Raw genomic sequence first — 52,335 nt, 5'->3', positions numbered from 1 at the left:
AGATGCCCCCGCCGCAGTCCATCATCCTCCTTCTCCAGCACCTGCTGGACGCCACGCCCGACCCCCTCGAACATGCCCTGACGGCCCCCGTTCCGGCCGGCACAGTCATCCTGTTCCACGCCTCCCGACGCGAACCCGAGACACCCTCTAAGAGCGCTTTAAGAGAGTTCGAGGAACCGACCACCGATCCCCCCGCCACTGCGAAACCTCTTGTCAAAAACCCATTTTTTCTGGGTTTACTGCGGACAGTCTTTCAGCCCTGCAGAGCGGCCCTCGATCGCGCGAAAACCCAATTTTTACCTGGCTTTCGTCCCACCACATCCCCGCTCATCCCACCTGATCCCGGCACTGCGGAAGGTCGTGGCAAGGGACAGCGAGGCTGCCGGTCCCGCAGCCGACGTCGAGCACGCGCTCACCATCAGCCAAGCCGCCGAATGCGATCAGTAGGGGCGCGAGGCGGCGGCTCCAGCGATCCATCAACTGGTCGTAGGCATCCGCGTCGCCGAAGGTATTTGCGGAGGAGGCGGTGCCAGGTGGCGATGACGGTGTCATCTCGCGGGGGCTTCGGGACGGCGGGCAGCAACAGCGTTTGACGGTGCACGTCTGAGGGACATTAGGAACTGGCGTCGAAGAATCCCATCGAACGATCGTGTCTCATTGATCCGACACCACGACGTGGGACACGACCTGAACGAATCGGCGGTGCTGGATTCGTATGCCGTTCGCCGCCAGGGTTTACAGACGTAGTTGTAAATGGCCTGGCGCCAGAAAACGGCGGAAAGTCGCGCTTTTTTTGAGGTTAGAGCCAATCCGAGGCTGACTATCGGAAGGCGTCCATCGCGGTGCAATTTCGTCGGCACCAACCGGAATGATATGATCACACTTGATCGCGGATGAGTGGGGTCGCCAGGTCTGGAACACCGAAGCGACCCCTGGCATCCGAACCTCGTCCGCATATTGGGGCGGCAGGTTAAGGGGCTCTAACAGGCGCGATCGTCTAACGACGCGCTGCTCTAGGTCAACCCCCACTGACCGACCGGCCCGACAAATGTCGGCGCCGCCTTAGTGGAATATTGACAATGAAAACGGACAGCCTGTTTTACGAGAAGTACAACGATCCAGCCGGCGATTTCCGCTGGCGCCTGTGCGGTGGAAACGGTGAAATTGTTGCCTCTGGCGAGGGTTATCGCAATGAGGCCGACTGTGACAACGCGATCGCTGGTGTGAAGGCAAGCGGCCCGGCGCCGGTTCGCGACCTGACGGACCGCAGACAGTGGGCTACGCCCGGTGGACTTGCCGGTCTTTTGGCGGCCGGCATCCCTGAACGAACACGTCAATCGTTGCTCTTGAGCGACACGATGCGAGCCGCCTTGGGCGTTCCCTTGCCGACTGGACGGGGGCTTCTGGATACCGCCCAGGCGCGCCCTGCCGCACCGCTTTACCCGATCACAAAGCCTGCGGTCCGGAAGTAAGTCGAGCGGACCGAGGGTGGGCCTTCTGGCCCACCCTCACCGCGCGCGCCGCCGGGTGGCCTCGACCGACTGCTTTCAGCGCATATCATCCAGCAGCCTCACGCAGCGGGTTCAGAACCTCGATCCCCCAAAAATCCCGCTCATTATCCGACACCACGACGCAGCCATTCGCCGCCGCCACCGCGGCCATGATCATGTCCAGCGGGCTGCGCGGGCGCCCGGCCGCCGCGCCCTCGGCCATCAGTTCCGCCCAGGCCAGCGCCGCCTTTGCGTCAAATGGCAGGATGCGGCCGGCGAACAGGGCCTGCGGTCCTTCCGCGCCCGCAAACCAGGCGTCCAGCGCCACCCGTTTCCGTCCCGCCGGCTTGCCCAGGATGCCGCGACGTATCTCGGCCAGGGTCAGCGACGCGATGAACAGGTCATCATCCGCCTGTGCCGCGAGCCAGGTCAGCAAAGCGGCGGAGGGTTCAGGCTTGATGACGTTGCTGAGGATATTGGTGTCGAGCAGGTAGCGCGTCACAGATCGACCGCGCGTTCCTCGGCGTGGGAGCGGGTGAGGTCGAGGTCTTCGCCCACCAGGGGCGAGCGGCGCAGGGCTGCCAGGATGCCGCCCGTCTTCGGGGCGGGGGCGGCGATGGTCTGGGTGACGGCCGCGCGGAGTTTTTCGGCCTGCGCGCCGTCTTCGGCCAGGCATCGGGCGACGCTGCGGATCAGGTCCCGGTCGGCGTCGCGGCCAACAACCTCGAAGCGCGCCATCCCGCGTTCCGCCAAGCGGTTCCGGTAGGCATCGACGGCGCGGCGCTGGGGCGTTTCGTTCATATCCAGACCCTCCTGCGATTATGCCCGGTTATATGGCCGGTAAGGCTTGCATCTTCAAGCAGAAGCAGCCCTTCCCACCGCGCGCCAAAAACCCGAGAGGCGGCGTCTCTCGGAATCCCCCCACGCTCTGCTACACCCCGCCCCACCATGACCGCCCCCAAAAACACCTGGCGCCAGGAAGCGCGCCTGATCCTCCTCCTCGCCTGGCCGCTCGCGCTCACGAACCTGTCGCAGATGGCGCTGACGGTGACGGATGTGCTGTTCCTCGGCCATTTGTCGGCCGAGGCGCTGGCCGCCGCCACCCTGGGCGCCAACCTGTATTGGGCCGTGCTGGCGCCGGCCTTTGGCCTGGCGATGGCGGCGGCGCCCTTGCTGGCCCAGGCGCGTGGGCGGGGGGTGCGGTTGCTGCGCGGGCGGCGTGGGGCGGTGCATGCGGCCAGCATCGCGGCCGTCGCCGCCACGCTGCCGGCCTGGGTGGTGCTGTGGCATGCGGAGGCGGTGCTGCGGCTGATCGGCCAGGATGCGGCGCTGGCGGCCCTCGCGCAGGATTACGTGCGGGCGCTGATGTGGGGGCTGCTGCCCTTCGCGCTGTTCATCGTGCTGCGCGGCTTGCTGGCGGCCGAGGAGCGGCCGCGTGCCGCCCTGGTGGTCGCGGCCATCGGCATCGTGGTGAATGCGTTGCTGAATTGGCTGCTGGTGTTTGGCGCGCTTGGTGTGCCGGCGATGGGCGTGGTGGGGGCGGGGGTCGCGTCGTCGCTGGCCAATGCGCTGATGTTCGGCGGGCTGCTGTGGGCGGTCGCTGCGGATCGGCGGTTGCGGCGGCTGCGGCTGTTCCTGCCCTTGCGCGGGGCGGGGTCGGCGCTGCTGGGCGTGCCGCAGGTGTTGCGGCTGGGGCTGCCGATCGCGGGGTCGATGGTGCTGGAGATCGGGGTGTTTTCCGCCGCGGCCTTTTTGGTCGGCGGGTTTGGCTCGGCGGCGGTCGCCGCGCATGCCATCGCGGTGCAGGTTTGCAGCTTCACCTTCATGATCCCGATGGGGATCGGCCAGGCGGCGACCACGCGCGTCGGCTACGCGACGGGGGCGATGCGGCCGGCGGCGGCACAGTGGTCGGGGTTTGTCGCCATCGGGCTGGGGGCCGGGTTCATGGCGGCGATGGGGGTGCTGCTGGTGGTGTTTCCGGGCGCGCTGGCCGGGGTGTTCCTGGGCGGGGATGATCCGTTGGCGCCCTCTGTCGTGGCTATCGCCGTGCCCTTGTTGCTGGCGGCCGGGGCGTTCCAACTGGCCGATGGGGTGCAGGTGGTGGCGACCGGCGCCTTGCGCGGCTTGGGGGATACGCAGGTGCCGATGCTGCTGGTCGGCATCGGCTATTGGGTCATTGGTTTGCCGGGGGGCTGGTTGCTGGCGCATCAGGGCGGCATGGGGCCGTTGGGCATCTGGATCGGCCTGGCGGTCGGGGTCGGGGTCGTCGCCAGCCTGATGCTGTCGCGATGGACGCGGCTGGCGCGCCGCGGTGCCCTGACGCCGCCTGGCGGCGATGCTGAGACGCCGCCCGGCGGCGATGGCTTGACGCCGCTTGGCGGCGATGGCTTGACGCCGCGCCGCCGCCTGCGACCCTTCGCCGCATGAGCGATACCAAACCGATCTGGCGCAAGCCGAACGACCCCGCCGAGTTGAACGCGCGCATGGCGGATACCATGCCGGGGCTGCTCGGCATCCAGCTGCTGGAATTCGGCCCCGATTGGCTCAGCGCCGAGATGCCGGTGGACCGTCGCCACGCCCAGCCCGCCGGCATCCTGCATGGCGGGGCGTCGGTGGTGCTGTCGGAAACGCTCGGCAGCGTGGCCTGCTGGATGGCGGCGCCCGAGGGCATGGTCTGCGTGGGGTTGGAGGTGAACGCCAACCACGTCGCCGCCGTGGCTGTAGGGCAGACCGTGACGGCGATCTGCCGCGCGCTGCACATCGGCCGCACCACCCAGGTGTGGCAGACTGAGATCCGCCGCGCCGATGGCAAGCTGGCCTGCATCAGCCGGCTGACCTGTGCGGTGATCGACACGCCGACGCCGGGGTTGCCGCGATGAGCCTGCGTCCTATCGCCGCGTCGCTCAGCGTCATTGGCGCGATCGCGGCCGTGTTGCCGTGGTTCGAAGTGGTGGCGCCGCTGGAACTCGGATCGGTGCCGCTGTTCGTCGCGATGCTGCCGCTGGCCATCTGGGGCGCCGGCATCACCGGGTTCAAACCCTGGGCGGTGCGGGTACTGGCGCCGGTGTCGGTGGGGTTCGCCGCCCTGGGCGTGCTGGGGTCGGGGCTGGCGATCAGCCAGGGCGGCGCATCGGTCGTGCCGGTCGTGGCCGGCGCGGTGGCGGTGGCAGCACCACTTCTGGCCATGTGGCTCTGGCGGCGCTGATGGGCGTGCAGTCATGGGGAAGTTGCGCTTTGAAAGGGGCTTTGCCCCTCTCAAACTCTCCCCACCAGGGGCCGCCGCCCCTGGACCGGCGCGATGTATTGGAAAAATAATGGGAGGGGCATCGTGCGCCCTCGATCAAGGGGGCGCCCGTGATGCCCCTCCCATTATTTTGCCAAATCCCGTGGGTTCCAAGGGGCCACGGCCCCTTGGTGGGGGAGGTGTGGAGGGGGCGAAGCCCTCTCCACGGCGCACCCTCCCCAATACTTCAACCCCGCGTCACTCGATCCGCACGTTGTTCGCCTGGATGATGCGTCCATAGGCCGCGGTCTGTTCCGTCAGCCTGGCGCGGAAGGCCGCGGCGCCGTCGGCCGCCACTTCGCCGCCCAGGTCCTGGATGCGGGCGCGGATGGTGGGGTCGGCCAGGACCGTGGCGATCTCGCGTTCCAGGCGCGCGATGATGGCGGGCGGGGTGGCGCCTTGCACCAGGATGCCTTGCCAGGTGCCTGAATCGGGTTCTGCCCAGCCCAGTTCGTGGAAGGTCGGCAGGTTCGGCACGGCCGCCAGGCGGTTGCGGCCGGTGACGGCGATGCCGCGCATCTGGCCGTTCACGACATAGGCCTGCGACTGGGTCGCGCCGGCCAGGGTCAGGTTCGATTCATTCGATGCCAGCGACAGCAGCGCCGGTGCGCCGCCGCGATAGGGCACCGCCACCATCTCCGTCCCCCAGGACGCCGCGAGTGACAGGGCCACCAGGTGCGACAGGGTGCCGGTGCCGGAATTGGCCGCGTTGATCTTGCCCGGGTTGGCCTTGGCATAGGCCATGAGTTCGGCCGCGTTCTGCACCGGCAGCGTGTTGTTCACCGCCAGGATGTAGGGCGCGTAGAGCAGCATCTGCACGGGCGCCAGGTCGCGCACATTGTCGAAGGGCAGGCGCGGGAAGAGGAATGGGTTGGTCGCCAGGACCGACACGTCGAGCAGCAGCATCGTGTGCCCATCGGGCCGGCTTTTCGCGACGAAGTCGGCGCCGATATTGCCGCCGGCGCCGGGGCGGTTGTCCACGATCACCGCCTGGCCCAGGGCGCGGCCGAGCGGGGTTGCGATCAGTCGGGCCAGGATGTCGCTGGTGCCGCCGGCGCCGAAGGGGACGACGATGCGCAGGCTTTGGGTGAAATCCTGCGCGATCGCGGGGGCTGCCAAGGTTGTGGCGCCGGCGATGGCGGCTTGCAGGATAGTGCGACGGTCCATGTGACGATTCCTCCAGACGCCCCTCTCATGTGGGCGTTCCATGAAGGCATTGTCACGCGTTCAGCGCCCCACGCGCAAGCCGGGCCGATGCGCCGGGGTGGCGAAGCATGCGGTCGGCGGTGGCCGGACCGATTCCGCGTCAGCAGCCGCCGGGCAGCGGCACCATTTCCAACATCCGGCCGCCCATCGCGAATTCGCCGAAATCCATCGACAACTCGTCGGCCACGCCGTTTTCGAAGTAGCGCAGCCCGACCTCGTATTCCGGGGCGCTGGCGCCGCCGCTGGCGCCATCGGCGGGCGCGCGGCTGAAGAAGGCGATCCGCATCCGCGCGGAGGAGAGCGCCGCCAGGCTGGGGAAGCGTTCGTTCGGCTGCGGGCCGGACCAGCCGGCGATGATGGTGGTGCTGTCCTGGGCGCCATCCTCGCTGGTGCCGTCGAACAGCGGCGCGGTCAGGATGCGGCCGCCGCCGCGGGCCAGTTGGACGGCGCGCAGGGTGTGCAGCATCGGCAGCAGGGTGCCGGGGGGGAGGCGTTCTTCCTTCACCGTGGGTTGGGCGTAGCGGACCACGCCGGAGCCATCGGCCTCCAGCAGCGCCTCGCCGGTCACCTGGGTGCGGATCGCGCCATTGGCCGTCTGCACCATGGAAAAGCGCAGGCGGCGGCCGTCCTTGGATTCATAGGTCGAGTAGTCGGACGCGGTGTCGATGTCGTTCCCGTCGGTGTCGGTCAGGGTCATCGTCAGCCGCTGGCGGGTCGCCCAGCCTTCGCAGGCGTCCGTCACCTCGAAGACCATGGCGCCCTTGGCCTCGCGGATCTGGCTGCGGTCGCGGGCGCGTTCCAGGGTCAGGGAATAGGCGGCGCGATGGGCGAGGAGGGTTTCCATGCCCGCGATGGCGCCCGGGGCCGGGGGGGAGGCGGGGGCCTGGGCGCCCAGCAAGCCGGCGAAGAGCAGCGCGACCGCGGGGCGGAACAGGTCAATCGAAGGGCGGCGGCGCATGGGCGGGGCACTCCAGACGGGATTCATCCTCCCATCTAGCGCGTCCCCCGCCTGTCCGCACCCTTTGGGCCGGGCGTGTCGATTTATGCGCCAGGGTCCGTCGTGCTTTGCCACGCCCCGGCGTCTATCCTGCGCCCCATGCCAACACTGCGGATATCCTTCGTCTTTTCGTCCGGGGCCCGGATCGGCCCTGGGAAAGCGGCGCTGCTCGAAAGCATCCGCGATACCGGCTCCATCTCGGCTGCGGCGCGGGAGATGGGGATGGACTACAAGCGCGCATGGTCGCTGCTGGATAGCATCAATCAGGCTTTCATCGAGCCGGTCATAAGTGCTGCGCCGGGCGGCGCGCGCGGCGGCGGCGCGCGGCTGACGCCTTTCGGGACCGAGCTTCTCGAGCGCTACCGGCGGCTTGAAAAGGCGGCGGTCGCGCTTGCGTCGGAGGATATGGAAGCGCTTGGCAGGCAAGCAGTGCCCGAGATAGGCCCCAAAATCTAACGATTGTTCGTCGTTTGCTTCTCCCGCTGAAACTTGGAGATCGCTATGGTATTTTTGCCATAGCGAAAAAGCCTCATGAGCAATCGGGAACATGTGCTGGCGGCCCCGTTCCTCGGCGGCACCGTCATTGGCGCATTGGGCGGTCTGATCGGGTTGGGCGGCGCGGAGTTCCGACTACCGCTGCTGATCGGCCTGTTCCGCTTTGCCGCTCTTGAAGCGGTCATCCTCAACAAGGCGATGAGCCTGGTCGTCGTCGCCACGGCGCTGCCCTTTCGGGCGGGCACGGTGCCATTCGGCACGGTCGCGGCGCATTGGCCCATCATCGTCAATCTGCTGGCGGGCAGCCTGCTCGGCGCATGGTTCGGGGCGGGCTGGGCAACCAGGCTGACGTCGCAAAGCCTCTATCGCGTCATTGCCGTCGCGCTGGTGCTGATCGCCGCCGCGCTGTTGTTCGCGCATGACACGGCCAGTTCGGGGGCGCTGCTGACGGGGCTGGCGCAGGCCTTGGCGGGTGTCGTCGCCGGCTTTGGGATTGGTGTCGTCGCGTCGCTGCTTGGCGTGGCCGGGGGCGAGTTGCTGATTCCAACGCTCGTGCTGCTGTTTGGCGCCGATATCAAGCTGGCGGGCAGCCTGTCGCTTGCCGTGAGCCTGCCGACGATGATCGTCGGCTTCACCCGCTACAGCCGGGATCGCAGCTTTGCCGTGCTGGGGCGGAACCGCCGCTTCATCCTGGTGATGGCGGCGGGGTCTGTCCTCGGCACGTTCATCGGCGGCCAGTTGCTTGGCCTGGTGCCGACGCCCGTGCTGCTGCCGCTGCTGGCCGCGATCCTGCTGATGTCAGCGGTGAAGGTCTGGCGGCACTGACACTGCCCTTACCCCTTGGCGGGCGGCAGCACCCAGCGCAGCGACAATTCCTTCATCCGGATATCCTCGACCGGCGCCGGGGCGCCCATCATCAGGTCTTCGGCCTGCTGGTTCATCGGGAAGAGCACGACTTCCCGGATATTCGGCTCATCGGCCAGCAGCATCACGATGCGGTCGATGCCGGGGGCCGAACCGCCATGCGGCGGGGCACCGTAGCGGAAGGCGTTGAGCATGCCGCCGAAGCGGGCCTCGACCTGCTCGGCCGAATAGCCGGCGATTTCGAAGGCCTTGATCATGATGTCGGGGCGGTGGTTGCGGATGGCGCCGGAGGACAATTCGATGCCGTTGCAGACGATGTCGTATTGGTAGGCGTTGATCGTCAGCGGGTCCTTCTCCATCAACGCCTCCATGCCGCCCTGGGGCATGCTGAAGGGGTTGTGGCTGAAGTCGATGCGGCCGGTGTCCTCGTCCTTCTCATACATCGGGAAGTCGGTGACCCAGCAGAACTTGAAGCAATCGGCCTCGATCAGCCCCATGTCGGTGCCAAGTTTGGTCCGCGCCTGGCCCGCCAGGCGGACGGTCGCGGTTTCCGGGCCGGCGGCGAAGAAGACCGCATCGCCATCCTGGGCGCCGCAGGCGGCGCGGATCGCGGCGATGCGTTCCGGCTGCAGGTTTTTCGCGATGGGGCCGCGGGCTTCTCCGCCGGCCTCAAACGCGATGTAGCCGAGGCCGCCGGCGCCCTGTTCACGCGCCCATTCGTTCATGCCGTCGAAGAAGGAGCGCGGGCGGGCGGAGCCACCCGGGGCCGGGATGGCACGCACGATGCCGCCGGCGGCGACCGCGCGGGCAAAAAGGCCGAAGGAGGAGTCGCGGAAGGCCTCGGTCACATCGGCCAGGCGGATCGGGTTCCGCAGGTCGGGCTTGTCGCTGCCGAAACGCAGCATCGACTCGGCATAGGGGATGCGCGGGAAGGGGGCGGGGGTCACGGCGCGCTTGGTGCCGGAGTAGTCGGAGAATTCCTCGAACACCCCGTGCAGCACCGGCTCGATCGCCGCAAAAACGTCTTCCTGGGTGACGAAGCTCATCTCGAAATCGAGCTGGTAGAATTCGCCCGGGCTACGGTCGGCGCGGGAGGCTTCGTCGCGGAAGCAGGGCGCGATCTGGAAGTAACGGTCGAAGCCCGCGACCATCGCCAACTGCTTGAACATCTGGGGCGCCTGCGGCAGCGCGTAGAACTTGCCGGGATGCAGGCGGGCGGGGACCAGGAAGTCGCGCGCGCCTTCGGGGCTGCTGGCGGTCAGCAGGGGGGTTTGGAATTCGGTAAAGCCCTGGGCGACCATGCGGGCGCGGATCGAGGCGATGACCCCCGCGCGCAGCATCAGGTTGCGGTGCTGGCGTTCGCGCCGCAGGTCCAGGAAGCGGTAGCGCAGGCGCAAATCCTCGGGGAATTGCTGTTCGCCCGCGACCTGGATCGGCAGGACCTCGGCCGCCGACTGCACATGCACTTCGCGCACCCGCAGTTCGATGGCGCCGGTCGGCAGGTGAGGGTTCACGGTGGAGCCCTCACGCGCCACCACGTCGCCGGTCACGGTCACGACGCTTTCCGGGCGCAGCTTGTCCAGCACGTCGAAGACGGCGCTACCGGTCGGGATCACGCATTGCGTCAGCCCGTAGTGGTCGCGCAGGTCGACGAAGAGCAGCCCGCCATGGTCGCGCTTGCGATGCACCCAGCCGGACAGGCGGGCCGGGGAGCCGGCGTCGGTGGCGCGCAGGGCGCCGCAGGTGTGGGAGCGATAGGCGTGCATGAGGAAAACCCCAAAAAAATCGGATCAGGCGGCGTCACAAGCGGGGGGGAGCCCTCCATGTCAACCCCGATAGCCGGCCTGGGCGACTTCCCGGCCGTCCCTTGCGCGGATAGAACGGGTGGGCATGCCACGACGCCCCCCACACGAAGACCCCGCCCCCGTCCTGGTCACCACGACCGATGCCTTGGCTTCGCTCTGCGAGCGTCTGCGCCAGGAGCCTTTCGTCACGGTGGATACCGAGTTCATGCGGGAGAGGACCTATTGGCCCGAACTCTGCGTGGTCCAACTGGGCGGGATGCACGATACCGCCGTGGTGGATACCCAGGCCGAGGGGCTGGACCTGCTGCCGCTGGGGGCACTCCTGGCCGATGAAAGCGTGGTCAAGGTGTTTCACGCGGCACGGCAGGATGTCGAAATCTTCCTGCTGAAATTCGGCGCCGTGCCGGTGCCGATGTTCGACACCCAGGTCGCGGCCATGGTCGCGGGGTTTGGCGACCAGGCGAGCTACGACAGCCTGGTGCGGGCGCTGGCCGGGGCGGCGATCGACAAGGCGCATCGTTTTTCCGACTGGTCGGCGCGGCCGCTCTCCCCCGCCCAGATCGCCTATGCCGCCGCCGACGTGACCCATCTGCGCCGGGTCTATACTGCCCTGCTGGACCGGTTGGAGACGGAGAACCGGCTGGATTGGGTGCGCGCGGAAATGGCCGCGCTGGACAATCCCGCGACCTATCGCACCGAACCCGAGGATGCCTGGGAACGGCTGAAGCCGCGCACCAGCAACCGACGCTACCTCGGCACCCTGCGCGCCGCCGCCGCCTGGCGGGAGCGGGAGGCGCAGAGGGTCAATATCCCCCGCCAGCGCCTGGTGCGGGACGAGACCTTGCTGGAAATCGCCGCCTCCGCGCCATCGGACGCCGCCGAATTGGCGCGCGCGCGCGGCATTTCCGACGGGTTCGCGCGCGGAAAATCCGGCGTGTCGCTGCTGGCCGCGATCGCCGAGGCCACGGCCCTGCCGGAGGAGGCGCTGCCCGAGGCCCCGCGCGAAAAGCACAATGGCCCGCCGCCATCCCCGGCGCTGGTGGCGTTGCTGAAGGTGTTGCTTGCGACCAAGGCCGAACAGCACGATGTGGCCCCGCGCCTGATCGCCAGCACCGAGGATCTGGAGCGGCTGGCGGCCGAACCTTCCCCCGATGTCCCCGCCATCCATGGCTGGCGGCGGGTGGTGTTTGGCGAGGATGCGCTGGCGCTGAAATCCGGCCGGGTCGCCCTGGGCGTGGACGGGCGGAAGGTGAAGCTGATCGTCAGCCCGGGCTGACGACCACCGTCGCCTGGACGCCGAGCGCGGCGCCCAGGGTTTCCAGCCGGCGCAGCACGCTTTCGCCGGCAAAGACCCCGGTGCCTTCCGACAGGCGCAGGGTCAGGCGCCCATCGGCGCGGGTCATCGACGTCCCGGCCAGCAGGGCCGGCGTGCCGCCCGACAGGGTATAGGCCAGGCGCAGGGCCGCCCCCAGCGCCTCCGCCCGGCGGATCGCCATGCCATCCAGCAGCATCCGCGCGGTGCCGAGCCAGGGGGAATCGGCCTCCGCCTCGTAACGCAGGGCCGTGGCCAGGGCCAGGAAGGCGCGGGTGTGGTGGTCCAGCCCCACGCCCGGCTGCCGCAGCACGCGCCAAAACGCCTGTTCGGCGCGGTAGTCCGGGTGGTCGTGGCTGCCGATGTCCGACAGGGTGCAGGCGGCTTCGCGCAGGGTGGCGCCGGCCGGGTCCTCGGGCGAAAAAATGGGTGCGGTCCAGGCGGCCAGGGCCTGGGGCAGGGCCGGGTCGCGACCAAAACGGTCGGCCAGTTCGCGGGCGGCCTCCGGCAGCGGATCGACCGATCGGGTGGCGGGCGACAGCAGGCGGGAATACCAGCCTTCACGCAGCCCATTGGCGCTGAACACCACGCGGCGGGCGCCGGTCGCACGCAGCAACCGGCGCAGCACCACGGCGGCGAAGGGCAGGTCCTGCACGCGCTTGGCGGGGGCGCCGGGCATGCGTTCCAGGGTGCGGCGGGTGGCGGCGGTGACGACGCTGGCCAGGTCCCGCGCTTCTTCCCGGCGCAGCACGTAGTGATGCACGATCGACAGCGGATAGGCGGTCTGGGCCATGTGGATGCGCGCCAGGGCGCGCCAGGCGCCGCCGACGAGGTAGAGGTCGCGCCCCGCGCCCTCCGCCAGGAAGGGGACGGTGGCCAGGTCGGCCTCGGCGATCGCGCGGGCGCGGGCGGGGTCGTTGTCGGCGCGGTCGGCCAGGCGGATGGCGCCCAGCGGCAGGCTGGCGATGCGGCCCGGCGTGCCGGCCGACAATTCGACCAGTTCCAGGGAGCCGCCGCCGAGGTCGCCCAGAATGCCATCGGCGCCGGGGAAGCCGAGCAACACGCCCTCGGCCGACAAGCGGCCTTCTTCCGATCCGGCCAGGATATGCACGGGCATCCCGGGCAGCATGCGTTCCAGGGCCGAGACGAAGGCCGGGCCGTTCAGCGCGTCGCGCACGGCGGCGGTGGCCAGCACCGCCACCGGCGTCGCCCGCATCGCGCGGGCGATGGCGTGGTAGCGCGTCATGACGGTCAGGGTCTGTTCGACCGCTTCCTCGTTCAGCATGCCGGTGGTGGCGAGGCCGCGGCCGAGGCCGAGCACCGCTTTTTCGTTGAAGACCGCGACCGGGTTGCGGCCGCGTCCTTCGAAGACGACAAGCCGGACCGAATTCGAACCAAGGTCCACGACGCCGCAGCGCGGCGGCGCGGCGTCATCCAGCAGCGCCGGGTCGCGCGAAAGAACGGCGGCGGTCAATCCTGCTTCACCCGGTCCTGCTTGCGCTTCTGGGCGGCGCGGGCGGGACGGTGCAGCGCGCTGCCACGGCCGGAAAGGGAAGGATTGGTCATGAAATACTCATGCGCTGAAACCGGGTTCGGTCCCGGGTCGAGCCGCGTGTAGACGCCATCGGCCCCCAAGGTCCAGGACTGTGCGGTGTCCTGCAGGTTCAGCACCATGATCTGGTCCAGGATCTGCGCATGGACCGTGGGGTTTTCCACCGGCACCAGGGTTTCGACGCGCCAGTCCATGTTGCGCGCCATCCAGTCGGCGCTGCCGATATAGACGCGGGCGCGGCGGCTTGGGAGTTTGTAGCCATTGCCGAAGACGGCGATGCGGGAATGTTCCAGGAAGCGACCGACAATCGACTTCACCCGGATGTTGTCCGACAGGCCGGGCACGCCGGGGCGCAGGCAGCAGATGCCGCGCACGATGCATTCGATCTGCACGCCGGCCGCACTGGCGCGATACAGCGCATCGACCAGGGTTTCGTCGACAAGGCTGTTCATCTTCAGCCAGATGCCGGCAGGCTTGCCTTCCTGTGCGAAACGAATTTCCTGTTCGATCAACCCCATCAAGGCCGGGCGCAGGGTCAGCGGCGCGAAGGCCAGCGCCTGCATTTTCTCCGGCCGCGCATAGCCGGTCATGTAGTTGAACAGCCGCGCCGCATCCTGCGTCAGCGCCGGATCGGCGGTGAAGAAGGACAGGTCGGTGTAAATCTTGGCGGTGATCGGGTGGTAATTGCCGGTGCCGAAATGGGCGTAGGATTTCAACGTGTCGCGTTCGCGCCGGACCACCAGCGAGACCTTGGCGTGGGTCTTCAATTCGACGAAGCCATAGACGACCTGCACCCCGGCCGCTTCCAATTCGCGGGACAGCGCGATGTTGCGTTCCTCGTCGAAGCGGGCCTTGAGTTCGACCATGGCGGTGACGGATTTTCCGGCCTCCGCCGCCTCGATCAGCGCGCGCGCGATCGGGCTGTCGCGGCTGGTGCGATACAGCGTCTGCTTGATCGCCACGACATTCGGGTCGCGTGCCGCCTGGCGCAGGAACTGCACCACGACGTCGAAGGATTCGAACGGGTGGTGGACGACGATGTCCTTGGCCGCGATCGCCGCGAAACAATCGCCACCGAAATCAAGGATGCGTTCGGGAAAGCGCGGGGTATAGGGCGTGAACAGCAGGTCGGGCCGGTCGTCCACGATCAGTTGTTTCACATCCGACATACCGAGCAGCCCATCGACGACGAAGACCGCTGAGGGGCTGGCGTCCACTTCCTCGGCGATGAAGGCGCGCATATCGGCCGGCGTGCCGCTGGTGACTTTCACGCGGATGGCGCGGCCGCGGCGGCGGCGCTTCAGCGCGTCTTCGTAGGAGCGGACGAGGTCCTCGGCCTCTTCCTCGAACTCCACGTCGGTGTCGCGGATCAGGCGGAACAAGCCGCGTTCGGCGGTGATGAAGCCGGGGAAGAGGCGCGGCAGGTTCATCGCCACCAGATCGTCCAGCAGGACGAAGCGGATCGGCTCACCGCGTTCGGAGGGCAGGCGGATGAAGCGCTCGACCTGCGGCGGCAGCGGGCAGAGGGCGCGCATGGTGCCGCCGTCCTCTTCCCGCACCAGTTTCAGCACCATGCAGAGCGCGAGGTTCTGGATGAAGGGGAAGGGATGCGCCGGATCGACGGCGAGCGGCGTCAGCACCGGAAAGACCCGGTCCATGAACCAGCGGTCGAGCCATTCGCGGTCGGCGGGGGTCAGTTCCTCGGTCTCGCACAGCACCACGCCGGCGGTGCGCAATTGGCCGCGCAGGGATTGCCAGGCGGATTGCTGGCCCTCGATCAGCGCCCCGGCGCGGCTGTTCAGCGCGGCCAGTTGCTGCGCCGGCGACAGGCCGTCGGGCGACAGGGTGGTCAGCCCGGCGCGTTCCTGGCCCAGCAGGCCGGCGACGCGGACGGAATAGAATTCATCCAGGTTGCTGGCCGAGATCGCCACGAAGCGCAGCCGTTCCAGCAGCGGATGGCTGGGGTTGGCGGCTTCTTCCAGCACCCGGTCGTTGAACGCGAGCCAGGATAATTCGCGGTTGATGAAGCGTGACGGGGCATGCTGCGTCGTCGCGGAGGCCGGGGCGAGGGGGGCAGGGGGTGGTATGGGGGCGTTCATGACACAGGACGCTACAGCAGCGGACCAACATCCGGCGAGTGTGTCTGAGCGATTGCCAAGAAACCGTCATGATGCGGCGCATCATCGGGCGCGAAGCCATCCCAATCGGCCAGGGCACCACGCACCATGGCGCGCGTGACCCGACCGCGTTCGGCCAGGGACGCACGGTCGATCCGGGCCGCGGCTTCCCGCACCGCGGCGGCTTCGCGCGGCAGGCGCAGCAGCAGCCAGTCCTGCACCCCGGCATCGACGATCAGCCCGGCCTGGCCAAAATGGCGGGCGAGCAGGGCGGAGAGCAGCGCGTCCGATGGTTCGGCAAGGCCGGTCGCCGTGGTGGCGCGCAGCCGACTGGCGAGGTCGGGCAGGGGGGTGGCCCAGCGCGCGGGCGGGGCGCGGCCGGCCAGCAGCAGCGGCGCGCCGGCCTCGGCGCAGGCATTGATCAAATGGAACAGGGCCGTGTCGTCGGGCACCAGGTCGGCGTCGTCCAGGGCGGTGGGCGCGGCATCGGGCAGGTCGCGCAGGCCGGCGCCATCCAGCACGCGCCAGCCGCGTGCGGCGGCGGTCGCGCGCAGCAGATGGGTTTTTCCGGCGCCGGGCGGGCCGAACAGGGCGATGCGGCCCATGGGCCAGCGCCGCGGCTCGGCCAGCCAGGCGCGGGCCTGGGCGTTGCTGTCGTCGGGCAGGAAGGCGGTGGCCGAATAATCCTCCGACGTCGGCAGCGGCAGGGCCAGTTGGCGGGGTGTCATGACCCTGTCCGGGGTGGGTCCAGATACAGCGGGCTGGCGAGGTAGCGCCGCAGCCAGTAGCGCGCCAGCACCCCGATCGCCGCGGCCATCGGCACCGCCAGCAGCACGCCCAGGAAGCCGAAGGCGACGCCGCCGGCGAAGAGGGCGAAGATCACCCAGACGGCATGCAACTCGACCCGGTCGCCGAGCAGGCGGGGGTAGATGATATAGCCCTCGATCACCTGGCCCACGGCAAACACCAGCACGACCAGGCCCAGCCCATGCATCGTGCCCCATTGCCCCGCCGCCAGGAGCAGCGCCGCGGCAAAGCCCGTGATGGTGCCGACATAGGGGATGAAGGACAGCACCCCCGCCAGCAGCCCGACGAGCAGCCCCAGTTCCAGCCCGATCAGCGACAGCCCGACGGCATAGAGCCCGCCCAGGATCGCGCAGCAGATCAACTGCCCGCGCAGCCAGGCGGCCAGCACCCGGTCCGTATCCAGCGCCAGCCGCCGCAGCACCGAGGCCGAGCGACGTGGCAGCCAGGATTCGATCCGCGTCATCATGAAAGGCCAGTCGCGCAGCAGGTAGAAGCCGCAGACCGGGGTCACGATCAGCAGGGTGAAGACGCTGAACAGCGCGAACCCCCCGCCCAGCAGCCGCGCCCCGGAGGTGCCGATGAAGGACAGGATGGCGCCCACCTGGCCGACCGCCAGTTCGCGCAGCCGCGAATCCATCAGGTCGGGGCCGATCTGTTCCTCCAGCAGGATCAGCGCATCCCGCAACTGCGCGCCGATCGAAGCGATATAGGCCGGCAGGCGCAGCAGCAGGATGCCGATCTGCGACAGCAGCAGCGGATAGAGCAGCACCGCGGCCAGCAGCAGCAGCGCGGTCAGCAGCAGCAGCAAAAGAAATGCCGCAAGCCCGCGCGGCACGCCCATCCGGGTCAGGCGGGTCGTCGGCGGGTCGAGGAAATAGGCAATGACCGCCGCCAGCACGAAGGGCGTCAGGATCGCCGAGAAAAGCCAGACCGAGAAGAACAGCGCCCCCAGCAGGCCGAAGATCAGCCCCAGGCGTTGTCCCCGGGTGGCGCCTTCCTTCGGCGGCGGCGGGGCGCGCGGCGGATCGGCCGGGCGCGGGTCCGGTGCCGCGCGCACCGTCACGGCGCGGCCTTCGAGGGGGGAGAGCAGCGGGCCGTTGGTGTTGCTCATCGCGGCTGCCGCGCGGCGCCAATGACATAGGCGGCACCCGAGACGATGGTCGTCGCCGTCACGATCCAGACCAGCGCGGTCGTCACCGCCGGCGGCGGCATGCCATAGGCCATCATCGCCAGGGTCGCGGCGACCAGCGCGATCTGCGCCACCGTATTGGCCTTGGACGACCGGATCGGGTTGATCTGCGGCCGAGAGCCCGCCCAGGTCAGCACCAGCACACCCCCCACGATCAGCACGTCACGAAACACCACCAGGATCGCCAGCCAGTCCGGCAGCGCGCCGGTCAGCGCCAGGGTCACATACATCGACACCAACAATGACTTGTCCGCTAACGGGTCCAGCACCGCGCCCAGGGCCGATCGCGTATGGCTGCGCCGGGCCAGCCAGCCGTCGATGCCGTCGGAGATCCCGGCCGCGACGAAGAGCAGGAAGGCCGCCTGGTATTCGTGCTTCAACACCAGCCAGACCGTCGCCGGCACGGCACAGAGCCGCGCCAGGGTGATCAGGTTCGCCAGGGTGAAGGGCCCGGCTTCCTCGATCCGTTCCGGCGGCGGGGGGTCAGACGCGTCCGGCAAGGCCGACGCGCCATCCCTCGCCAGGGCGCGCGCCCTGCGCCATCCGCAGCCCGGAGGCCATCAATTCGGTCGCGACCTGGGCCGCCGGCGCCCGCAGCCCCAGGCGCAGCCGCGCCTGGTCGGTCGAGATCGCCAGCACATCGACCTGCGCCACATTGCCCGAGGCCAGCAGCCGCCGCCGCACATCCAGCCATTCGGCCAGGCTGGCGTAGCGGGCCGTGACCTCCAGGTAGGTCGCGGGGATCTGCGACCCCCCTTGGGGGCGCGGCGCCGTCGCGGGGGCCGCGGCCAGCCTGCGCCCGGCGAAGGCCTGCACCCGTTCGGGGTTGAAGTTCACCGTCAGCCGGCCGGTGTAGGTGGTGCGCGTCGTGCGCTCCTCCTCCACCACCACGCTGTCGACCATCGCCTCGATCTGGCGGTCGGAGGCGGTGGGCAGGCCCATCTCGGACGCAAGCCGGGTATAGGCATTGCGCTGGGCCGCGATCATGCCGCGTTCGCGCGCGGCCACGGCGTCATCGGCCGTTGCCTCCGCGACCACGCCGCGCTGGTTGAAGCCGCCCTGCGTCGCCTCCGCCTGCGGGGCCGCCATGGGGGGCAGTGCCTGCGCCCGGACAGCGCCCGGCATCGCAAGCAACCCAGCCGCCATGAGCCCAGCGGTTGCGAGCCCGCGCCTGATGTGATCCATCTGCCGTCCCTATTACGCCCTGCCTGTCCTACCCGATCGGACCCTTCGATGAACAGCCTGACCTATCGCGACGCGGGTGTGGACATCGAAGCCGGCGATGCGCTGGTGGAGAAGATCAAGCCACTCGCCAAATCCACCAACCGCCCGGGGACCATGGGGGGACTCGGCGGCTTCGGCGCGCTGTTCGACCTCAAGGCGGCGGGTTTCACGGACCCCGTGCTGGTCAGCAGCACCGATGGCGTCGGCACGAAATTACGCCTGGCGATAGAGGCCGGCATCCATGACACCGTCGGCATCGACCTTGTTGCGATGTGCGTGAACGACCTGGTGGTGCAGGGCGCCGAGCCGCTGTTCTTCCTGGATTATTTCGCCACGGGCGCGCTGGATGTCGCCGCCGCGGCCCAGGTCGTTTCGGGCATCGCCGAGGGCTGCCGCCAGGCCGGCTGCGCCCTGGTGGGCGGTGAGACGGCTGAGATGCCGGGCATGTATCAGGCCGGCGACTACGACCTGGCCGGGTTCTCGGTGGGGGCGGCCGAGCGCAATGCGCTGCTGCCGCTGGATGTCGGGGCGGGTGATGTGGTGCTGGGGCTGGCGAGTTCCGGCGTGCATTCCAACGGGTTTTCGCTGGTGCGGCGGGTGATCGCGGCCAGCGGCGTGGCGCTGACGGCGCCGGCGCCCTTCGCGCCCGATGCCACCCTGGGCGCGGCGCTGCTGACGCCGACGCGGATCTATGTGCGGTCGCTGCTGGCGCTGCACCGGGCGGGGCTGCTGAAGGCCGCCGCGCATATCACCGGCGGCGGGCTGCCCGGCAATCTGCCGCGCGTGCTGCCCGAGGGGACGCTGGCGGTGCTGGATGCCGCCTGGCCGATCCCGCCCGTCTTCGCCTGGCTGTCCCAGGCCGGTGGCGTGGCCGGTGAGGAAATGCTGCGCGTGTTCAACTGCGGCATCGGCATGGCCGTCGTGGTGGCCGAGGCCGATGCCGCCGCCGCCACCACCCTGCTGACCGAGGCCGGCGAGTCCGTGCATCGCCTGGGCCGGATCGAGGCCGGCAGCGGTGAGGCCGCCGTGCGCTTCGACTCCCCCGCGGGCTTCGCCATTTGACCAGGCGCCGCGTCGCGGTCCTGATCAGCGGGCGCGGCAGCAACATGGCGGCCCTGCTGGCCGCCGCCGCCGACCCGGCCTATCCGGCCGACATCGCGCTGGTGCTGTCCAACAAGCCCGATGCCGCGGGGCTTGCGACCGCCGCGGCCGCCGGGGTCGCGACCGCCACCGTCGCCAGCCGTGGCCGCGACAGGGCGGGGTTCGAGGCCGCGATGCAGGCGGTGCTGGAGGCCCATGGTATCGAGATCGTGGCGCTGGCCGGGTTCATGCGGGTGCTGACGCCGGGGTTCGTGGCCGCCTGGGAGGGCAGGATGATCAACATCCACCCATCCCTGCTGCCGTGTTTCCCGGGGCTGGACACCCATGCGCGCGCGCTGGAGGCCGGGGTGCGGCTGCATGGCTGCACCGTGCATCTGGTGACGCCGGGCGTCGATGAAGGCCCGATCCTGGCCCAGGCGGCGGTGCCGGTGCGGCCGGACGACACCGAGGCGCGTTTGGGCGCGCGCGTCCTGGCCGAGGAGCATCGCCTGTATCCGGCGGCACTGGCCTGGCTGGCGGCGGGGCGCGTGCGGCTGGAAGGGGGCAGGGCCATCGTCGATGCCCCCGCCGCGACCGGCAGCCTGGTGAACCCCCTTGCGACTGCGTCCGGCGCCGGTTAACCCCCAATCCGATACCACCCTGGAGACACGGCCATGGCCGAGCAGTCGCACCCCGTCGAATTCGTTGAAGTCCGGGCCCAGGACATCCTGGCGAACCGTGAGGCCGCCTGGGAGTCCTTCGGCAAGGCGGCGACCTATGGGATCGCGGCCGTCGCGGCCCTGCTGGTGCTGATGCTGATCTTCCTGGTCTGACGGCGGCGGTCCCTCAGACCAGCAATTCCACCCCGCAGGCCGCGGCGCAGCGGTGCATCTCCGCCCGTGCCGGGGCGGATGGCGGGCCCGACGGGGCGGGCGCCTGCGTGGTGCCTTCCGGCAGTAATTCGCCCAATTTTGCGTAATAGGCCTCGTGCAACCGCCCAGGCGCGTTGACGATCAGCATGCGCGCGACCTCCGTCGTCGCGTTGCGGAACTGGTGCTGGGCGCCGTTCGGGATGCCGACCCAGTCACCCGGACCGGCCTCGATCGTCTTGCCCTCCACGATGAATTCGTAATGGCCTTCGAGGATGTAGAACCCCTCGTCATCGCCGGGATGGCGCTTGGGCGGGGTGCCCGCGCCGGGCATCGTCGTGCATTCGGACACAAGGAAATGCGCCCCGGTCGAGGGCGTGGCGCGGAAACGCAGGATATTGCCGAACAGATGACGGCAGGCGTCCTGATCGAGCATCGGAACCTCCTGACAGATGGCACTGCTTGGGCCCTGCATGTCGGGGTCGGCAGCGCTGTATGGCTGGCCTGGGACTGCTGCGAACGAGGCACGGCCGAAAGGCGGGCCGTGGCACGGGGCGATGCTACCCCAGGTCGCTGGTGCGATGAAAGTTCGCTCGTGAATCGGGGGCGAAAACGGCGGGCCATGCCACGCCCGTGGCGAGACGATCCGCACGGACGGCGTGCCGCATGCCTGGAAAGCGCCCGGGCGGCGCTGATGCGCCGCCCGGGGTTAAGCGTGGTTCAGCCGACGATGTCGAGGCCGGCGAAGAAATAGGCGATCTCGACGGCCGCGTTCTCGGCGCTGTCGCTGCCATGGACGCTGTTCGCCTCGATGCTCTCCGCAAACTCCTTGCGGATCGTGCCGGGGGCGGCGTTGGCGGGGTTGGTGGCGCCCATGATTTCGCGGTTCAGGGCGATGGCATTCTCGCCTTCCAGCACCTGCACGACGACGGGGCCGGAGACCATGAAGTCCACCAGGTCGTTGTAGAAGGGGCGCGCGGCGTGCACGGCGTAGAAGGTCTTGGCGTGCTGGCGGCTCATCCAGATGCGCTTCTGGGCGACGATGCGCAGGCCGGCTTCTTCGAACTTGGCGTTGATCTTGCCGGTCAGGTTGCGGCGCGTGGCGTCGGGCTTGAGGATGCTGAAGGTCTGTTCGATGGCCATTTGGGCGGTATCCGTGTGTGGTGACTGTGCGGGCGGTTAGGCGGGGCGGGCCGCAAAGGCAAGAGCGCAGCGGGTGACGGGACGCCGCCGAGTGTTTAGAAGCACCGCAACATGACAGTCCTCGCCCTTCGCGACGTGACGCTCCGCATCGCCGGACGTCCGTTGCTCGACGCCGCATCCATGACACTCGATCCCGGTCGCAAGATCGGCCTGGTCGGGCGCAATGGCGCCGGCAAATCCACCATGCTCAAGGCCATCGCGGGCGAGCTTCAACTGGATGGGGGGGAGATCTTCATCGCCTCCCGCGCCCGGATGGGGCGGGTGAAGCAGGAGGCCCCAGCATCGGACGACAACCTGCTGGAGACGGTGCTGGCGGCCGATACGGAACGCGCGGCGCTGATGCAGGAAGCCGAAATTTCACATGATCCGACGCGATTGGGTGAAATTCACGACCGTTTGATCGCCATCGGTGCGGATGCCGCCCCGTCGCGCGCGGCGATGGTGCTGGCGGGGTTGGGTTTTGACGCCGCGGCCCAGCAACGCTCGGTGCGGGAGTTTTCCGGTGGCTGGCGGATGCGACTGTCGCTGGCGGGCGCCCTGTTCCAGGAACCCGACCTGCTGCTGCTGGACGAGCCGACGAACCATTTGGACCTGGAAGCCACGATCTGGCTTGAGGCGTGGCTCGCCAAGTTCTCCGGCGCCTGCATCGTGGTCAGCCATGATCGCGGGTTGCTGGAGCGTTGCGTCGACCAGATCGCGCATCTGGATCGCGGCAAGATCACCACCTACGCCGGGAATTTCTCGGAATTCGTGCGGTTGCGGGCCGAAAGGGCGATCCACCAGGCGGCGCAGAACGCCCGGATCACCGCCGAGCGCGCGCATATGCAGGATTTCGTCGATCGCTTCCGCGCCAAGGCCAGCAAGGCCCGCCAGGCGCAGAGCCGGTTGAAGGCGCTGGAAAAGATGCCCCAGGTCGAAAGCCTGGTGGAGGACCACGTCACCCGGTTTTCCTTCCCCGAGCCGGACAAGGCGCCGCCGCCGATCCTGTCGCTGCGCCGCGCTGTCGCGGGCTATGGCAACAACGTCATCCTGAGCGGGCTGGATTTTCGGCTGGACCAGGATGACCGGATCGCGCTTTTGGGGGCGAACGGGAACGGCAAGTCGACCTTTGCCAAGCTGATCGCGGGCCGCATGGAGCCGCTTTCGGGCGACGTCGTCCGCGCGCCTCGGCTGAAGATCGGCTATTTCGCACAGCATCAGGCTGAGGAACTGCATCCCGACGGCACGCCGCTGACGCATATGCAGGAAGCGCTGCCCAAGGCCACGGTCCAGCAATGCCGCGCGCAACTGGCGCGGTTCGGGTTGGACGCCGAACGGGTGAACACGAAGATCCGGGATTGCTCGGGCGGGGAAAAGGCGCGGCTGCTGCTGTCGCTGACCACCCGCGAGGCGCCGCATCTGTTGATCCTGGACGAGCCAACAAATCATTTGGACATCGACGCGCGTGAGGCGCTGGTGAAGGCGCTGGCCGATTACGGCGGCGCGGTGATCCTGATCAGCCACGATCCTTATCTCGTCGGGCTGGTCGCGGACCGGCTGTGGCTGGTGGGCAATGGCACGGTCACGCCGTTCGAGGGCGACCTGGACGATTATCGCGCGCAACTCGGCGACCGCACCCGCCCGGCGGCGAAGTCGGACTCGAACAAGAACGAGGAACGCCGCGGCAAGGCCACGGTCCGCGCCGCCGCCGCCCCGTTGCGGGCGCGGGCGAAGGAGATCGAGGCCCGGCTGGAACGGCTGGGGCTGGAGGGCAAGCTGATCGAAAAGCGCCTGTCCGACCCGGCGACCTATGCCAAGCACAGCCCGGCGGACATCGCCTGGGCCAAGCGCAAGCAGGCCAGCATCGCCAAGGAAGCGGCGGGGCTGGAGGAAGAGTGGCTTGAGGTGCAGGCGAAGCTCGAACCGGCTTGATTTTTCGCGGGCAGGCCGCAAAAGCCAGGGCAACCAATCGGAGGCCCGCGCCATGACCCTGTCCCGCCGTAGTCTGTTCGCCGCGCCATTGCTGGCGACCCCTGCCTTGGCCCAGACGGCGGGCACGCTGCGCATCATCGTCCCGGCCCCGCCGGGTGGGCCGACCGATATCCTGGCGCGGGCGCTGGCGGAAAAGGCCGGGCCGGCGCTGGGGCAGACGGTGGTGGTGGACAATCGCGCCGGTGGCGGCGCGGTGATCGGGTCCGAGGCGGCGGCCCGGGCGGCCCCGGATGGGCTGACCGTGGTGCTCGGCCACAATCAGTCCCACGCCAGCAACCAGGCGATGATGGCGCGGCTGCCGTTCCATGTGGTCGATAGTTTTTCGCCGGTCTGCCGGTTGGCGACGGTGCATCACGCGACGGTCGTGGCCGCCAACCATCCGGCCCGCGACATGGCGGGGCTGATCGCGCGCGGGAAGAATGGCGGGCGGCTGACCTATGCCTCCAGCCAGGCCGGCAGCGCGAGCCACGTGATCGCGGAAACCTTCGTCCGGCGTGAGGGGCTGGAGGCGACCCACATCCCCTATCGCGGCGCGGCGCCGGCGGCGACCGATACGGTCGCGGGGGTGGTGGATTTCTATGTGGCGACCTTCCCTTCGATCGCCGGGCTGGTCCGCGATGGGCGGCTGCGGGGGCTGGCGATCGGTGCGCCGGCGCGGCTGGCGGATTTCCCGGATGTGCCGACGGCGGCCGAGGCCGGCGTGCCCTTCATGGCGGTGGATGCCTGGTTCGGGCTGTTCGCCCCGCGCGGCACGGCGGATGCGGCGCTGGCGCGGCTATCGGGGGCGATGCTGGCGGCGCTGTCCGATCCGGATGTGGCGCGGCGGCTGGTCGCGGCGGGCTTTACCGCCGCACCCCAGGGGCCGGCTGATTTCGCCGCGTTTCAACGGGCGGAAGTCGCGCGCTGGGCGGAGATGGCGCAGCTGACCGGGGTAAAGCTGGAGGACTGAGCCTCCCCTCGGCGCTACGACTTGCCCCGGTCGCGTTCGATCAGGGCAAGCAGTTCCGGCGGCACGGGCTCCTTGGCCACTTCGTCGTACATGGCGTGCAGCCCGCGTTGGAGCCAAAGGTCGAAGGCGGCATCCGACGCGGACACTCGGGCCCGCACGGGCGGCCGGGTGTTCCGGGAGTCCATGGTCTTCGTCTTATCCTGCTTTGGCGGAACGTCGTTCAAGGCACGTCCTAAGTGTGCATAACCCGGTTCATAACGGGCGCGATCATAGAGTGAGGCCGGGCGCCGACGCCAGTGTGCTGACGCCGGTCCGCTTGGCGGGACGGGCCGCCGGGGCGATGCGCGGGGTGGGTTCTTCGTCGAGCAGCCAGGCCTGCAACTGCTTGCGGGCACGGAACACGCGGCATTTCAACGTGCCGACGGCGACGCCGAGTTCCTCCGACATCTCCTCATAGGACATGCCCTGCACCGCCGACATCATCAGCGCGATGCGCTGGTCGGCCGGCAGGCGGGCGACGCAGACCTGCAATTCGCTCATCGCGACCGAGTCTTCCTGCGTCGCGGGGCGGGACATCGATTCGGCCGGCGCATCGTCCATCTCCACCATTTCACGGCGGCGGCGCACGTCGGACAGGAAGCGGTTGCGCAGGATGCGGGACATCCAAGCCTTGAAATTGCTGCCGGGGATGAAGGAATCACGTGCGGCCAGCGCATTCACCACCGCGGCCTGCACCAGGTCATCGGCATCGGCGCGGCGGCGTGTCAGGGCGAAGGCCTGCTGGCGCATGCGCGGCAGGCAGCCGATCAGCAGGTCGTGGAACGATGCGGCCGGGTCAGACTGGTTCTCGTCGCTGGCCTTGAGCACATAACGCTGGGTCATCGGGGCAGCCTTCTGATCTTCCATATCCCCCCAATGCACGGCAGCGCGGATGGTTGCGGAAAATCGACCGAATGAATGCATGGCAGCCATGTGTTTATAGCATGTAACCAGGCGGCGCACCTGCCGTTGCGCAGGTGATCCGTAGGCCACACGATTCATCAATGACCAAGAGCGATACGCAACGACCGCCGCCCATGGCTGACACGCGCCTTGATCGTGCCCTCGGCTACGCCGCAGATGGCCGCGGCCTCGGCCGTGGACAGGCCCTGTGCGCCGACCAGCATCAGCGCCTCGCGCTGGGTCGCCGGCAGGCGGTCCATGGCGACCGAGAGTTCATGCAACGCCGCCTGGCCCGATTGGGTTTCGGCCGCGTGATCGGCGCTGGCATGGGCATTCTCGGTGGCCGCGCGGCGCCCGTTCCGGGCCTGGCGCAGCCCGCCCAGCCAGGCGTTGCGCAGGATGGTGAAGACCCAGGGGCGCGGTTCGGTGCCGTCCTGCCATTGCACTTCGGCTGCCAAAGCGCGCATCACGGCTTCCTGAACCAGGTCGTCGGCGGCATGCGTGTCGCGGGTCAGTGCCCGCGCATAGCCGCGCAGGCCCGGCATCATCGCCATGAGCGCCTGGCGCAACATTTCGGATCGGCTCTGTTCCATGCCGTGTCTGTCCACCCATTTGACCGCCGACACCAGGAGGCCGCGCCGTGCCGCATTCCCGAAACACCTCCCAGCAGAAGCCCGATATGGCGGCTGTGGTCGCGGCGCTGCCCTTTGGGCGGCGCTATGCCCGCGCGCTGACCGGCAGCCAGGCCAGCGGCGATGCGATCGTCGCCGATGCGCTGCGCCAGGGGCTGCCGCCGCTGCCAGGCAGCCTGGGGCTGTTCGCGGCCATCACGCGGCTGACCCCGACCGATGCCCTGGATACGACGCCCGGCGCGCTGTCGACGGCGGGGCGGCAATTGCTGCTGCTGACCGCGCTGGAAGGCCTGTCGGTGCTTGATGCCGCACAGGTCGTGGGGCTTGATCCGGCCGAGGCCGTGGCCGTGCTCGAAGCCGCGCGCGCCGCACTGCGGACCATCACCGCGACCGACGTGCTGATCATCGAGGATGAGCCCGTCATCGCCATGGACCTGCGCATGCTGGTCGAAAGCTGCGGCCACCGCGTCACCGGCATCGCGGCGACCGAGGCGCAGGCCGTGCGCCTGGCGGCCGCGCACCCGACGGGGCTGATCCTGGCGGATGTGAACCTTGGCCGCGGCGGCGACGGGATCAACGCGGTGCGCCGTATCCTGCAAAGCGTGCAGGTGCCGGTGATCTTCGTCACAGCCTATCCCGAACGACTGCTGACCGCCGGCGAAGTGGAACCGGCCTTCATCATGAGCAAGCCCTTCGACCCGATCGCATTGGCGATCTCGACCTACCAGGCGGTGACCGCGGGGCGCGTGCCGATCGCGTAGCGGGGGTTGGAGGGGGCCGAAGCCCTCTCCTGGGCGCAACCTCGGCTCAGGCGTCCGGCATCGCCAGGGCGGCCAGGCTCCAGGCTGTGTCGCCGGGGCTTGGCGGGGTGACCCAGAGCGGTTGTGCGTTGGGCGTGCGGAAATCGGCGGGCAGGCCGGCTTCGGCGCGGAAGCCGCGCCACAGGGCGCCGTGGGCGACGACCAGCACCGGGGCGGGGTTGGCGAGCGCCGCGGCGATGGCGCCGCGGGCGCGGGCGCGCAGGTCGACGAAGGGTTCGCAGCCTTCGGGCGTGTCGTCACCCGCCACCCAGGCGTGGAACCATTCGGCCATGACCTGGCCTTCCTGGATGCCGAAGGAGCATTCGCGCAGGGCTTCGTCGATCGCGACGGGCAGGCCGAGGGCATCCCCCACGACTTCGGCCGTGATGCGGGCGCGGGACAGGGGGGAGGCGACGATATGGGCCGGGCGGCGTTCGGGCGGCAGGGCGGCGATGACCGCCGCCGCGCGATGGGCCTGGGCGATGCCGGCGGCGTTCAGCGCGATGTCGCTGGCGCCCTGGGCGCGATATTGCGCGTTCCAGTCGGTTTCGCCGTGGCGCAGGAACCAGAAGGGGGTGTGCGGCAAGGTCCGGGTCATCAGGGTCATCAGCCGATCGCTGTTTCGCGGGCAAGGGCCGCTTGCACGCCGGGGTTGGCGCCGACCGTGGCGCGCAGCCGTTGCAGCCCCGCCATCTGGGTGATGTCGATGCTGGCGAAGCCGGCGAAGGTGGTCAGCATGAACAGGTGGATGTCCGGCACCATCACCTGTCCGGTGCCGAGCAGGGTGCCGTCGGGCTGGATCGCGGCATCGGCCAGTGCCAGGGCGGCCTGGCTGCGGCGCAGCCCGTCGGCCTTGATCACCGCGGCGGCGGCCGCGTCATCACCGGCGATGCGCCGGGCGCCGAGTGCGAGGAAAAAGGCGCGCGCCGTGGTGAACTGGCACCAGGCCATCCATTCCAGCGCCTTGGCGCGCTGCGGGTGGCTGGTCGGCAGCAACCCGGCGCCGGGCGCCATGTCGGCGATCCAGGTGCAGATCGCGGGGTTTTCCGTCACCACCACGCCGCCGCCGACATCGAGCGCCGGAACCTCACCCTTGGGGTTCAGGGCCAGGTAGCCGGGGGTCTTGTGGTCGCCGCCGCGCAGCGAGATGAAACGATACTCGATCGGCAGGGCCGAGGCCGCGGCGACCATATGGGCGACGGTCCCGTTGGTGCGGGTGCTGGTCCAGAGGGTGGCGATGGTCACACAAGACCCTCCTGCGCCATCGCGCGCTGCACGGCGGGGCGGGCCAGCATGCGGGCGTAATGGGCGGCGACGTTCGGCGGCAGGTCCTGCTTCATGCGCCCGGCGCGCCAGAAGCAGATGTAGAAGATCGCGCTGTCGGCGAAGGAGTAGTCGCCGACGATCCAGTCCTGCCCCGCCAGGGCCGCGTCGAGCCGGGCGAGGCCCGCGTCGAACATGGACTGGCCCTGCGCCTTGACCGCGTCGTGGTCGGTCGCGGTGGGGGCGAATTTGTCGGGGCGGAAGACGCGGGAGAAAGCCTGCATGTGGACGGTGGAGACGCAGTAGTCGGCGGCTTCCAGCGCGCGCGCCATGGGTTCGCCGGCCGGCGGCAGCAGCCCCGCGGTGGGGTGGGTCGCGGCCAGGTAGTAGGCGATGGCCGGGTATTCGGTCAGCACCGAGCCATTGCCCAGGGTCAGCACCGGCACCTTGGATTTCGGGTTGATGGTGGTGAAGGGCGGCTTGAACTGCGCGCCTTCGCGCAGGGCGACCGGCACGGCCTCATACGGTGCGCCGATCTCCTCCAGCAGGACGTGGATGCCGAGCGAACAGGCGCCGGGGGCGTAGAACAACTGCATGGGAATTCTTTTCCTTGGACATCGCGGTCCAAGGAACCTTGCCGTGTTTGGCCGGGGGACGGAAGGCCGTCAGCAGAACAGGGTGGAGACGGATGATTCTTCCGAGATGCGGCGCATCGCCTCGGCCAGCAGCGGCGCGATGGTGACGGTGCGGATGTTGCGCGACACGCGGACCGCCTCGGTCGCCAGGATGCTGTCGGTGACGACCATCTTCTCGATCGGCGAGGCGCCGACGCGGGCGACGGCGCCGCCGGAGAAGACGCCGTGGGTGACATAGACGGAGGCCGAGCGGGCGCCGTTCTTGATCAGCGCCTCGGCCGCGTTCACCAGGGTGCCGCCGGAATCGACGATGTCATCGACCAGGATGCAGTCGCGGCCCTGGACCTCACCGATCACGTTCATCACTTCCGACACGCCGGCGCGTTCGCGGCGCTTGTCGATGATGGCGAGGTCGGTGTGCAACCGCGTCGCGATCGCGCGGGCGCGGACCACGCCGCCGACGTCGGGGGAGACGACCATCAGCTCGCGCCCGGCGTAGTGCTGCTGGATGTCACGTGCGTAGAGCGGCGCGGAGAACATGTTGTCGACGGGGATGTCGAAGAAGCCCTGGATCTGGCCGGCGTGCAGATCCATCGTCAGGACGCGGTTGGCACCGGCCTCGGTGATCAGGTTGGCCACGAGTTTCGCCGAGATGGGCGTGCGGCTGCCCGATTTGCGGTCCTGCCGGGCGTAGCCGAAGTAGGGGATGACCGCGGTGATGCGCCGGGCGCTGGCGCGCCGCAGCGCGTCCAGCGTGATCAGCAGCTCCATCAGGTTGTCGTTGGCCGGGTAGGAGGTGCTCTGGATGACGAAGACATCCTCGCCACGCACGTTTTCATGGATTTCGACGAAGATCTCCATGTCGGCGAAACGACGCACGCTGGCCTGGGCGAGCGGGATGTTCAGCGCGGCGGCCACAGCCTCGGCGAGCGGCCGGTTGCTGTTGCAGGCGATGATTTTCATGGGCGGGGCTTGCTCCGGGCCGGACGGCGCGCGTGGTTAGCAATGTGACCACGCGGAGTCCACCATGCCACCGCATGGCGGCCCGGCGATCTGGCGTTGGTCATCGGGCGGGAACCGGCGGCGGGCGCAGGGCGCGGCTGGTCGGGGTCGGGTTTGGAGTCGGGTTTGCAGTTGGGGCGGCGGCGGCCTCGGCGGGCGCGTTGGGTGGCGATCCGGGGGCCTGCTGGCCGCCCGCCGAAAACCCGCCGGCGGTGGAGATCACCTGCTTGATCCCCGGTGCGGCCGTCTGCGCGATGACATAGGCGACATCGCCCCAGAGCCCGTTCAGGCTGCCGGTCGGCACATTGTTCACGAAGGCGACGCGACCGAGTTCGATCCCGTCGCGGCGGGTGACGATGAACTGGATATCGGCCTGGTCTTCGCGCGGGGATTCGCGGTCGCGGGCGACGCGGACCACGCCTTCGACCGCAAAGGCGGCGCCATCGGCGATGTCCTGCAGTTGGAAGCCCTCGCGCGGCAGGAATTCCGACAGTTTCGCCGTCAGCGCCAGGTTGCCGTCGCCCGGGGCGCCGCGCACCGGCATCAGCCGCAGGCGGGGTGCGCCCCCGGCGCGCATGCTGTCGGGGTCGGCGAAGCGGCGGGCGGCATCGGCGCGGGCCAGCATGGTGGAGATCAGGGGGGCGGCGGAGGCCGCGACCGCGTTGATGGTCACCTCCTGTTCCTCGCCCCAGGCGCGCAGCGGGACGGGCGGGCCGGCGGTCACGCCCAGTTCGCGGCCATCGGCATCGGTCAGCACATAGCGTGGGCGGATATTGCCGCCATCCTGTTCGGCCTTGATCAGCAGGCGCCAGTCGAGCGGCGTGGGGGTGCCGGGGACGGCGGGGACTTCTGCGCCCTCCAGCGCCGTCGCCAGGGCCACGGCCAGGGTGCCGGCGCCATTGTCGGTCAGCATCGCCTCTTCGGGCGCGGGGACGGCCAGGCGATAGGCGGGGGGGGCTGCGAGGCGCCGGGCCTCGGCGCCCGGATTGCCGCGGAAGGGCTGGGGCAGGGTGCCGCAAGCGCTGGTCAGGGCCAGCAGCAGGATCGGGATCACAATGGGGCGCATGTCAGCCTGCGAAACAGGTGGCGAGCATCGTCAGGAGCAGGAGCGCCAGGAAGATGACCATATAGGGCATGGCGGGGGTTATGCGGGCGACGGGATCATGACGCCAGCCCGATACAGGATATCTGGTGCCCGACCGGCAGGTCGCCAGCGATGCTGCCCCGGCGGTAGCTGAAGAAGCGGGCTTCGTCGGCCAGGGTATCGGCCGGCGGCGGGGTGGCGGCGATGCCGCGCCGGGCCAGGCGGGCGGCGCAATAGGCGGGCAGGTCGAACCACCAGCGGTCGGGGCGGCCGGTCTGGAAGAAGCGGGCGGCGGAAAGGTCCTCGGCCAGGACTTCGTCGCGCAGGTCGGCGGCGACTTCGTAGGAGGCCTGGCCGATGCAGGGGCCGATGGCGGCCTGGATACGGGCGGGGTCGGCGCCCAGGGCCTGCATGGCGTCCACTGTGGCCTCCAGCACCCCGGCGACCGCGCCGCGCCAGCCGGCATGGGCGCCGCCGATGACCCCGGCCTCGGGGTCGGCGAAGAGGACGGGGGCGCAATCGGCGGTGACGATGCCGAGCAGCAGGCCCGGGGTGGCGGTGACCATGGCATCGGCGGTCGGGCGTTCGGCCCAGGGGGCGGTGGCGGTGGCGACGGCGGGGCCGTGGACCTGCACGAGGCCGAGCAGGCGGTCGGGGGCAAACCCCATGGCGCGGGCGACGCGGGCGCGGTTTTCGGCGGCGAGCGCCGGATCGTCGCGGCCGTTCAGCGAGGCGTTCAGGCTGCCGAAGCGGCCGGCGGAGACGCCGCCCTGCCGGGTGAAGAAGCCGTGCGGGACGGGCAGGCTGGCGGTGAGGAAGGGGGGTGTCATGCGGCGAAACCGGGCAGTGGGGGTAGGTCGGGGTGACAGATCGCCAGGGCCTTGAACAGCCGTCCCATCGCCTCGGGCGCGGTCAGGCGATGGGCTGCCATGGCGAGCTTGGGCGCCTGGCGCGGGTTGGCGGCGGAGAGGGCGGCGGTGCGGGCCAAAAAGCCGAGGCGGGCGAGGAACAGCGCCTGCGGGACCGGGCCTTGGGCCGTGGTCGCCCGGGCGAGGGCGGCGAAATCGACATGGGCGGTCAGGTCGGCGGCGCCCGGGTCGGCCAGGGCATCCGCGACCTGGCCGTGGCGCAGGGCCTGGAGCGTGTCGCCGGGGCCGCTGGTGGCGGGGCCGTAGTCGATCAGCAGGGCGGCGCCACCTTGGGTGGCCAGGCGCGCCGACAGGGCCGTGACCCAGGCGAGGGCCGCGTCGCCGCGTTCCTGGATGGTGCCGGTTTCGGCGCCGGTCGTGGGGGCGTCCGGGGCGGGCCGTTCGACGAAGGCGCCGTCGCGGACCCAGCGTTCCATCCAGGCATCTTCGTGCCGGATGAATTGCCGGATCGGCAGGGCGTCCAGGAATTCGTTGGCGAGAAGAATCATCGGGCCGGGGGGCAGGTCGGCCAGGTCGTCGTGCCAGGTGGCGTCCAGCCGGGTCGCCTGTTCCGCGCGCAGACGGGGGGAGGTCTCGATCAGGTGCAGCCGCAGCGCGGCGGCGAAATCGGGGGCGGCGGCGCCGATGGCGCGCATGGCGTCGGCCATCAGGGTGCCGCGGCCGGGGCCGGCCTCGGCCAGGATGACCGGGCTGGGCTTGCCCATCAGGTCCCAGACCATCGCGGCCCAAAGTCCCAGGCATTCGCCAAAGACCTGGGAGATTTCGGGTGCGGTGGTGAAATCGGCGAAGGGGTCCTTGGTCGCGTAATAGGCGGCATTGGCGCGGGCCATGAAGGCGTCGAGCCGTTCGCCTGGGTCGAGTGGCTCCGCCGTGGGCGTCACGCCCGGCTGCGCCGCATCAGCCAGACCCCGATGATCACCATCGGGATCGACAGGATCTGGCCCATGGTCAGCCCGCCCATCAGGAAGCCCAGGTGGGCGTCGGGTTCGCGGAAGACCTCGCCCAGGATGCGGGCAGCGCCGTAGCCGGCCAGGAACAACCCGGTCAGGTAGCCGGTGCGGGCCAGGACGTCCGGGCTGCGGGCGCGCCAGAGGAGGACGGCGAAGAGGAGCACGCCCTCAAGCCCCGCCTGGTAGAGTTGCGACGGATGGCGCGGATAGGGGCCGGCGCCGGGGAAGACCATGGCCCAGGGGACGTCGGTGATCTGGCCCCACAACTCGCCATTGATGAAATTCGCCAGGCGTCCGAGGCAGAGCCCGATCGGCACGCAGACCGCCAGCCGGTCGCCGAAACGCAGGGCCGGGATGTTCTCGCGTTTGCAGAACCACAGCGTCGCGACGATCACGCCCAAGGCGCCGCCGTGGAAGGACATGCCGCCCTGCCAGACGTACAAGGCTTCCCAGGGTGCCGAGAGATAGGCGCCGGGGCGGTAGAACAGCACGTAGCCGAGGCGACCGCCGATGATGATGCCGAGGGTCGCCCAGGTGACGAAATCGTCGATCTGGCGCGCATCGGCGGCGACGGGTTCGCGCGCGGCCAGGCGGCGCAGCAGGCGCCAGCCGAGGACGATGCCGCCGATATAGGCCAGCGCATACCAGCGGATCTGGAACGGCCCGATGGCGAGCGCCACCGGGTCGATCGCGGGGAAAGCGATGACGGGCAGCATCAGCGGTGCTGATCGGGCTGCGTCAGGAAGTTCTGGACGTAGTCGGCCACGCCATCCTCCAGCGATGTTGGGGGATGGTCGTAGCCGGCGTCGCGCAGGCGATCGAGCGGGGCCTCGGTAAAATACTGGTACTTGCCGCGCAGATCCTCCGGCATGGGCACGAAGCGGATATCGGCGTTGCGGTTCAACGCGGCGAAGATGGCGCGGGTCAGGTCGAGGAAACTGCGGGCCTGGCCGCTGCCGATGTTGAACAGGCCCTTGGCGCGGGGGTTCTTCAGCAGCCAGAGCACCGCCGCCACGCAGTCCCGCACATGCACGAAATCGCGCTTCTGGTCGCCGTCGGCGATGCCGGGGCGGTCGGAGGCGAAGAGGGTCGCGGGTTCGCCCTGCGCGATCTGGGCGTATTTATGGGCCACGACCGAGGCCATGCGGCCCTTGTGCGCCTCATTCGGCCCATAGACGTTGAAGAACTTCAGCCCGGCCCAGGCGGGCGGCGCCCGGCGGCCGCGGGCCAGCAGATCCATGATGCGGCGGTCGGTGGCGTGCTTGGACCAGCCATAGAGGTTCAGCGGCCGCAGACGGGCCAGGGCGGCTTCGGAGGAATCGTCGGAAAAGCCCTGGTCGCCATCGCCATAGGTCGCGGCGGAGGAGGCGTAGATCAGCGGCACCCCATGCGCCGCGCACCAGTCCCAGAGCTTCAAGGTCAGGGTCAGGTTGGTATGGGCCACCAGATCGGCATCGGTCGCCGTGGTCGCGCTGATCGCGCCCATGTGGATGATGGCATCCAGTTTCGGCACGCCATCCAGGTAGCGCGGCAGGTCGTCCGGGGCCAAAAGCCCGGCGATGCGGTGCTTGGCGAGGTTGCGCCACTTGGCGCCGTCGCGCAGGCGGTCGCAGACCAGGACCTCCTGCCCCGCCTCGCAGAGCGCCGCTGTGATGTTCGACCCGATGAAGCCGGCGCCGCCCGTGACCAGATACATGCCAAACCCTGTCCTTACGCGCCGCGGGCGGTATAGGGCGGGGTGCGAAGCAGCGGCAAGGAGCAGGACATGAGCGGCACCGGCGGGAAAAAGTTCTTCGACGATCTGGCGGGCATGGCGGGCGGGGCTGTCAGCATGATGGCGGGCATGCGGGCGGAGGCCGAGGCGATGGTCCAGGCCCAGACCGAGGCCGCGATTCAGCGCCTGGGGCTGGTGAAGCGGGAAGAACTGGACGCGGCCATGGAGGTCGCCCGCCTGGCGCGGGAACAGGCCGAGGCGCTGGAGGCGCGGGTGGCGGCGCTGGAGGCCCGGTTGGGGGTGGTGGTGCCGGTGCCGGGTTTCGATGGGCTGGATGATGGGGCCTGAGTTGAACGATGCCACGTTGCGAGTAGCCTGCGGTCAGGAGCGGTTGGTGATGGCCAAGGGCGACGGAATGGCGCTGGATCAGCACCGTATTCGGGCTGTTGCCGCGGCGCGGGCGGCAACTGCGGCCCTTGCGGAGCTTGATGTGCGGGTGGTCGTGACAGGGTCTTTGGCCCGGGGGGGGTTTGGGATTCACTCCGACATTGATCTTCTGGTTACATCCTGCCCGCGGGATCGGAAGTATGCGATCGAGGGCCTGGTTGAAGATGTGCTGTCGGGTCTTTCATTTGATGTGATTTATCTTGATGAGTTGCCGCCCTGGAAGCTGCCGCATTTCGTGGAAGGGGCGGTCGATGCATCCGAGCTACGTTGATGTCGAGAACGAGTTCTTCGAAATCGGCATCGAGGCGCAGTATCTTTCTGTTCGGCTTGCCCATCTCGATGCATTGAACCCGCCTGCCGACCCACAGGAAAAATGGGAGGCAACACTTATTTGTGCCTCCGCGGCGGAGAAGATCTACACGGGGTGCGAGCGTGTCATGGCACGGCTGGCCGCGGATTTGGACGGGGTCGCGGTGACCCATGCCGAGGGCTGGCATATCGCCTTGCTTCGCAGGATGGCGCATCCATACCCGGCGGTGCGTGGCGCCGTGATTTCTGGCGAATGCCATGCTGTTTTGGACAAGGTCAGGTCCTTCCGGCATCGCGAAAGAAACACCTATGGCATCAACTTGGACTTTGCGCTCGTGGTGGAGCGAGCCTTTGAAGCGGTGACCGCCTTCAAGATGTTGCATGACGAAGTGATCGCGCTTCTCGCCGGCCGGAACAACCGGGACGGGGCGGCGCCTGCTGGCCCGGCCGTCGGGTGACGATGGGCCTCGGCTGGCGCCAAAGCGCCAGCGCATTGCGCAACGGTCATCGACAGCTTTATCCCTCTCTCTCTTGCGCGCTGATTCCGCGCTGCGGTATCTACCAATTGTGGGTGCCGCCACGATTCGCCCCCAGGGGTCGGACTGACGCACCGGGGCCGAGGAATCGGGCCGGGCGTTGGGCCGGGGGGCGAGCGGGTCACCCCTTGGCCTGGAGGCATGCTGATGTCTGCTCATCTCAGCCTGGAAACCGACCACGCCCATAATCCGCTCGATGTTCTGGAGCAGATTCTCGGGGCGAATGACTGGACGCATGAACGCGCGTCCGATTCGGAAATGGCCGCCGAGGCACCCGGGAAATGGTGCGACTACGCGCTCTGGTTCTCCTGGTCGTCGGAGATCAGTGCGATGCATTTCTCCTGCGCCTTCGACCTGAAGGTGCCGCCGAACCGGCGCGGGCCGCTGTTCGAATTGCTGGCGCTGGCGAATGAGAAGCTCTGGATCGGGCATTTCGGTATCGATGCGGATGATGGCGTGCCGGTGTTCCGCCATGCGGTGCTGCTGCGGGGGGCCGGTGGCGCCTCGGCGGAGAGCCTGGAGGATATGGTCGATATCGCCATCACCGAATGCGAGCGGTTTTTCCCGGCGTTCCAGTTCGTGCTCTGGGGCGGCAAGCCGCCGGCCGAGGCCTTGGCCGCGGCGATGCTGGAGTGCGTCGGGGAGGCTTGATGCGGGGGTGATGGCGCGGCAGACGGGGGGAAACCGCCGGAGGCCCGCCCGATGACCCTGACCCTTCCTCCCCTGCTTCTTGTCGGCTGCGGCAAGATGGGCGGCGCCATGTTGGCCGGTTGGCTGGAGCAAGGGCTTTCCGATTGCGTGGTGGTGGACCCGCATCCGGCGGCCGGGTTTGACGGGCGGGTGACCTTGGTCCCCGACGCGGCGTCGATCCCGGCCGGCTTCGCGCCCGGCGCGGTGGTGCTGGCGATCAAGCCGCAGGAGGCGCCGGCGACCCTGCCGGCCTATGCCCGCTTTGCCCAAGGTGCGGTGTTCATCTCGATCATGGCGGGGCGCAGCATCGCGGCGATGGATGCGGCGCTGGGCGGGGCGGCGCGGGTGGTCCGGGCGATGCCGAATACGCCGGCCGCGATCCGCCAGGGGTTTACCGTGGGCTGCCCCGGCCCCCGCGCGACGGCGGCCGACCGGGCGCTGGCCGATGCGCTGCTGTCGGCGATCGGGGAAGTCGCCTGGGTCGAGGATGAGGCGCTGATCGACCCGGTGACGGCGGTATCGGGCGGCGGGCCGGCCTATGTCTTCCTGCTGGCCGAGGTGATGGAGGCCGCGGCGGTGGCCCAGGGCATCCCGCAGGACCTGGCGCGCCGCATGGCGCGCGCCACGGTCGCGGGATCGGGCGCGCTGCTGGGCGCGAGCACGGAGGATGCCGCCGCCCTGCGCCGCGCCGTCACCAGCCCCAAGGGCACCACCGAACGGGCGCTGGCGGTGCTGATGGCCAGCGACGCCTGGCCGGCGCTGATGGACCAGGCGATCGCCGCCGCCACGGCCCGGTCGCGCGAACTGGCCGGCTGAGGCCCCCCTTACGGCCAAGGCTTGGCGCCCCGATATGCGGGGCGACAGTAGGATACCTGCCCATGACGCCCTCCGACGACATCGCGACCTTCGCCGCACCGCCCTATCCCGGCACGCCGCTGGCCGATGCGGCGCTGCTGGAGGCGCTGTGGCGGGTGGTCGCGGCGGAAGGCTGGCGCGGGGCGACGATCGAGGCGATCGCGGCCGAGGCGGGGGTTTCGGCGGCGGGGCTGCGGGCGCGCTTCCCCATCCGGGCGCTGCTGCTGGCGCGGCATGCGTCGGTGGTGGACCGGGTGGTGATCGACGGCACCATCCCCGATGGCGGCGGCAGCCCGCGGGAGCGGGTGTTTGATGTGCTGATGCGGCGCTTCGACGCCTTGCAGCCGGGGCGGGCGGGCATCCTGCGGCTGATGGAGGAATTGCCGCGCGATCCGTTGACCGCGCTGGCCATCGTGCCGCTGCTGCCGGTGTCGATGGCACGGATGGCCGAGGCCGCCGGGATCGCCGCCGATGGCGCGCTGGGTGCCGTGCGGGTGAACGGGATGGCGGGGGTCTGGCTGGCCGCGATGCGGGCCTGGCGGAAGGATGACAGCGTCGATCTGTCGGCGACGATGGCGGCCCTGGATAAGGCGCTGGACCGCGCCGAGGGCCTGGCGCGCAGCCTGCGGCTGCCGGATGGGGACCGGATGACCCTTACGGCGGAGCCGATCCAGCCCTGAGGGTAAAGATTGATCAAACGCAATGTCACTGGATGCTGCACTGCGATATGGAGTAATGAACAACCAGTCAGGGAGTTCGTCGCCATGCAGCCCTTCAAACCCGATATGGACATCATGAAAATGATGAGCGAGTTCAAGATGCCGGCCATGCCCGACCTCGACGCCCTGGCCGCGGCCCAGAAGCGCAACCTTGATGCGCTGACCGCCGCGAACAAGATTGCCATGGAAGGCGCCCAGGCGGTTGCCCGCCGGCACATGGAAATCCTTCAGCAATCCATGACCGAAATGTCCGAGGCGATGCGCGCGATGACCGCGACGCCGGCGCCGCAGGACAAGGCCGCCCGCCAGGCCGAGATGTTCAAGGGCACCTACGAGCACGCGGTGTCGAACATGAAGGAACTGGCCGAGCTGATCCAGAAGTCCAATTCCGAGGCGCTGGGCCTGCTGAACCGCCGCTTCGCCGAGGCGATGGACGAGGTCAAGCAGATGGTCGACCAGTCCAAGCCCGCGGCTTGATTGGTCTAGACTGTCGTTTTGACGCATTTTCCGAGTCGTCAGGTGAGTCCACCTGACTTGAAAATGCTCTAAACCGGTAGCCTGACCCGGGCGCGCAGCCCGCCCAGCGGCGCGTCCTCCAGCACCACATCGCCGCCATGTGCGCGGGCGATGTCCCGTGCGATGGCCAGCCCGAGCCCCGTGCCGCCGGCCGAGAAGGCAGCGAAGGGCTTGAAGGCTTCCTCACGCTGCGCTTCCGGGATGCCCGGCCCGTCGTCGTCCACGGTGACGACGGCCCAGGCGGGCGTGCCGCCGGCGTGCAGGGGGACGGCGGTGACCTCCACCGCGATGCGGCGCGCGTGCTTGCGGGCATTGTCCAGCAGATTGCCCAGGCAGCGCCGCATCGCATCGGCGCGGAAGGGCAGCACGAGGTCGGCGGGGGCGGAGACCGCCACCTGGGCGCCATCGCGCCGGGCGCGGGCGGCCAGGTCCTGCACGATGGGCACCAGGTTTTCCGGTTTTGGTGCCTCCTGCCCCTCGCCACGGGCGAAGGCGAGGTAGGCGGCGACCATGCGCTCCATCTCCTCGACATCCTGGGTCAGGGCGGCGGCGTCTTCCTGCGCATCGGCCGGCAGCATGGCGAGGCCGAGGCGCATCCGCGTCAGCGGCGTGCGCAGGTCGTGGCTGATGCCGGCCAGCAGGTCGGTGCGCTGGGCGACGAAGCGGCGGATGCGGCCCTGCATCTGGTTGAAGGCGGCGGCGGCCTGGCGCACCTCCAGCGCGCCCTCGGGCTTCATCGGCCCCTGGTCGCGCCCCATGCCGAAGGCTTCGGAGGCTTCGGCGAGGCGGCGGATCGAGCGGACCTGGTTCTTCATGAAGACCGCGGCCAGCGAGAAGAGCAGGATGCCGGAGACCACCAGCCACAGCACGAACAGGTAGAGCGTGGTGGTGAAGAGGCGTTTGCGCGCGGCTTCCACATGCAGCACGCCATCGGGCATCGCGACGCGGATGATGACCGAGCGGGGGTCGGACGCCCAATCGGCGTCGAAGGGCAGGCCCACGCGTTCGCGTAGCGCGACGTCCAGGTCCTGCTCCAGCGGCAGCAGCGGCAGCGCCACGTTGCGCTGGGATGCGGGGCCGAGCGTCGCCCCGGCCTCGAAGGCCAGGGAGAGGTCGAGCCGCCAGGCGGCCTCGCGGAAGACCCAGCCGCGGTCGGCGTCCTGCGGGAAGCGTTCCAGCAATTCGACCACCATGCCGACATCGCCCGCGACGGCATGGGCCAGGCGGCGGGACACCACGTCCAGGTGGTTGCCGTAGAACAATTGCAGCGCGATCGCCTGCAACACCACCAGCGGCGTCAGGATGATGAGCAGGCTGCGGCCGAGCAGGCCCCGCGGCAGCAGGCTTCGCAGCCAGGACGTGGGCGCCTTCATTGACCGGGTCGCAGCACGTAGCCCCGGTGGCGGATGGTCTGCAGGAAGCGGGGCTCGCGCGGGTCGGTTTCGATTTTCCGGCGCAGGCGGGTGACCTGCACGTCGATCGCCCGTTCGCCGGCGTCCGGCATGGACAGGGCGACGGCGATTTCCTCGCGGCTGAGGATATCGCCGGCGCGGCGGGCGAGGGCGGCGAGCAGGGCGGCCTCGCCACCGGTCAGGCGCACGCTGCCCTCGGCATTGCGCAATTCGCCGCGTTCGGCGTCGAACCAATGGGTGCCGAGCTGTACCGGGGGCGCCGACATCGCCGGAGAGGGCGCGGCGGGGGCGGCGCGCTTGAGGATGGTGCGGATCCGCAGCGCCAATTCGCGGGGGTCGAAGGGCTTGGCCAGGTAATCGTCGGCGCCGGTTTCGAAGCCGGCGATCCGGTCATCCGGCGCGCCGGCGGCGGTCAGCATCAGGATGGGCACGTCCAGCCCGTCGCGGCGCAGCGCCTGGGTCAGTTCCAGCCCGCTTTCGCCGGGCATCATCACATCCAGCACCACCAGGTCGAAGGCGACGGAGGCCAGTGCCGCGCGGGCCGCGGCGGCGTCCTGGGCGCCGGTGACGCGAAAGCCCTGGTCGCCGAGGAAGCGTTGCAGCAGCACGCGCAGCCGGTCGTCATCGTCCACGACCAGCAGGTGCGGCACCAGCAGATGCGGCTGGCTGGCGGTATCGGCGTCGCTCATCGTCCAGGTCCATCGCGGCGGGCACGATCCAGGGCGGCGCGGGCCTGCGGGCCCATCAGGCCGCGCATCACGCGGCGGAAGCCGTCCACCGCCTGGGGACCGGCTTCGCGATAGGCGCCCATCACCGTGTCGCGCTGGCGTTCGAACAGGCGGCGTTCCAGCGCCAGGCCGGATTCGGTCAGGGTCAGCAAGCGTTGGCGCCGGTCGTGGCGGCCGGGGGCCTGGTGGATCAGCCCCTGTTCGATCAGCGGGGTCAGCACGCGGCCGAGGGACTGCTTGGTGATGGCCAGGATGCCCAGCAGGTCGCCCACGGTGATGCCGGGATGGCGGCCGACGAAATGCAGCACGCGGTGATGCGCGCGGCCCAGGCCCATCTCCTCCAACATGGCGTCGGCGCCGGCGGTGAAGTCACGATAGCCGAAGAACATCAGGTCCTGCGCCGCGCGCAGTTCCTCTTCCCGCAGGAACAGCAAATCCTGTCCGGCGCCCGGTGATCCATGGGCCGCGCCCCCGCGCGGGGTGGTTGAAGGGGGTCTGCTGTTGCCGTCTGGCATGGGAGGCATGTTGTCCGGTTGGGTCAGTATGTTTGACACTTTTGGTGGATAGGGTCTAGCTTGGGCTAGTTGACGCAATAAAATTACTCCGAATGCGGCAAAAACATTCCTAGTTTTTGGAAGGAAGCTTTTTCATGGCCTTGGTTCCCTTCGACGATCGCGACGGTTTCATCTGGTGGGATGGCGCGTTCATCCCCTGGCGCGACGCCAAATTGCATGTCCTGAGCCACGGCCTGCATTACGCCTCCGGCGTATTCGAGGGTGAACGGGCGTATAACGGCAACATCTTCAAGCTGGCGGAGCATACCGCACGGCTGGTCGAGTCGGGGCGGTTGCTCGGGTTTGACATACCCCATTCGCAGGAGGTCATCTCGGCCGCTTGCCAGGAAGCCTTGACCCGCAACGGCTTGGTTGACGCCTATGTGCGCCCGATCGCCTGGCGCGGCACCGAACAATTGTCCGTGAGCGCGCAGGCCACCAAGATCCACCTGGCGATCGCCGTCTGGGCCTGGCCGAACCTGTTCGGTGACAACCGGATGCAGGGCGTGCGGCTGGGCATGGCCAAGTGGCGCCGCCCGGCGCCCGATACCGCGCCGACGGCGTCCAAGGCCGCCGGGCTGTACATGATCGGCACCCTGTCCAAGCACGAGGCCGAGGCGCAGGGTTTTTCGGACGCGATGATGCTGGACTACAAGGGCGACGTGGCGGAGGCCACCGGGGCCAATGTGTTCTTTGTCTTCGACGGCGAAATCCATACCCCGACGCCCACCTGCTTCCTGGACGGGATCACCCGCCGCACCGTGATGGCGCTGGCCCGCAAGCGTCAGATGACGGTGGTGGAGCGTGTCATCAAGGCCGATGAAATGCCCCGGGCGAGCGAAGTTTTCCTGGCCGGCACCGCGGCCGAGGTGACGCCGGTGCGCTGCATCGCCGATTATCAGTACACGCCGGGCGCGATCACCGAGACGCTGATCAAGGACTATGACGCGCTGGTGCGGATGACGCCGGCCGAGGTTTCTCGGCTGGGCGTGTGACGGGAAGGGCGGGGGAGTCTTCCCCCGCCAACCGCCGCGCCATCAACAAGCCCGCCGCCAGGGGCAGCAGCCAGATGATGCGTGCCTGGTAGCGGTGATGCGGCTTGGACAATGCGCCGGTCGCCGCCGCATTGGCGAGAATCCCGAGCAGGACGCAGGCGAAGAGTTTTTGGGCCGCCGTGCCCCGCGCGGAAATTGCCGCCCATAGGCCGATGACCAGCGATAGCGCGACGACCGGCGCCTGCGGCCAGAGAAGGGGTTCGGCCACCGCTGGCAACGCGCCGCGCATCTGCATCGCGGCATCGAAGGCGGCGAGTTCCCGCGCGGAAAAACCCTCGGCCACCATCATGCGGGCGGAGACGTCCAGGTGATCGGACACCAGCGTATCGCCGACACGGAAGGTGACGAGTTGGCGCGCGAGGTTCTGGGCGGCAGCGCGAAGGACCTCGAGCGGATAGGCGCGCAGGGTGGCGGCGACGATCTGGGCGGCTTCGGCCGCGATCAGCACCGTGCCCATGGGGCGCGTGTTGCCCGCGGCGTCGCGGGCGACGGGGGAGGCCGGGTCCCAGAGGAATTGGTCGCTGTCCATCGGCAGGCGATCGACGAAGCCGCACAAATACCAGCCGGCGTCGGGGCAGCGCGCGCGCAGCAGCGCCGTTGCCGGGCCATCCGCCTGCAACCGCGCCAGGGCGAAGGTTGCGCCATAGGGGGAGATGGCCAAGCGGCCATGGCCGATGCCGTTGGAGACGAGCAGGAAGACCAGCGCGATGGCGAGCGGGGCGGTGGCGCGCAACACGGGCCGCAATCGCCAGGTCAGCAGCAGCACCCCGGCGATGACGGCCGCCGCGATGACCAGGTGCGACAGATGCACGGCGACGGCGAAGGCGCCGAGGGCGAGCATGGCCCAGCCTTCCGCCCGCGACAGGCGCCCCAATGCCAGGAGCCAGAGGCTGAGGACGGTCACGCCCGCAAACACGTCCGGCATCAGGGTGGATGCGAACCAGGGCAGCGCGGTCAGCGCCGCCAGCAGCCCGACCGCCAGCAGATGCGCCGCGGGGGTGATACGGCCCAGGACCGCGCGCTGCACCAGCCAGAGCAGCCAGGACAGCACCAGCGCCTGCAAGGCGGCGGCCCCCCAGAGCGACACCTGCCAATGCCCCAGGTGCAGGAACGGCCCATAGGCCATCGGTTTGTCCCAGGCCATGCGCGGCACGATCGTCTGGGCGAGGAAAGAGACGGTGTCGATGAAGACCAGCGGAAAGCCGTTCAGCACGGCCGGCCAGAGCAACAGCAGCGCGGCGCCGGCGACGGCCCAGATCATGTCTTTTCCACCCGCCGCGGCAGCAGCACGGCGATGGCGGCGAAGGGCAGCAGCCAGGCGATGCGGGCCTGGTAGCGGTGGTGCGGTTTGGAGAGGCCCCCCGTCGCGGCGGCATTGCCGATCAGCGCGGCGAGGATGATGGCTGCGAGCATGGCCGGGCCACGGTCACTGGCGCGCCAGGCACCCCACAGCAGCAGCGGCAGGGCGAGCAGCACCAGCGCGGGATAGGGGAGTTCTGGCGCCGCCAGCCGACCCTGGGCTTGCAGGCTGGCGTCGAAGCGCGCGGTCTCGCGGGCGGAAAAACCCTCCAGCTGGGGGCGGAGCGCCAGGGCGAGGTGATCGGCGACCAGCGTGTCACCGGGGCGCAGGGTGACGAGTTGTTCGGCGGTATTGACCAGGATGGCGCGGGTGACGGCCCAGGGTTCGCGCCAGATGGTTTCAGCGACGATGGTGCGGGCCTCGGGCGAGAGCAGCGCTCCGCCCAGGAAGCGGGGTTGGCCGGTGGCGTCGCGGTTCACCGGGCTGTCGGGCGCCCAGAGGAAGACGTCGGAATCGACCGGCAGGCGGCCGGCCCAGGCGCAGAGATACCAGCCCGGATCATTCGCCGCGCAGCGGTCGGAGATCGTGCGCGCGGCCGGGCCGTCGGCGATCAGCCGGGCGAGCAGGAAGGTGCTGCCGTGGGGGGAGACGGACCAGGTGCCGTGGCCGATGCGGTTGGTGGTGGCCAGCAGGCCGATGGCCAGGACCAGCGGCAGGGCGGCGCGCAGCCCGGCCGGGATGCCGCCAGCCAGGGCGATGACGGCAAGCCCGGCGGCGAGGGGCAGGAAGGACAGGTGGCTCGCGGTCGCGACCGTCGCCGCCAGCACCACGCCGATGCGTTCGGCCGTGGTCAGCGCCCAAAAACCCCAGCCCAGCAGGAAGGCGGGCAGGACCACCGCCACCACAAGAATGTCAGGCATCAGCAGGGCGGTGGAAAACGGCGCCGTGGTCAGCGCCGCCAGTGCCGCGCAGACCAGCACATGCCGGGCAGGGGTCGCCCGCCCCAGGCTGCGCAGGGTCAGCCACAGCAGCCAGGATACCAAAAGCCCCTGGGCCGCCAGCGGCAGCCAAAGGGTGATGCGCTCATGGAACAGGTGCAGCAGCGGCCCGTAGATCCAGGGCTTGTCCCAGATCATCAGCGGCCCGAGCGTCTGGTGCAGGAAGGCGCCGGTATCGCTGAAGACAATCGGAAAACCGTTCCACAGGGCGGGCCAGACCAGCAGCAGGCCGCCCGCCGCGATGGCCAGCAGCCGGGATGGCATGGTTTAACCCTGGGTCCAGCGGGCCGTGGCGGCGTCGTCCTCGGCCTTGGCCTCCACCCAGCGGTGGCTGCCGTCCAAAAATTCCTCGCGCTTCCAGAAGGGCGCCTTGGTCTTCAGCCAGTCCATGAGGAAGGCCACGGCATCGAGCGCCGCGGCGCGGTGGCCGGAGGCGGCGAGGACCAGCACGATGCCATCGCCCGGGCGCATCAGGCCATGGCGATGGATGATGGTGCAGCCGGTCAGTGGCCAGCGCGCCATGGCGTCGTAGGCGATGGTGTCGATGGCGCGTTCGGTGACGCCGGGCCAGTGTTCCAGCACCATGCCGGCCAGACCGTCATCGGCGCGGCACAGGCCGATGAAGCTGGCGATGGCGCCGATGTCATTGCGGCCGGCCGCCAGCCGCGCGGTTTCGGCGGCGATGTCGAAGGGTTCGGCCTGGACCTTGACGGTCGGGCGCATGTCGTCAGCCGCCGGTGACGGGGGGGAAGAAGGCGATTTCGCGCGCGGTGCCGAGGGGCGTGTCCGGGCCGCAGAAATCCTGGTCCAGCGCGGCGCGCACCTGGGCCGGGTTGGCGAAGGCCGCGGCATGGCCGGGGGTGCGGGTGGCGAGCCAGGCCATCAGTTCGGCGACGGTGGCGACGCCGGGGGGCGGGGCCACGGATTCCTCGGCGATGCCGGTGCGCTGGCGCAGCCAGGCGAAGTAGAGGATCTGCATACGGCGCCTATTGGCCCGGCACCTGGCGGATGCGGCCGCCCGGGCCGATCAGCAGGGTATCGGGGCCCTGCGGCACGGCGATGCCGCTGCCGCCGCCCGGGGTGGTGAAGGTGGAGGGGCTGCCCGGCGGCGACACGACGGTGGCCCCGCCCGGCAGGGTGCGGACGCGGTCATTGGTCGGCGGGGAGATGTTCAGCGCCGGCGGCAGAGTCACGCCACCAGCCGGCGGCGTCGCCGGTGGCAGGGCGCGGAGGCGGTCGGTGGCCGGCGGCGAGATGTTCAGCACCGGCGGCAGCGGCTGCGTCGGCGCCGGCGCGCGTTCGCGGGTCGGCGGCGGCATGGGCGGGGCGACCTGCGAACTGCCTTGTTGGAATTCCACCGCATCCTGGCGGAACAACTGCTGCGGCGGCGGGATCATGGCGGCATTGCCGGGCTGGATGCCGCGCTGCTGGTCCTCAAGGTTCAGGAGGGTGGCGCGGGGGGCTTCCTCGACCGGCCAGACATTGCCCTCTTCGGGCAGCAGGGGGGTGAAGGACGGCGAGCCGCCGGTGACGCGCGCCAGGGTGGCGCTGTTTTCCGGGCGGATCACGCCGCGCTGGCCCCAGGGGTCGAATTCGTCGCGCGCCGTGCATCCCGCAAGGACAAGGGCCGCCGAGGCAATGGCGAGGGTACGGATCATGGTGCTCTCCGGCAGGGCGTAGCATCGCCAAGATGCGGCGTCGGGGCCAGGGCGCCAAGGGCGCCCTCTGGTGTATTTCGTCAGGGCGCCAAGGGCGCCCCGTGGTGTATTTCGTCGGGGTGCCAAGGGCGCCCCGAAGATATCTGGTCGCGGCGCCGAAGGCGCCCGCATGTCATTTGGTCAGGGTTTGGTTGCGGCGCCGGCATGGCGCAGCCCCGCGGTCAAATAGTCCCAGCCGGTGACGAGCGTCAGCCCGGCCGCGACCCATAAACCGGCCTCCCCAAGGAAGTTTAGCGGCAGCCAGCCCAGGCCCACCAGGGGGGCCGCCGAGTCCCCGGCGAGAAGCACGCCGAGGGCGCCCATCTGCACGCCGGTCTTCCACTTCGCCAGCGGCGTGACCGGCAGGCCGACGCGCAGGGAGGCGAGGTATTCGCGCAGGCCGGAGACCAGGATCTCACGCAGCAGGATGACGATGGCCGGGACCAGGCCCAGGATGGACAGGTGCCCGTTGCCGGCCAGCAGCATCAGCGCGGCACCGACCAGCAGCTTGTCGGCGATCGGGTCCAGCATGCGGCCGAAATCGCTGGTCTGTTGCCAGTCGCGGGCGAGCTTGCCGTCGAAGTAATCGGTGATGGCGGCGATGGCGAAGACCGCGCAGGCGGCGAGATCCCCCCAGGGCTGGCGCAGCATGGCCAGGACCACCAGCAGCGGGATGGCGGCGATGCGCGAAAGGGTCAGCAGGTTCGGCAGGTCGGTCGGCAAATGCTCGCGCCCTCAGGTCGCACTGCTTGTAGCCGCCTCGGCGCCCGGGTGGAAATGCTCGTAGACGCGGCGGGCCGTCGCGGGGCCGATGCCGGGGCAATGGGCCAGGTCTTCCAGCGACGACTGGCGCACGCCGCGGGCGCTACCAAAATGGTTCAGCAGGGCGCGCTTGGTGGCGGGGCCAACGCCGGGCACGTCGTCCAGCTCGGATTTGACCATCGCCTTGGACCGGCCGGCGCGGTGGGTGGTGATGGCGAAGCGATGCGCCTCGTCGCGCAGGCGTTGCAGATAATACAGCACGGGGTCGCGCGGCGGCAGTTGGATCGGCGCGCGCCCGGCCATGTGGAACCATTCGCGCCCGGCATCGCGGTCGGGACCCTTGGCGACGCCGATCAGGGGGATGTCGTCCACGCCGAGTTCGGCCAGGACCTCACGCGCCGCGTTGAGTTGGCCGAGGCCGCCGTCGATCAGCACGAGGTCGGGCCAGGATTCGCCGTCGCGGCCGGGGTCTTCCTTCAGCGCGCGGCCAAAGCGGCGCTCGAAGACTTCGCGCATCATGGCAAAGTCGTCGCCGCCGCCGACGGGGCCGGCGGCCTTGATGGCGTATTTGCGATAGGCGGATTTGATGAAGCCGCCGGGGCCGGCGGCGACCATCACGCCATAGGCGCTGGTGCCCTGGATGTGGCTGTTGTCGTAGATCTCGATGCGGGCGGGCGGCTCGGCCAGGTCGAAGACGCGGGCGACGCCCTCCAGCAGGGCGGTCTGGGCGGTGCCTTCGGCCAGGCGGCGTTCCAGGGCCTCGCGTGCGTTGGTCTCGGCGTGTTCGACCGCGCGGGCCTTGTCGCCGCGCTGGGGGCGATGGAGTTCGACGCGCCGGCCGGCGCGCAGGGCCAGGGCCTCGGCGATCAGGGGGGCGTCGGTGGGGTCGTGGCTGACCAGCACCAGCGGGGGCGGCGGCATGTCGTCGTAGAGCTGCGCCAGGAAGGCGCCCATGACCTGCGAGGGCGGCACGTCGCCGCGGGCATAGGCCGGGAAGAAGGCCCGGTTCCCGTTGTTCCGGCCTCCCCGGTAGAAGAACACCTGCACGCAGGATTGCCCGGCGGCCTGGTGCAGCGCCACCACATCGGCGTCCCCCATGCCATCCAAATTGATGCGGTCGGTGCCCTGGATATGGGTCAGGCCGCGGATACGGTCGCGCAGGGCGGCGGCGCGTTCGTATTCCATGCGTTCGGCGGCGGCCTCCATCTCGGCGGCCAGTTTCTTCTGGATGGAGGGGGTTTCGCCCGACAGGAACAGCTTCGCCTGGCGGACGAGTTCCGCGTAGTCGGGCTGGCTGATGCGGCCGACGCAGGGCGCCGAGCAGCGGCGGATTTGATACAGCAGGCAGGGGCGGGAGCGGGTGGAGAAGACCGTGTCGCGGCAGGAGCGCAGCAGGAAGACGCGCTGCAGGGCGGTCACCGTCTGCTTCACCGCCCAGGCGCTGGCAAATGGCCCCCAGTAGGAGGCGCCGGGCTTCTTCTCGCCCCGGTGCTTGGCGATCTGGGGGTAGGGATGCGCCTCGGTCAGCACCAGCCACGGGTAGGACTTGTCGTCGCGCAGGACGATGTTGAAGCGCGGCCGCAGCCGCTTGATGAGGTTGGCCTCCAGCAGCAGGGCCTCGGCCTCGCTCTTGGTGGTGATGACCTCCAGCGACACGGTGTCGGCCACCATGCGGCGCAGGCGTTCGGGCAGGCGGGCGGGACGCGTATAGGCGGCGACGCGTTTGCGCAGGGCCCGCGCCTTGCCGACATAGAGCGCGGCGCCGGCGGCATCGAGCATGCGATACACACCCGGGCCGGGCGGCAGGTTCGGCAGGGCGGCGATCAGCACCGCGGCGCCCAGCAGTCCCGGGGGCAGCGCCACGGGGGCAGCGTCCGGCGGGGGGGCGTCGATGGGCATGGGCAGGGCGATACTAGTGCCTGGGGGCGGCCGCAAGGCGCTGCCTATTTCCGGCACCTGTTATCCCCGAACCTTGTGGATAAGTCTGTGGGCGGAATGCTGCGGAACCCCCGGGAGTCCATGTCATCTGCCGGTAACAGCAGGTTGCCACGCAATTAAGCAAAAAACCAAATCATTGATTTCGTTGAATAAACATCCGAAACCACGAAACTCGCTCGTCAAGATGTAAGTTGCGATTGACTGGAATGATACCGTCGTTGCAGCCAGGGAGCACGGTGGATGAATTGCGGGCGGGGGCGGCTGTGCCGACCGCAAGTTGCTGATGCCATGCCGAAAGATACGTGATCGATGCGACGTCAGTCCGGTTGCGGCTTTGGCGTTTCCGCAACCCCGGCGCGTCGTCGCCGTTCGACCGTCACCCCAACGGAAGAAGCGTCGTGCAGGATATCCGGCTTGGCGGCGGTCACCCGGGCGACCAGCACCCGCGGATCGTCCAGCGCCGCGACGGCGATGCGTTCGGCCAGGGTTTCGACCAGCCGGGTGTGGCCGTCGGCGACGATGCGACGGGCGGCGGCGACAACCGCCGCGTAGTCCACCACCCGGGCCAGGCGGTCCGGCCCGATGCCGTCGGGCGCGTGTTCGTCGGTGACCGCCAGTTCGATGTCCAGGATCAGCCGCTGCGGGGCCACCTGTTCCTGCGGATAGACGCCCAGCCGGGCAAGGACAGTCAGGCCGCGAACGAAAACCCGGCGGATGCCGGCGTCGGCGTCGGGCGCGAAGGGGATGCTCATTCCTCAGGCATGCCATGAATCGACCGCGCTGCCCATTGCAGATGCTGGCCGCCATCCAGCGCGATCATCTGGCCGGTGAAGGATGGCATGGCCAGCAAGGCCAGGGCGACGGCCGCGACTTCGTCGGGGCTGGTGCCGCGGCCGAGGGGGACGGAGGCGCATTGCGCGTCGAACTGCGCCTGGGATTGGCGGGGCGATGGCACGGCCGGGCCGGGGCCGATGGCGACCACCCGGATGCGGGGGGCCAGCGCCAGGGCCAGGGTCTGGGTCAGGGTCCAGAGCGCGGCCTTGGAGACGGTGTAGGAGACGAAATGCGGGGTCAGCGACCAGACCCGCTGGTCGATCATGTTCAGCACCACGCCTTCGGCCACATCGGGCAATTGGCTGGCAAAGGCCTGGGTGAGCACGAAGGGGGCGCGCAGGTTCGGTTCGATATGCTGGTCCCAGGTGGCCCTGGTGGCGTCGGCGATCTCGTCGCGTTCGAAGGTGCTGGCGTTGTTCACCAGCACGCCGATGGGGCCGAGGGCGGCGGTCGCCGCGGGCAGCAGGGCGGTGGTGTCGGCTTCCTGGGTCAGGTCGGCGCGCAGGGTGACGGCGCGGCGGCCGAGGGCGCGGATGTCGGTGGCCGTGGCCTCGGCGTCCTGGTCGCTGGTGGAGAAATGGATGGCGACGTCGAAGCCCGCCCCGGCCAGCGCCAGGGCGATGGCGCGGCCAAGGCGGCGGGCGCCGCCGGTCACGAGGGCGGTGCGGGGGATGGCTGGGGCGATCATCATGCAGGTTACATAGCGCGGGATCGGCCGGCGTCACCTGTGGTTGACCCGGCCACGCGCGATGGAGGAGGGTCCGCGCGCATTCAGCGGGAGGCACGGCATGCGACGGATGGCGATGATGGCGGTGGTGTTGGCGGCGGGGCCGGCGATGGGCCAGGGGCTGCCGCAACTGCCGGGTGGCATTCCCGGGTTGGGTGGCGGTGGTGCCGCGACGCAGGGCAATGGCGGCAGCGAGTTCTGCCAGCGGGTCGGTCGGGCGGCGATGTCCTGCCGGTCGGGGGGAATCGCGATCACCGACCTGACGGGGCTTGGCACCTGCCTGGTGCGGACCCTGCCGGCGGCGGATTCGATGCGGGTGGCGCAGGCGGCGCAGCGGGCGCAGGGGAATCCGTCGTCGGTGCTGACGGAATGCGGGGTGCGGTAACGGCGGCATCGCCGTCGTTTCCGTCCAGGATCCACAATCCGACTCGCAAGGCCCGACACCTTGCGCGACACTGATCCTCCCGGTGTCGTAATAAAACGGGCGGGCCGTTTGGCCACCGGGCGTGGGAGACACTCCGATGCCCTGGACACCACGACGCCTGCGGCGCGGCCTGTTGCTCGGATCGCTTTTGCTGGCGGTCGCCTGCCAGTCACCGGCCCCGCCGCCGCCGGATCATGCCTCGGTCGCAAGTATCGACATGATCGACAGCGACGCCTTCGACACGCAGCTCCGGCGGGCGATGGCGGACCGCACGACGCGCATCGTCGTCCGGCCCTTGCCGCAGCCGAGGACGGACAGCATTCCACCGCGGCTGAACACATGGCTGACGGCCGTGGCGGAGCGCGGCGGCCAGGTCATCGTCGTCGGTCCCAACAGCGTGGATCCGAGCACGGGTGAGTCCACACGCTCGGTCGCCGTGGTGCTGGAGCTTCTGAACCCGCTGTTGGAGCGGCTGTTCGTGGTGGTGCAGAATCGTATCCAGTATGCCCCGGCCTCCGGATACGAAGTCGCGTTGGTCGTGGTCCCCGGGTCTGCCAATATCCAGAGCGTCGTGTTTCGGCGTAAGGCGACTTGACGAGGTTGCGAGCGCTATTCGACCCGCGGTACGTGGACGACGATCGGGGTGAGGCCCGGTTCGCCTGGCGGGGGCGTGCCATGCACCATCACACTGTTCGGTCCCTGCCAGGACATGCGAAACGTCCATGGCCCCGTGAAGGTGAGAGCCTCCGCCGTGACCCGCCCGACGAACCGCCTGAATGTGCCGGGGCGCGTCGGATCGTGGGACCGTTCGGTCGGTCCTGATTGGGCGTAGATGACCTCCGCCGTGCCGTTCGCTTCGTCGACCCGCGGGATGATGATCATCTGATGGCGGCCGACGCGGTTCCAGCGCTCCGCAGCACCCCATGCGCCGACCCAGTGCCCCAGGCTGCCCGCGCGTTCGGCATTGCCGGGCGGAATGTCGCGCGGCAAGGGAATGCCGCGCTCCGCCGCGACGCGCCGTGCGACGGCCCAATTGTCGCGCCCCGCGGCGGTGCCCGGCGGGCGCAGCGTAGGGAGCACCGCCGGCTGGGTCGTGGGTGCTGGCGCTTGCTGGCCGCCTTGGTGTGCGCGCAGCACAACGTCCGACACGAGCGACGAATTGTCCCAGGGCACCTGCCGTCCACCGGTGGCCTCCACCACGCTGCGCCGGACGCGGGTCATGATCTGGCGGATATCGAGGCCAGGCTCCGCCAGATGGCGGACCAAGGCCGTGGTGAAGGGGCTGTTTCGCTCGTTCCCATCAGCCGCGACGGTGCCGGGTGCGGTGGCGAAGGCGATCAGCGTCCCGAGATCGGCGGTTTCGACCCTGGCGAGGCCGCGCGCCAGGGAGCGGCTCCCTGACAGGCCCTGCATATTGACGGCAAAGGGATTGTCACGGCAGGCGTCGAGGAACAGCAGGCGTGCCTGCGC

At 69.5% G+C, this 52,335-nt stretch carries 61 protein-coding genes (1 of these 61 cut by a window edge); 23 read left to right on the top strand and 38 right to left on the bottom strand.

The window, feature by feature from the left end:
* Nucleotides 1-1,079: 1,079 nt before the first annotated feature.
* Complete coding sequence (locus ACQW02_RS19740; protein WP_431281621.1) at nucleotides 1,080-1,472, top strand: YegP family protein; 393 nt, start codon at nucleotides 1,080-1,082, stop codon at nucleotides 1,470-1,472.
* Nucleotides 1,473-1,557: 85 nt separating this feature from the next.
* Here the strand turns inward: ACQW02_RS19740 and ACQW02_RS19735 are convergent, their stop codons facing one another.
* Together ACQW02_RS19735 and ACQW02_RS19730 are read right to left on the bottom strand one after the other, a co-directional pair.
* A complete protein-coding gene (locus ACQW02_RS19735) occupies nucleotides 1,558-1,992 on the bottom strand; it encodes a type II toxin-antitoxin system VapC family toxin (RefSeq protein ID WP_431281620.1) in 435 nt (144 codons plus the stop codon).
* On the bottom strand, nucleotides 1,989-2,291 hold the full coding sequence (locus ACQW02_RS19730; RefSeq protein WP_431281619.1) for a hypothetical protein: 303 nt from the start codon (nucleotides 2,289-2,291) through the stop codon (nucleotides 1,989-1,991). Before ACQW02_RS19730 ends, ACQW02_RS19735 begins: the two co-directional genes overlap by 4 nt.
* A 147-nt stretch (nucleotides 2,292-2,438) precedes the next feature.
* On the opposite strand from ACQW02_RS19730, the gene ACQW02_RS19725 reads away from it, so the two are divergent.
* Genes ACQW02_RS19725 through ACQW02_RS19715 form a run of 3 tightly spaced genes read left to right on the top strand, consistent with a single transcriptional unit; the run spans nucleotide 2,439 to nucleotide 4,695 of the window.
* On the top strand, nucleotides 2,439-3,917 hold the full coding sequence (locus ACQW02_RS19725; protein ID WP_431281618.1) for an MATE family efflux transporter: 1,479 nt from the start codon (nucleotides 2,439-2,441) through the stop codon (nucleotides 3,915-3,917).
* Complete coding sequence (locus ACQW02_RS19720; RefSeq protein ID WP_431281617.1) at nucleotides 3,914-4,369, top strand: PaaI family thioesterase; 456 nt, start codon at nucleotides 3,914-3,916, stop codon at nucleotides 4,367-4,369. Before ACQW02_RS19725 ends, ACQW02_RS19720 begins: the two co-directional genes overlap by 4 nt.
* Nucleotides 4,366-4,695, top strand: coding sequence for a hypothetical protein (locus tag ACQW02_RS19715; RefSeq protein WP_431281616.1), 330 nt, complete (start codon nucleotides 4,366-4,368; stop codon nucleotides 4,693-4,695). The genes ACQW02_RS19720 and ACQW02_RS19715 overlap by 4 nt, the downstream gene beginning before the upstream one ends.
* A gap of 276 nt (nucleotides 4,696-4,971) precedes the next feature.
* Here the strand turns inward: ACQW02_RS19715 and ACQW02_RS19710 are convergent, their stop codons facing one another.
* Both ACQW02_RS19710 and ACQW02_RS19705 read right to left on the bottom strand, forming a co-directional pair.
* Nucleotides 4,972-5,940 carry a Bug family tripartite tricarboxylate transporter substrate binding protein gene (locus ACQW02_RS19710; RefSeq protein ID WP_431281615.1) on the bottom strand — a complete coding sequence of 323 codons (969 nt, stop codon included), beginning with the start codon at nucleotides 5,938-5,940 and terminating at the stop codon, nucleotides 4,972-4,974.
* Between the two features lie 139 nt (nucleotides 5,941-6,079).
* Entirely contained in the window at nucleotides 6,080-6,937 is an 858-nt protein-coding gene (locus ACQW02_RS19705; RefSeq protein ID WP_431281614.1) for an EipB family protein, read from the bottom strand.
* 261 nt (nucleotides 6,938-7,198) lie between these two features.
* On the opposite strand from ACQW02_RS19705, the gene ACQW02_RS19700 reads away from it, so the two are divergent.
* Nucleotides 7,199-7,432, top strand: coding sequence for a hypothetical protein (locus ACQW02_RS19700; RefSeq protein ID WP_431281613.1), 234 nt, complete (start codon nucleotides 7,199-7,201; stop codon nucleotides 7,430-7,432).
* Between the two features lie 75 nt (nucleotides 7,433-7,507).
* A complete protein-coding gene (locus ACQW02_RS19695) occupies nucleotides 7,508-8,296 on the top strand; it encodes a TSUP family transporter (protein ID WP_431281612.1) in 789 nt (262 codons plus the stop codon).
* 8 nt (nucleotides 8,297-8,304) lie between these two features.
* Here ACQW02_RS19695 and aspS read toward each other — a convergent pair whose 3' ends face one another.
* Nucleotides 8,305-10,101 carry an aspartate--tRNA ligase gene (gene aspS / locus ACQW02_RS19690; RefSeq protein WP_431281611.1) on the bottom strand — a complete coding sequence of 599 codons (1,797 nt, stop codon included), beginning with the start codon at nucleotides 10,099-10,101 and terminating at the stop codon, nucleotides 8,305-8,307.
* Nucleotides 10,102-10,225: 124 nt separating this feature from the next.
* Between aspS and rnd the strand changes: the two genes are divergently transcribed.
* Nucleotides 10,226-11,416 (top strand): ribonuclease D, encoded by a 1,191-nt coding sequence (gene rnd, locus ACQW02_RS19685; RefSeq protein ID WP_431281610.1) that lies wholly within the window; start codon nucleotides 10,226-10,228, stop codon nucleotides 11,414-11,416.
* On the opposite strand, the gene ACQW02_RS19680 is transcribed toward rnd, so the two are convergent.
* From ACQW02_RS19680 to ACQW02_RS19655, 6 genes are read right to left on the bottom strand one after another with little or no spacing between them, the layout of a single operon-like run.
* Nucleotides 11,403-12,926, bottom strand: coding sequence for a Ppx/GppA family phosphatase (locus ACQW02_RS19680; protein WP_431281609.1), 1,524 nt, complete (start codon nucleotides 12,924-12,926; stop codon nucleotides 11,403-11,405). The genes rnd and ACQW02_RS19680 overlap by 14 nt on opposite strands.
* Entirely contained in the window at nucleotides 12,923-15,103 is a 2,181-nt protein-coding gene (locus tag ACQW02_RS19675; protein ID WP_431281608.1) for an RNA degradosome polyphosphate kinase, read from the bottom strand. The genes ACQW02_RS19680 and ACQW02_RS19675 overlap by 4 nt, the downstream gene beginning before the upstream one ends.
* Before the next feature lie 11 nt (nucleotides 15,104-15,114).
* Nucleotides 15,115-15,849 carry a chromosomal replication initiator DnaA gene (locus tag ACQW02_RS19670; RefSeq protein ID WP_431281607.1) on the bottom strand — a complete coding sequence of 245 codons (735 nt, stop codon included), beginning with the start codon at nucleotides 15,847-15,849 and terminating at the stop codon, nucleotides 15,115-15,117.
* Nucleotides 15,846-17,039, bottom strand: coding sequence for an AI-2E family transporter (locus ACQW02_RS19665; protein ID WP_431281606.1), 1,194 nt, complete (start codon nucleotides 17,037-17,039; stop codon nucleotides 15,846-15,848). The genes ACQW02_RS19670 and ACQW02_RS19665 overlap by 4 nt, the downstream gene beginning before the upstream one ends.
* Entirely contained in the window at nucleotides 17,036-17,617 is a 582-nt protein-coding gene (locus ACQW02_RS19660) for a CDP-alcohol phosphatidyltransferase family protein (protein WP_431281605.1), read from the bottom strand. Before ACQW02_RS19660 ends, ACQW02_RS19665 begins: the two co-directional genes overlap by 4 nt.
* The gene (locus tag ACQW02_RS19655) at nucleotides 17,601-18,206 is read right to left on the bottom strand and encodes a hypothetical protein (RefSeq protein WP_431281604.1); all 606 of its coding nucleotides are present in this window, start codon (nucleotides 18,204-18,206) and stop codon (nucleotides 17,601-17,603) included. Before ACQW02_RS19655 ends, ACQW02_RS19660 begins: the two co-directional genes overlap by 17 nt.
* Nucleotides 18,207-18,350: 144 nt before the next feature.
* Between ACQW02_RS19655 and purM the strand changes: the two genes are divergently transcribed.
* The 3 genes from purM to ACQW02_RS19640 are packed head-to-tail and all read left to right on the top strand — an operon-like array spanning nucleotide 18,351 to nucleotide 20,254.
* On the top strand, nucleotides 18,351-19,403 hold the full coding sequence (gene purM, locus ACQW02_RS19650) for a phosphoribosylformylglycinamidine cyclo-ligase (protein ID WP_431281603.1): 1,053 nt from the start codon (nucleotides 18,351-18,353) through the stop codon (nucleotides 19,401-19,403).
* Nucleotides 19,404-19,447: 44 nt separating this feature from the next.
* Nucleotides 19,448-20,062: a phosphoribosylglycinamide formyltransferase gene (gene purN / locus ACQW02_RS19645; protein WP_431285934.1), complete on the top strand. Its 615-nt coding sequence runs from the start codon at nucleotides 19,448-19,450 to the stop codon at nucleotides 20,060-20,062.
* A 33-nt stretch (nucleotides 20,063-20,095) separates the two neighbouring features.
* Complete coding sequence (locus ACQW02_RS19640) at nucleotides 20,096-20,254, top strand: aa3-type cytochrome c oxidase subunit IV (protein ID WP_431281602.1); 159 nt, start codon at nucleotides 20,096-20,098, stop codon at nucleotides 20,252-20,254.
* A gap of 13 nt (nucleotides 20,255-20,267) precedes the next feature.
* On the opposite strand, the gene ACQW02_RS19635 is transcribed toward ACQW02_RS19640, so the two are convergent.
* Nucleotides 20,268-20,726, bottom strand: coding sequence for a cupin domain-containing protein (locus ACQW02_RS19635; RefSeq protein WP_431281601.1), 459 nt, complete (start codon nucleotides 20,724-20,726; stop codon nucleotides 20,268-20,270).
* Between the two features lie 284 nt (nucleotides 20,727-21,010).
* Nucleotides 21,011-21,433 carry a nucleoside-diphosphate kinase gene (ndk, locus tag ACQW02_RS19630; RefSeq protein ID WP_431281600.1) on the bottom strand — a complete coding sequence of 141 codons (423 nt, stop codon included), beginning with the start codon at nucleotides 21,431-21,433 and terminating at the stop codon, nucleotides 21,011-21,013.
* Nucleotides 21,434-21,544: 111 nt separating this feature from the next.
* On the opposite strand from ndk, the gene ACQW02_RS19625 reads away from it, so the two are divergent.
* Together ACQW02_RS19625 and ACQW02_RS19620 are read left to right on the top strand one after the other, a co-directional pair.
* Nucleotides 21,545-23,404, top strand: coding sequence for an ABC-F family ATP-binding cassette domain-containing protein (locus tag ACQW02_RS19625; protein WP_431281599.1), 1,860 nt, complete (start codon nucleotides 21,545-21,547; stop codon nucleotides 23,402-23,404).
* Nucleotides 23,405-23,456: 52 nt separating this feature from the next.
* On the top strand, nucleotides 23,457-24,413 hold the full coding sequence (locus tag ACQW02_RS19620) for a Bug family tripartite tricarboxylate transporter substrate binding protein (RefSeq protein WP_431281598.1): 957 nt from the start codon (nucleotides 23,457-23,459) through the stop codon (nucleotides 24,411-24,413).
* Nucleotides 24,414-24,427: 14 nt separating this feature from the next.
* On the opposite strand, the gene ACQW02_RS19615 is transcribed toward ACQW02_RS19620, so the two are convergent.
* From ACQW02_RS19615 to ACQW02_RS19605, 3 genes are all read right to left on the bottom strand, one after another.
* Entirely contained in the window at nucleotides 24,428-24,598 is a 171-nt protein-coding gene (locus ACQW02_RS19615) for a NepR family anti-sigma factor (RefSeq protein ID WP_431281597.1), read from the bottom strand.
* Nucleotides 24,599-24,680: 82 nt separating this feature from the next.
* Nucleotides 24,681-25,295 (bottom strand): sigma-70 family RNA polymerase sigma factor, encoded by a 615-nt coding sequence (locus tag ACQW02_RS19610; protein ID WP_431281596.1) that lies wholly within the window; start codon nucleotides 25,293-25,295, stop codon nucleotides 24,681-24,683.
* A gap of 158 nt (nucleotides 25,296-25,453) precedes the next feature.
* Nucleotides 25,454-25,948 (bottom strand): sigma-70 family RNA polymerase sigma factor, encoded by a 495-nt coding sequence (locus ACQW02_RS19605; protein ID WP_431281595.1) that lies wholly within the window; start codon nucleotides 25,946-25,948, stop codon nucleotides 25,454-25,456.
* Nucleotides 25,949-26,034: 86 nt separating this feature from the next.
* On the opposite strand from ACQW02_RS19605, the gene ACQW02_RS19600 reads away from it, so the two are divergent.
* A complete protein-coding gene (locus tag ACQW02_RS19600) occupies nucleotides 26,035-26,748 on the top strand; it encodes a response regulator (protein WP_431285933.1) in 714 nt (237 codons plus the stop codon).
* Between the two features lie 46 nt (nucleotides 26,749-26,794).
* On the opposite strand, the gene ACQW02_RS19595 is transcribed toward ACQW02_RS19600, so the two are convergent.
* The 9 genes from ACQW02_RS19595 to rfaD all read right to left on the bottom strand — a co-directional run bounded on the left by ACQW02_RS19595 (nucleotide 26,795) and on the right by rfaD (nucleotide 34,346).
* Nucleotides 26,795-27,394: a histidine phosphatase family protein gene (locus ACQW02_RS19595; protein WP_431281594.1), complete on the bottom strand. Its 600-nt coding sequence runs from the start codon at nucleotides 27,392-27,394 to the stop codon at nucleotides 26,795-26,797.
* Complete coding sequence (locus ACQW02_RS19590; RefSeq protein ID WP_431281593.1) at nucleotides 27,394-28,032, bottom strand: glutathione S-transferase family protein; 639 nt, start codon at nucleotides 28,030-28,032, stop codon at nucleotides 27,394-27,396. The genes ACQW02_RS19595 and ACQW02_RS19590 overlap by 1 nt, the downstream gene beginning before the upstream one ends.
* Entirely contained in the window at nucleotides 28,029-28,646 is a 618-nt protein-coding gene (locus ACQW02_RS19585; protein WP_431281592.1) for a glutathione S-transferase family protein, read from the bottom strand. The genes ACQW02_RS19590 and ACQW02_RS19585 overlap by 4 nt, the downstream gene beginning before the upstream one ends.
* A gap of 69 nt (nucleotides 28,647-28,715) precedes the next feature.
* On the bottom strand, nucleotides 28,716-29,648 hold the full coding sequence (locus ACQW02_RS19580; protein WP_431281591.1) for a ribose-phosphate pyrophosphokinase: 933 nt from the start codon (nucleotides 29,646-29,648) through the stop codon (nucleotides 28,716-28,718).
* A 100-nt stretch (nucleotides 29,649-29,748) separates the two neighbouring features.
* Nucleotides 29,749-30,753: a hypothetical protein gene (locus ACQW02_RS19575; protein ID WP_431281590.1), complete on the bottom strand. Its 1,005-nt coding sequence runs from the start codon at nucleotides 30,751-30,753 to the stop codon at nucleotides 29,749-29,751.
* Nucleotides 30,754-30,848: 95 nt separating this feature from the next.
* Nucleotides 30,849-31,601, bottom strand: coding sequence for a peptidoglycan editing factor PgeF (gene pgeF / locus ACQW02_RS19570; protein WP_431281589.1), 753 nt, complete (start codon nucleotides 31,599-31,601; stop codon nucleotides 30,849-30,851).
* Nucleotides 31,598-32,530, bottom strand: coding sequence for a class I SAM-dependent methyltransferase (locus tag ACQW02_RS19565; protein ID WP_431285932.1), 933 nt, complete (start codon nucleotides 32,528-32,530; stop codon nucleotides 31,598-31,600). Before ACQW02_RS19565 ends, pgeF begins: the two co-directional genes overlap by 4 nt.
* A 47-nt stretch (nucleotides 32,531-32,577) precedes the next feature.
* A complete protein-coding gene (gene lgt / locus ACQW02_RS19560) occupies nucleotides 32,578-33,366 on the bottom strand; it encodes a prolipoprotein diacylglyceryl transferase (RefSeq protein ID WP_431281588.1) in 789 nt (262 codons plus the stop codon).
* On the bottom strand, nucleotides 33,366-34,346 hold the full coding sequence (rfaD, locus tag ACQW02_RS19555) for an ADP-glyceromanno-heptose 6-epimerase (RefSeq protein WP_431281587.1): 981 nt from the start codon (nucleotides 34,344-34,346) through the stop codon (nucleotides 33,366-33,368). The genes lgt and rfaD overlap by 1 nt, the downstream gene beginning before the upstream one ends.
* 69 nt (nucleotides 34,347-34,415) lie before the next feature.
* Between rfaD and ACQW02_RS19550 the strand changes: the two genes are divergently transcribed.
* The 7 genes from ACQW02_RS19550 (at nucleotide 34,416) to ACQW02_RS19520 (ending at nucleotide 38,397) form a co-directional block, all read left to right on the top strand.
* The gene (locus ACQW02_RS19550; protein ID WP_431281586.1) at nucleotides 34,416-34,712 is read left to right on the top strand and encodes an accessory factor UbiK family protein; all 297 of its coding nucleotides are present in this window, start codon (nucleotides 34,416-34,418) and stop codon (nucleotides 34,710-34,712) included.
* Between the two features lie 49 nt (nucleotides 34,713-34,761).
* Entirely contained in the window at nucleotides 34,762-35,082 is a 321-nt protein-coding gene (locus tag ACQW02_RS19545; RefSeq protein ID WP_431281585.1) for a nucleotidyltransferase domain-containing protein, read from the top strand.
* Nucleotides 35,063-35,578 (top strand): hypothetical protein, encoded by a 516-nt coding sequence (locus ACQW02_RS19540; RefSeq protein ID WP_431281584.1) that lies wholly within the window; start codon nucleotides 35,063-35,065, stop codon nucleotides 35,576-35,578. The genes ACQW02_RS19545 and ACQW02_RS19540 overlap by 20 nt, the downstream gene beginning before the upstream one ends.
* A 225-nt stretch (nucleotides 35,579-35,803) precedes the next feature.
* The gene (locus tag ACQW02_RS19535) at nucleotides 35,804-36,307 is read left to right on the top strand and encodes a YbjN domain-containing protein (protein WP_431281583.1); all 504 of its coding nucleotides are present in this window, start codon (nucleotides 35,804-35,806) and stop codon (nucleotides 36,305-36,307) included.
* A gap of 51 nt (nucleotides 36,308-36,358) precedes the next feature.
* Complete coding sequence (gene proC / locus ACQW02_RS19530) at nucleotides 36,359-37,162, top strand: pyrroline-5-carboxylate reductase (RefSeq protein WP_431281582.1); 804 nt, start codon at nucleotides 36,359-36,361, stop codon at nucleotides 37,160-37,162.
* A gap of 62 nt (nucleotides 37,163-37,224) precedes the next feature.
* Nucleotides 37,225-37,881: a TetR family transcriptional regulator gene (locus tag ACQW02_RS19525; protein WP_431281581.1), complete on the top strand. Its 657-nt coding sequence runs from the start codon at nucleotides 37,225-37,227 to the stop codon at nucleotides 37,879-37,881.
* A 9-nt stretch (nucleotides 37,882-37,890) separates the two neighbouring features.
* On the top strand, nucleotides 37,891-38,397 hold the full coding sequence (locus ACQW02_RS19520) for a phasin family protein (protein WP_431281580.1): 507 nt from the start codon (nucleotides 37,891-37,893) through the stop codon (nucleotides 38,395-38,397).
* Nucleotides 38,398-38,465: 68 nt separating this feature from the next.
* Here the strand turns inward: ACQW02_RS19520 and ACQW02_RS19515 are convergent, their stop codons facing one another.
* The 3 genes from ACQW02_RS19515 to ACQW02_RS19505 are packed head-to-tail and all read right to left on the bottom strand — an operon-like array spanning nucleotide 38,466 to nucleotide 40,965.
* Nucleotides 38,466-39,809 (bottom strand): ATP-binding protein, encoded by a 1,344-nt coding sequence (locus ACQW02_RS19515; RefSeq protein WP_431281579.1) that lies wholly within the window; start codon nucleotides 39,807-39,809, stop codon nucleotides 38,466-38,468.
* Nucleotides 39,806-40,537, bottom strand: coding sequence for a response regulator (locus ACQW02_RS19510; RefSeq protein WP_431281578.1), 732 nt, complete (start codon nucleotides 40,535-40,537; stop codon nucleotides 39,806-39,808). The genes ACQW02_RS19515 and ACQW02_RS19510 overlap by 4 nt, the downstream gene beginning before the upstream one ends.
* Nucleotides 40,534-40,965 carry a MarR family winged helix-turn-helix transcriptional regulator gene (locus ACQW02_RS19505; RefSeq protein ID WP_431285931.1) on the bottom strand — a complete coding sequence of 144 codons (432 nt, stop codon included), beginning with the start codon at nucleotides 40,963-40,965 and terminating at the stop codon, nucleotides 40,534-40,536. Before ACQW02_RS19505 ends, ACQW02_RS19510 begins: the two co-directional genes overlap by 4 nt.
* A gap of 260 nt (nucleotides 40,966-41,225) precedes the next feature.
* Between ACQW02_RS19505 and ACQW02_RS19500 the strand changes: the two genes are divergently transcribed.
* The gene (locus ACQW02_RS19500) at nucleotides 41,226-42,125 is read left to right on the top strand and encodes a branched-chain amino acid aminotransferase (RefSeq protein ID WP_431281577.1); all 900 of its coding nucleotides are present in this window, start codon (nucleotides 41,226-41,228) and stop codon (nucleotides 42,123-42,125) included.
* Here the strand turns inward: ACQW02_RS19500 and ACQW02_RS19495 are convergent.
* The 9 genes from ACQW02_RS19495 to ACQW02_RS19455 all read right to left on the bottom strand — a co-directional run bounded on the left by ACQW02_RS19495 (nucleotide 42,064) and on the right by ACQW02_RS19455 (nucleotide 50,405).
* Nucleotides 42,064-43,446, bottom strand: coding sequence for a hypothetical protein (locus ACQW02_RS19495; protein ID WP_431281576.1), 1,383 nt, complete (start codon nucleotides 43,444-43,446; stop codon nucleotides 42,064-42,066). The two genes, ACQW02_RS19500 and ACQW02_RS19495, sit on opposite strands and share 62 nt — an antisense overlap.
* On the bottom strand, nucleotides 43,443-44,747 hold the full coding sequence (locus ACQW02_RS19490; RefSeq protein WP_431281575.1) for a hypothetical protein: 1,305 nt from the start codon (nucleotides 44,745-44,747) through the stop codon (nucleotides 43,443-43,445). Before ACQW02_RS19490 ends, ACQW02_RS19495 begins: the two co-directional genes overlap by 4 nt.
* Before the next feature lie 3 nt (nucleotides 44,748-44,750).
* Nucleotides 44,751-45,206 (bottom strand): molybdenum cofactor biosynthesis protein MoaE, encoded by a 456-nt coding sequence (locus ACQW02_RS19485; RefSeq protein WP_431281574.1) that lies wholly within the window; start codon nucleotides 45,204-45,206, stop codon nucleotides 44,751-44,753.
* Between the two features lie 4 nt (nucleotides 45,207-45,210).
* Nucleotides 45,211-45,462, bottom strand: coding sequence for a molybdopterin converting factor subunit 1 (moaD, locus tag ACQW02_RS19480; protein WP_431281573.1), 252 nt, complete (start codon nucleotides 45,460-45,462; stop codon nucleotides 45,211-45,213).
* A 7-nt stretch (nucleotides 45,463-45,469) separates the two neighbouring features.
* Nucleotides 45,470-46,141 (bottom strand): hypothetical protein, encoded by a 672-nt coding sequence (locus tag ACQW02_RS19475; protein WP_431281572.1) that lies wholly within the window; start codon nucleotides 46,139-46,141, stop codon nucleotides 45,470-45,472.
* A gap of 180 nt (nucleotides 46,142-46,321) precedes the next feature.
* Complete coding sequence (gene pgsA, locus ACQW02_RS19470; RefSeq protein ID WP_431281571.1) at nucleotides 46,322-46,903, bottom strand: CDP-diacylglycerol--glycerol-3-phosphate 3-phosphatidyltransferase; 582 nt, start codon at nucleotides 46,901-46,903, stop codon at nucleotides 46,322-46,324.
* Nucleotides 46,904-46,915: 12 nt separating this feature from the next.
* Nucleotides 46,916-48,841, bottom strand: coding sequence for an excinuclease ABC subunit UvrC (gene uvrC / locus ACQW02_RS19465; RefSeq protein ID WP_431281570.1), 1,926 nt, complete (start codon nucleotides 48,839-48,841; stop codon nucleotides 46,916-46,918).
* Between the two features lie 356 nt (nucleotides 48,842-49,197).
* Nucleotides 49,198-49,632: a dihydroneopterin aldolase gene (gene folB / locus ACQW02_RS19460; protein WP_431281569.1), complete on the bottom strand. Its 435-nt coding sequence runs from the start codon at nucleotides 49,630-49,632 to the stop codon at nucleotides 49,198-49,200.
* Complete coding sequence (locus ACQW02_RS19455; RefSeq protein WP_431281568.1) at nucleotides 49,629-50,405, bottom strand: SDR family oxidoreductase; 777 nt, start codon at nucleotides 50,403-50,405, stop codon at nucleotides 49,629-49,631. Before ACQW02_RS19455 ends, folB begins: the two co-directional genes overlap by 4 nt.
* Before the next feature lie 97 nt (nucleotides 50,406-50,502).
* Here ACQW02_RS19455 and ACQW02_RS19450 point away from each other — a divergent pair, with 97 nt between their 5' ends.
* Nucleotides 50,503-50,826: a hypothetical protein gene (locus ACQW02_RS19450; protein WP_431281567.1), complete on the top strand. Its 324-nt coding sequence runs from the start codon at nucleotides 50,503-50,505 to the stop codon at nucleotides 50,824-50,826.
* A gap of 136 nt (nucleotides 50,827-50,962) precedes the next feature.
* On the top strand, nucleotides 50,963-51,460 hold the full coding sequence (locus tag ACQW02_RS19445; RefSeq protein ID WP_431281566.1) for a hypothetical protein: 498 nt from the start codon (nucleotides 50,963-50,965) through the stop codon (nucleotides 51,458-51,460).
* 14 nt (nucleotides 51,461-51,474) lie between these two features.
* Here the strand turns inward: ACQW02_RS19445 and ACQW02_RS19440 are convergent, their stop codons facing one another.
* Nucleotides 51,475-52,335: the 3' portion of a caspase family protein gene (locus ACQW02_RS19440; protein ID WP_431281565.1), read on the bottom strand. It continues 405 nt past the right edge of the window; 861 of the gene's 1,266 nt are visible here — the last part of the coding sequence; the start codon falls outside the window, past its right edge; its stop codon occupies nucleotides 51,475-51,477.

The sequence above is a fragment of the Humitalea sp. 24SJ18S-53 genome (assembly GCF_050632385.1).
Lineage (GTDB): Bacteria > Pseudomonadota > Alphaproteobacteria > Acetobacterales > Acetobacteraceae > Humitalea.
Note: the sequence above shows the minus strand (reverse complement) of the source record. Positions and strands in the feature narration are given on the sequence as shown.

Bases quoted from the DNA above. Each gene is read 5' to 3' on its own strand.
- ACQW02_RS19585 (WP_431281592.1), bottom strand. From the start codon at position 28,646: ATGCAGTTGTTCTACGCCCCCGGCGCCTGTTCGCTCGGCATCCACGTC.
- ACQW02_RS19450 (WP_431281567.1), top strand. From the start codon at position 50,503: ATGCGACGGATGGCGATGATGGCGGTGGTGTTGGCGGCGGGGCCGGCG.
- ACQW02_RS19545 (WP_431281585.1), top strand. From the start codon at position 34,762: ATGGCCAAGGGCGACGGAATGGCGCTGGATCAGCACCGTATTCGGGCT.
- ACQW02_RS19445 (WP_431281566.1), top strand. From the start codon at position 50,963: ATGCCCTGGACACCACGACGCCTGCGGCGCGGCCTGTTGCTCGGATCG.
- ACQW02_RS19655 (WP_431281604.1), bottom strand. From the start codon at position 18,206: ATGGCGGCCCCGCAGGCGGAGGCGACGCAGGGCGGCTTCAACCAGCGC.
- ACQW02_RS19730 (WP_431281619.1), bottom strand. From the start codon at position 2,291: ATGAACGAAACGCCCCAGCGCCGCGCCGTCGATGCCTACCGGAACCGC.
- purM (WP_431281603.1), top strand. From the start codon at position 18,351: ATGAACAGCCTGACCTATCGCGACGCGGGTGTGGACATCGAAGCCGGC.
- ACQW02_RS19565 (WP_431285932.1), bottom strand. From the start codon at position 32,530: ATGGCCCGCGCCAATGCCGCCTATTACGCGACCAAGGACCCCTTCGCC.
- ACQW02_RS19715 (WP_431281616.1), top strand. From the start codon at position 4,366: ATGAGCCTGCGTCCTATCGCCGCGTCGCTCAGCGTCATTGGCGCGATC.
- ACQW02_RS19500 (WP_431281577.1), top strand. From the start codon at position 41,226: ATGGCCTTGGTTCCCTTCGACGATCGCGACGGTTTCATCTGGTGGGAT.
- ACQW02_RS19640 (WP_431281602.1), top strand. From the start codon at position 20,096: ATGGCCGAGCAGTCGCACCCCGTCGAATTCGTTGAAGTCCGGGCCCAG.
- lgt (WP_431281588.1), bottom strand. From the start codon at position 33,366: ATGCTGCCCGTCATCGCTTTCCCCGCGATCGACCCGGTGGCGCTCGCC.
- aspS (WP_431281611.1), bottom strand. From the start codon at position 10,101: ATGCACGCCTATCGCTCCCACACCTGCGGCGCCCTGCGCGCCACCGAC.
- ACQW02_RS19600 (WP_431285933.1), top strand. From the start codon at position 26,035: ATGGCGGCTGTGGTCGCGGCGCTGCCCTTTGGGCGGCGCTATGCCCGC.
- ACQW02_RS19540 (WP_431281584.1), top strand. From the start codon at position 35,063: ATGCATCCGAGCTACGTTGATGTCGAGAACGAGTTCTTCGAAATCGGC.
- ACQW02_RS19495 (WP_431281576.1), bottom strand. From the start codon at position 43,446: ATGATCTGGGCCGTCGCCGGCGCCGCGCTGCTGTTGCTCTGGCCGGCC.
- ACQW02_RS19705 (WP_431281614.1), bottom strand. From the start codon at position 6,937: ATGCGCCGCCGCCCTTCGATTGACCTGTTCCGCCCCGCGGTCGCGCTG.
- ACQW02_RS19475 (WP_431281572.1), bottom strand. From the start codon at position 46,141: ATGATCCGTACCCTCGCCATTGCCTCGGCGGCCCTTGTCCTTGCGGGA.
- ACQW02_RS19625 (WP_431281599.1), top strand. From the start codon at position 21,545: ATGACAGTCCTCGCCCTTCGCGACGTGACGCTCCGCATCGCCGGACGT.
- ACQW02_RS19580 (WP_431281591.1), bottom strand. From the start codon at position 29,648: ATGAAAATCATCGCCTGCAACAGCAACCGGCCGCTCGCCGAGGCTGTG.
- ACQW02_RS19710 (WP_431281615.1), bottom strand. From the start codon at position 5,940: ATGGACCGTCGCACTATCCTGCAAGCCGCCATCGCCGGCGCCACAACC.
- ndk (WP_431281600.1), bottom strand. From the start codon at position 21,433: ATGGCCATCGAACAGACCTTCAGCATCCTCAAGCCCGACGCCACGCGC.
- moaD (WP_431281573.1), bottom strand. From the start codon at position 45,462: ATGCAGATCCTCTACTTCGCCTGGCTGCGCCAGCGCACCGGCATCGCC.
- purN (WP_431285934.1), top strand. From the start codon at position 19,448: ATGGCGGCCCTGCTGGCCGCCGCCGCCGACCCGGCCTATCCGGCCGAC.
- ACQW02_RS19620 (WP_431281598.1), top strand. From the start codon at position 23,457: ATGACCCTGTCCCGCCGTAGTCTGTTCGCCGCGCCATTGCTGGCGACC.
- rfaD (WP_431281587.1), bottom strand. From the start codon at position 34,346: ATGTATCTGGTCACGGGCGGCGCCGGCTTCATCGGGTCGAACATCACA.
- rnd (WP_431281610.1), top strand. From the start codon at position 10,226: ATGCCACGACGCCCCCCACACGAAGACCCCGCCCCCGTCCTGGTCACC.
- uvrC (WP_431281570.1), bottom strand. From the start codon at position 48,841: ATGCCCATCGACGCCCCCCCGCCGGACGCTGCCCCCGTGGCGCTGCCC.
- ACQW02_RS19615 (WP_431281597.1), bottom strand. From the start codon at position 24,598: ATGGACTCCCGGAACACCCGGCCGCCCGTGCGGGCCCGAGTGTCCGCG.
- proC (WP_431281582.1), top strand. From the start codon at position 36,359: ATGACCCTGACCCTTCCTCCCCTGCTTCTTGTCGGCTGCGGCAAGATG.
- ACQW02_RS19665 (WP_431281606.1), bottom strand. From the start codon at position 17,039: ATGAGCAACACCAACGGCCCGCTGCTCTCCCCCCTCGAAGGCCGCGCC.
- ACQW02_RS19535 (WP_431281583.1), top strand. From the start codon at position 35,804: ATGTCTGCTCATCTCAGCCTGGAAACCGACCACGCCCATAATCCGCTC.
- ACQW02_RS19505 (WP_431285931.1), bottom strand. From the start codon at position 40,965: ATGTTCTTCGGCTATCGTGACTTCACCGCCGGCGCCGACGCCATGTTG.
- ACQW02_RS19550 (WP_431281586.1), top strand. From the start codon at position 34,416: ATGAGCGGCACCGGCGGGAAAAAGTTCTTCGACGATCTGGCGGGCATG.
- ACQW02_RS19515 (WP_431281579.1), bottom strand. From the start codon at position 39,809: ATGAAGGCGCCCACGTCCTGGCTGCGAAGCCTGCTGCCGCGGGGCCTG.
- ACQW02_RS19670 (WP_431281607.1), bottom strand. From the start codon at position 15,849: ATGACACCCCGCCAACTGGCCCTGCCGCTGCCGACGTCGGAGGATTAT.
- ACQW02_RS19605 (WP_431281595.1), bottom strand. From the start codon at position 25,948: ATGGAACAGAGCCGATCCGAAATGTTGCGCCAGGCGCTCATGGCGATG.
- ACQW02_RS19490 (WP_431281575.1), bottom strand. From the start codon at position 44,747: ATGCCATCCCGGCTGCTGGCCATCGCGGCGGGCGGCCTGCTGCTGGTC.
- ACQW02_RS19720 (WP_431281617.1), top strand. From the start codon at position 3,914: ATGAGCGATACCAAACCGATCTGGCGCAAGCCGAACGACCCCGCCGAG.
- ACQW02_RS19695 (WP_431281612.1), top strand. From the start codon at position 7,508: ATGAGCAATCGGGAACATGTGCTGGCGGCCCCGTTCCTCGGCGGCACC.
- ACQW02_RS19485 (WP_431281574.1), bottom strand. From the start codon at position 45,206: ATGCGCCCGACCGTCAAGGTCCAGGCCGAACCCTTCGACATCGCCGCC.
- ACQW02_RS19610 (WP_431281596.1), bottom strand. From the start codon at position 25,295: ATGACCCAGCGTTATGTGCTCAAGGCCAGCGACGAGAACCAGTCTGAC.
- ACQW02_RS19575 (WP_431281590.1), bottom strand. From the start codon at position 30,753: ATGCGCCCCATTGTGATCCCGATCCTGCTGCTGGCCCTGACCAGCGCT.
- ACQW02_RS19510 (WP_431281578.1), bottom strand. From the start codon at position 40,537: ATGAGCGACGCCGATACCGCCAGCCAGCCGCATCTGCTGGTGCCGCAC.
- ACQW02_RS19455 (WP_431281568.1), bottom strand. From the start codon at position 50,405: ATGATGATCGCCCCAGCCATCCCCCGCACCGCCCTCGTGACCGGCGGC.
- ACQW02_RS19675 (WP_431281608.1), bottom strand. From the start codon at position 15,103: ATGAACGCCCCCATACCACCCCCTGCCCCCCTCGCCCCGGCCTCCGCG.
- ACQW02_RS19700 (WP_431281613.1), top strand. From the start codon at position 7,199: ATGGACTACAAGCGCGCATGGTCGCTGCTGGATAGCATCAATCAGGCT.
- ACQW02_RS19725 (WP_431281618.1), top strand. From the start codon at position 2,439: ATGACCGCCCCCAAAAACACCTGGCGCCAGGAAGCGCGCCTGATCCTC.
- folB (WP_431281569.1), bottom strand. From the start codon at position 49,632: ATGAGCATCCCCTTCGCGCCCGACGCCGACGCCGGCATCCGCCGGGTT.
- ACQW02_RS19635 (WP_431281601.1), bottom strand. From the start codon at position 20,726: ATGCTCGATCAGGACGCCTGCCGTCATCTGTTCGGCAATATCCTGCGT.
- pgeF (WP_431281589.1), bottom strand. From the start codon at position 31,601: ATGACACCCCCCTTCCTCACCGCCAGCCTGCCCGTCCCGCACGGCTTC.
- ACQW02_RS19595 (WP_431281594.1), bottom strand. From the start codon at position 27,394: ATGACCCTGATGACCCGGACCTTGCCGCACACCCCCTTCTGGTTCCTG.
- ACQW02_RS19740 (WP_431281621.1), top strand. From the start codon at position 1,080: ATGAAAACGGACAGCCTGTTTTACGAGAAGTACAACGATCCAGCCGGC.
- ACQW02_RS19525 (WP_431281581.1), top strand. From the start codon at position 37,225: ATGACGCCCTCCGACGACATCGCGACCTTCGCCGCACCGCCCTATCCC.